This is a genomic window from Pseudomonas sp. 44 R 15 (genome assembly GCF_900004965.1).
Lineage (GTDB): Bacteria > Pseudomonadota > Gammaproteobacteria > Pseudomonadales > Pseudomonadaceae > Aquipseudomonas > Aquipseudomonas orientalis_A.
This window is the reverse complement of sequence record NZ_CVTU01000040.1, coordinates 1-53,186: the sequence shown is the minus strand read 5'-3', so window position 1 is coordinate 53,186 and position 53,186 is coordinate 1. Positions and strand designations below refer to the sequence as shown.

General features: G+C 62.4%; 43 protein-coding genes and 2 pseudogenes. 16 read left to right on the top strand and 29 right to left on the bottom strand.

Annotation, left to right across the window (positions count from 1 at the left end; translation table 11 throughout):
* The 4 genes from BFP93_RS04200 to hemE all read left to right on the top strand — a co-directional run.
* Window positions 1–344, top strand: a 344-nt coding sequence (locus BFP93_RS04200; RefSeq protein ID WP_176717547.1) for an SPOR domain-containing protein, incomplete at its 5' end; no start/stop codon positions are given.
* Window positions 345–694: 350 nt separating this feature from the next.
* A complete protein-coding gene (gene gltB, locus BFP93_RS04195) occupies window positions 695–5,140 on the top strand; it encodes a glutamate synthase large subunit (protein WP_065892116.1) in 4,446 nt (1,481 codons plus the stop codon).
* A gap of 32 nt (window positions 5,141–5,172) precedes the next feature.
* On the top strand, window positions 5,173–6,591 hold the full coding sequence (locus tag BFP93_RS04190) for an FAD-dependent oxidoreductase (protein WP_065892113.1): 1,419 nt from the start codon (window positions 5,173–5,175) through the stop codon (window positions 6,589–6,591).
* Between the two features lie 242 nt (window positions 6,592–6,833).
* Complete coding sequence (gene hemE, locus BFP93_RS04185) at window positions 6,834–7,901, top strand: uroporphyrinogen decarboxylase (protein ID WP_065892112.1); 1,068 nt, start codon at window positions 6,834–6,836, stop codon at window positions 7,899–7,901.
* 61 nt (window positions 7,902–7,962) lie between these two features.
* On the opposite strand, the gene BFP93_RS04180 is transcribed toward hemE, so the two are convergent.
* Window positions 7,963–9,174, bottom strand: coding sequence for an MFS transporter (locus tag BFP93_RS04180; protein WP_370737770.1), 1,212 nt, complete (start codon window positions 9,172–9,174; stop codon window positions 7,963–7,965).
* 181 nt (window positions 9,175–9,355) lie between these two features.
* Here BFP93_RS04180 and BFP93_RS04175 point away from each other — a divergent pair, with 181 nt between their 5' ends.
* Window positions 9,356–10,249 (top strand): LysR family transcriptional regulator, encoded by an 894-nt coding sequence (locus BFP93_RS04175; RefSeq protein WP_065892106.1) that lies wholly within the window; start codon window positions 9,356–9,358, stop codon window positions 10,247–10,249.
* Between the two features lie 173 nt (window positions 10,250–10,422).
* Here BFP93_RS04175 and BFP93_RS04170 read toward each other — a convergent pair whose 3' ends face one another.
* Genes BFP93_RS04170 through BFP93_RS04075 form a run of 20 tightly spaced genes read right to left on the bottom strand, consistent with a single transcriptional unit; the run spans window position 10,423 to window position 27,734 of the window.
* Window positions 10,423–10,818, bottom strand: a complete 396-nt coding sequence (locus BFP93_RS04170) for a hypothetical protein (protein WP_065883094.1) — start codon at window positions 10,816–10,818, stop codon at window positions 10,423–10,425.
* 26 nt (window positions 10,819–10,844) lie between these two features.
* Window positions 10,845–12,071, bottom strand: coding sequence for a beta-ketoacyl-ACP synthase (locus BFP93_RS04165; protein WP_065892103.1), 1,227 nt, complete (start codon window positions 12,069–12,071; stop codon window positions 10,845–10,847).
* A complete protein-coding gene (fabG, locus tag BFP93_RS04160) occupies window positions 12,071–12,799 on the bottom strand; it encodes a 3-oxoacyl-ACP reductase FabG (protein WP_065892101.1) in 729 nt (242 codons plus the stop codon). Before fabG ends, BFP93_RS04165 begins: the two co-directional genes overlap by 1 nt.
* Entirely contained in the window at window positions 12,796–13,257 is a 462-nt protein-coding gene (locus tag BFP93_RS04155; RefSeq protein WP_065892099.1) for a hotdog family protein, read from the bottom strand. The genes fabG and BFP93_RS04155 overlap by 4 nt, the downstream gene beginning before the upstream one ends.
* Window positions 13,254–14,420, bottom strand: coding sequence for a beta-ketoacyl-[acyl-carrier-protein] synthase family protein (locus BFP93_RS04150; RefSeq protein ID WP_065892097.1), 1,167 nt, complete (start codon window positions 14,418–14,420; stop codon window positions 13,254–13,256). The genes BFP93_RS04155 and BFP93_RS04150 overlap by 4 nt, the downstream gene beginning before the upstream one ends.
* Window positions 14,417–14,899, bottom strand: a complete 483-nt coding sequence (locus tag BFP93_RS04145; RefSeq protein ID WP_065892093.1) for a hypothetical protein — start codon at window positions 14,897–14,899, stop codon at window positions 14,417–14,419. Before BFP93_RS04145 ends, BFP93_RS04150 begins: the two co-directional genes overlap by 4 nt.
* Window positions 14,896–15,645, bottom strand: coding sequence for a class I SAM-dependent methyltransferase (locus tag BFP93_RS04140; RefSeq protein ID WP_065892082.1), 750 nt, complete (start codon window positions 15,643–15,645; stop codon window positions 14,896–14,898). Before BFP93_RS04140 ends, BFP93_RS04145 begins: the two co-directional genes overlap by 4 nt.
* Window positions 15,642–16,889, bottom strand: a complete 1,248-nt coding sequence (locus tag BFP93_RS04135) for an NAD(P)/FAD-dependent oxidoreductase (RefSeq protein WP_083205599.1) — start codon at window positions 16,887–16,889, stop codon at window positions 15,642–15,644. Before BFP93_RS04135 ends, BFP93_RS04140 begins: the two co-directional genes overlap by 4 nt.
* A 33-nt stretch (window positions 16,890–16,922) precedes the next feature.
* Window positions 16,923–19,253, bottom strand: coding sequence for an MMPL family transporter (locus BFP93_RS04130; protein WP_065892078.1), 2,331 nt, complete (start codon window positions 19,251–19,253; stop codon window positions 16,923–16,925).
* Complete coding sequence (locus tag BFP93_RS04125; protein ID WP_065892077.1) at window positions 19,225–19,908, bottom strand: outer membrane lipoprotein carrier protein LolA; 684 nt, start codon at window positions 19,906–19,908, stop codon at window positions 19,225–19,227. The genes BFP93_RS04130 and BFP93_RS04125 overlap by 29 nt, the downstream gene beginning before the upstream one ends.
* Window positions 19,905–20,330 (bottom strand): acyl-CoA thioesterase, encoded by a 426-nt coding sequence (locus tag BFP93_RS04120; RefSeq protein WP_065892076.1) that lies wholly within the window; start codon window positions 20,328–20,330, stop codon window positions 19,905–19,907. Before BFP93_RS04120 ends, BFP93_RS04125 begins: the two co-directional genes overlap by 4 nt.
* Window positions 20,323–21,864 carry an HAL/PAL/TAL family ammonia-lyase gene (gene hutH / locus BFP93_RS04115; RefSeq protein ID WP_065892074.1) on the bottom strand — a complete coding sequence of 514 codons (1,542 nt, stop codon included), beginning with the start codon at window positions 21,862–21,864 and terminating at the stop codon, window positions 20,323–20,325. Before hutH ends, BFP93_RS04120 begins: the two co-directional genes overlap by 8 nt.
* Window positions 21,848–22,783, bottom strand: coding sequence for an LpxL/LpxP family acyltransferase (locus BFP93_RS04110; RefSeq protein WP_065886598.1), 936 nt, complete (start codon window positions 22,781–22,783; stop codon window positions 21,848–21,850). The genes hutH and BFP93_RS04110 overlap by 17 nt, the downstream gene beginning before the upstream one ends.
* Window positions 22,780–23,514, bottom strand: a complete 735-nt coding sequence (locus tag BFP93_RS04105; protein WP_065892072.1) for a glycosyltransferase family 2 protein — start codon at window positions 23,512–23,514, stop codon at window positions 22,780–22,782. The genes BFP93_RS04110 and BFP93_RS04105 overlap by 4 nt, the downstream gene beginning before the upstream one ends.
* Window positions 23,507–25,177, bottom strand: a complete 1,671-nt coding sequence (locus BFP93_RS04100) for an acyl-CoA synthetase family protein (RefSeq protein WP_065892070.1) — start codon at window positions 25,175–25,177, stop codon at window positions 23,507–23,509. The genes BFP93_RS04105 and BFP93_RS04100 overlap by 8 nt, the downstream gene beginning before the upstream one ends.
* Window positions 25,174–25,719: a COG4648 family protein gene (locus BFP93_RS04095; RefSeq protein WP_065892068.1), complete on the bottom strand. Its 546-nt coding sequence runs from the start codon at window positions 25,717–25,719 to the stop codon at window positions 25,174–25,176. Before BFP93_RS04095 ends, BFP93_RS04100 begins: the two co-directional genes overlap by 4 nt.
* Entirely contained in the window at window positions 25,716–25,970 is a 255-nt protein-coding gene (locus BFP93_RS04090; RefSeq protein ID WP_003209389.1) for an acyl carrier protein, read from the bottom strand. The genes BFP93_RS04095 and BFP93_RS04090 overlap by 4 nt, the downstream gene beginning before the upstream one ends.
* A gap of 9 nt (window positions 25,971–25,979) precedes the next feature.
* Window positions 25,980–26,249: a phosphopantetheine-binding protein gene (locus BFP93_RS04085; protein WP_065886594.1), complete on the bottom strand. Its 270-nt coding sequence runs from the start codon at window positions 26,247–26,249 to the stop codon at window positions 25,980–25,982.
* Window positions 26,227–27,039, bottom strand: coding sequence for a lysophospholipid acyltransferase family protein (locus tag BFP93_RS04080; protein ID WP_065892066.1), 813 nt, complete (start codon window positions 27,037–27,039; stop codon window positions 26,227–26,229). The genes BFP93_RS04085 and BFP93_RS04080 overlap by 23 nt, the downstream gene beginning before the upstream one ends.
* Entirely contained in the window at window positions 27,015–27,734 is a 720-nt protein-coding gene (locus BFP93_RS04075; RefSeq protein ID WP_065892064.1) for a beta-ketoacyl synthase chain length factor, read from the bottom strand. The genes BFP93_RS04080 and BFP93_RS04075 overlap by 25 nt, the downstream gene beginning before the upstream one ends.
* 316 nt (window positions 27,735–28,050) lie before the next feature.
* Here BFP93_RS04075 and BFP93_RS04070 point away from each other — a divergent pair, with 316 nt between their 5' ends.
* Window positions 28,051–28,821: a ParA family protein gene (locus BFP93_RS04070; protein WP_057724393.1), complete on the top strand. Its 771-nt coding sequence runs from the start codon at window positions 28,051–28,053 to the stop codon at window positions 28,819–28,821.
* Between the two features lie 382 nt (window positions 28,822–29,203).
* On the opposite strand, the gene trxC is transcribed toward BFP93_RS04070, so the two are convergent.
* A complete protein-coding gene (trxC, locus tag BFP93_RS04065; protein WP_065892063.1) occupies window positions 29,204–29,638 on the bottom strand; it encodes a thioredoxin TrxC in 435 nt (144 codons plus the stop codon).
* A gap of 222 nt (window positions 29,639–29,860) precedes the next feature.
* Between trxC and BFP93_RS04060 the strand changes: the two are divergent.
* Window positions 29,861–30,156: pseudogene (locus BFP93_RS04060) on the top strand (type II toxin-antitoxin system HigB family toxin).
* A complete protein-coding gene (locus BFP93_RS04055) occupies window positions 30,153–30,554 on the top strand; it encodes a helix-turn-helix domain-containing protein (RefSeq protein WP_065892061.1) in 402 nt (133 codons plus the stop codon). The pseudogene BFP93_RS04060 and the gene BFP93_RS04055 overlap by 4 nt, the downstream one beginning before the upstream one ends.
* 4 nt (window positions 30,555–30,558) lie before the next feature.
* Here the strand turns inward: BFP93_RS04055 and selO are convergent, their stop codons facing one another.
* From selO to BFP93_RS29580, 5 genes and pseudogenes are all read right to left on the bottom strand, one after another.
* The gene (gene selO / locus BFP93_RS04050; RefSeq protein ID WP_065892059.1) at window positions 30,559–32,022 is read right to left on the bottom strand and encodes a protein adenylyltransferase SelO; all 1,464 of its coding nucleotides are present in this window, start codon (window positions 32,020–32,022) and stop codon (window positions 30,559–30,561) included.
* Between the two features lie 48 nt (window positions 32,023–32,070).
* Complete coding sequence (gene mscK / locus BFP93_RS04045) at window positions 32,071–35,448, bottom strand: mechanosensitive channel MscK (protein ID WP_065892054.1); 3,378 nt, start codon at window positions 35,446–35,448, stop codon at window positions 32,071–32,073.
* Window positions 35,449–35,497: 49 nt separating this feature from the next.
* The gene (locus tag BFP93_RS04040; RefSeq protein ID WP_065886587.1) at window positions 35,498–37,240 is read right to left on the bottom strand and encodes a potassium/proton antiporter; all 1,743 of its coding nucleotides are present in this window, start codon (window positions 37,238–37,240) and stop codon (window positions 35,498–35,500) included.
* Between the two features lie 267 nt (window positions 37,241–37,507).
* Complete coding sequence (locus BFP93_RS29585) at window positions 37,508–38,371, bottom strand: methyl-accepting chemotaxis protein (RefSeq protein WP_370671698.1); 864 nt, start codon at window positions 38,369–38,371, stop codon at window positions 37,508–37,510.
* Window positions 38,363–39,118 (bottom strand): annotated as a pseudogene (locus BFP93_RS29580) (MCP four helix bundle domain-containing protein); the annotation flags it as partial. The gene BFP93_RS29585 and the pseudogene BFP93_RS29580, both read right to left, overlap by 9 nt.
* Before the next feature lie 291 nt (window positions 39,119–39,409).
* Here BFP93_RS29580 and BFP93_RS04030 point away from each other — a divergent pair.
* Both BFP93_RS04030 and BFP93_RS04025 read left to right on the top strand, forming a co-directional pair.
* Entirely contained in the window at window positions 39,410–39,640 is a 231-nt protein-coding gene (locus BFP93_RS04030) for a hypothetical protein (RefSeq protein WP_065892051.1), read from the top strand.
* Window positions 39,637–39,927 carry a cell division protein ZapA gene (locus tag BFP93_RS04025; protein WP_057724383.1) on the top strand — a complete coding sequence of 97 codons (291 nt, stop codon included), beginning with the start codon at window positions 39,637–39,639 and terminating at the stop codon, window positions 39,925–39,927. The genes BFP93_RS04030 and BFP93_RS04025 overlap by 4 nt, the downstream gene beginning before the upstream one ends.
* Here BFP93_RS04025 and BFP93_RS04020 read toward each other — a convergent pair.
* Together BFP93_RS04020 and putA are read right to left on the bottom strand one after the other, a co-directional pair.
* Window positions 39,924–41,726 carry an acyl-CoA dehydrogenase gene (locus BFP93_RS04020; RefSeq protein ID WP_065892049.1) on the bottom strand — a complete coding sequence of 601 codons (1,803 nt, stop codon included), beginning with the start codon at window positions 41,724–41,726 and terminating at the stop codon, window positions 39,924–39,926. The genes BFP93_RS04025 and BFP93_RS04020 overlap by 4 nt on opposite strands.
* Before the next feature lie 160 nt (window positions 41,727–41,886).
* Complete coding sequence (putA, locus tag BFP93_RS04015; RefSeq protein WP_065892047.1) at window positions 41,887–45,840, bottom strand: trifunctional transcriptional regulator/proline dehydrogenase/L-glutamate gamma-semialdehyde dehydrogenase; 3,954 nt, start codon at window positions 45,838–45,840, stop codon at window positions 41,887–41,889.
* A 461-nt stretch (window positions 45,841–46,301) separates the two neighbouring features.
* Here putA and putP point away from each other — a divergent pair, with 461 nt between their 5' ends.
* From putP to BFP93_RS03985, 6 genes are all read left to right on the top strand, one after another.
* On the top strand, window positions 46,302–47,786 hold the full coding sequence (gene putP, locus BFP93_RS04010; RefSeq protein ID WP_065892045.1) for a sodium/proline symporter PutP: 1,485 nt from the start codon (window positions 46,302–46,304) through the stop codon (window positions 47,784–47,786).
* A 199-nt stretch (window positions 47,787–47,985) separates the two neighbouring features.
* Complete coding sequence (locus BFP93_RS04005; RefSeq protein WP_065892043.1) at window positions 47,986–49,992, top strand: type VI secretion system Vgr family protein; 2,007 nt, start codon at window positions 47,986–47,988, stop codon at window positions 49,990–49,992.
* A complete protein-coding gene (locus tag BFP93_RS04000; protein WP_065892041.1) occupies window positions 49,992–50,717 on the top strand; it encodes a DUF4123 domain-containing protein in 726 nt (241 codons plus the stop codon). The genes BFP93_RS04005 and BFP93_RS04000 overlap by 1 nt, the downstream gene beginning before the upstream one ends.
* Before the next feature lie 79 nt (window positions 50,718–50,796).
* Entirely contained in the window at window positions 50,797–51,633 is an 837-nt protein-coding gene (locus BFP93_RS03995; RefSeq protein WP_065886580.1) for a 23S rRNA (adenine(2030)-N(6))-methyltransferase RlmJ, read from the top strand.
* Window positions 51,634–52,000: 367 nt separating this feature from the next.
* Complete coding sequence (locus tag BFP93_RS29100) at window positions 52,001–52,309, top strand: transposase (protein WP_065883309.1); 309 nt, start codon at window positions 52,001–52,003, stop codon at window positions 52,307–52,309.
* Window positions 52,306–53,148 carry an IS3 family transposase gene (locus BFP93_RS03985; RefSeq protein ID WP_065891840.1) on the top strand — a complete coding sequence of 281 codons (843 nt, stop codon included), beginning with the start codon at window positions 52,306–52,308 and terminating at the stop codon, window positions 53,146–53,148. The genes BFP93_RS29100 and BFP93_RS03985 overlap by 4 nt, the downstream gene beginning before the upstream one ends.
* Window positions 53,149–53,186: the final 38 nt, after the last annotated feature.

Below are 53,186 nucleotides of genomic sequence, written 5' to 3'. Positions count from 1 at the left end.
CAGCGGCCAAGCCTGCTGAAAAACCTGCCGCCACCGTCGCCAAGGCCGGTGCCGCCGGCAGCAGTTGGTACAGCAGCCAGCCCACCGGCAACTTCGTGGTGCAGATCCTCGGCACCAGCTCCGAGGCCAACGCCCAGGCGTTCGTCAAAGAGCAGGGCGGCCAGTACCGTTATTTCAAGAAAGTGCTCAACGGCAAGCCTCTCTACGTGATCACCTACGGCAGCTTCCCAAGCCGCGCCGCAGCCGATTCTGCCATCAAAGCCTTGCCAGCGAAGGTTCAGGCTGGTAAACCTTGGCCTCGAACTGTCGCCAGCGTTCAACAAGAACTCGCGACAACTCGCTGAAGATCCGGCGGCCTTACCCAGGCCGCCCTCCCAGCATCTCAAAAAAACGACAACAGCGTGCAGCCCTGAAGGCCGCGCGCTTTGTGGTGTCTGCGTCACGGTAGCTTTTGAGTCGTAGCGGTCAGAATTAAAAAAGTTTTGACTAGCACAGCATATCGCTTTAAACCTTTCATAAATGCGACATAGATTTGCGACATTTCGTCGCTAAATTTGTGAGCGTCTGTGTCGGTGTGTACAATGACCTCCCTTTTGCCCCCGCTAAGCCGGCGTACGTTCGGCGTGGAAGGTAACCGGTTGAATTGAAAAGAAATTTGCCTCGATAGAAGAGGCAGCCTGGTGAGAAAGTGTCTATGAAAGCAGGTCTGTACCAACCCGATGAATTCAAGGATAACTGCGGTTTCGGCCTGATAGCCCACATGCAGGGCGAGCCCAGTCATACCCTTTTACAAACGGCCATCGAGGCCCTGACCTGCATGACCCACCGCGGTGGGATCAACGCCGACGGCAAGACCGGTGACGGTTGCGGCTTGCTGATTCAAAAGCCCGACCAGTTCCTGCGCGCCGTTGCCAAAGAGCATTTCGCTGTCGACCTGCCCAAGCAATATGCGGTGGGCATGGTGTTCTTCAACCAGGACCCGGTCAAAGCTGAAGCTGCTCGCGAGAACATGAACCGCGAGATCGTCGCCGCCGGCCTGCAACTGATCGGCTGGCGCAAAGTGCCGATCGACACCAGCGTGCTCGGCCGCCTGGCCAACGAGCGCCTGCCGCAGATCGAACAGGTGTTCATCGCAGGCGACGGCCTGAGCGACCAGGACATGGCGATCAAGCTGTTCACCTCGCGTCGTCGTTCGTCGGTGCTCAACGCCGCCGACACCGACCACTACATCTGCAGCTTTTCCCACAAGACCATCATTTACAAAGGCCTGATGATGCCGGCGGACCTCACCGCCTTCTATCCGGACCTGAGCGACGAGCGCCTGCAAACCGCGATCTGCGTGTTCCACCAGCGCTTCTCCACCAACACCCTGCCGAAATGGCCGCTGGCCCAGCCGTTCCGCTTCCTCGCCCACAACGGCGAGATCAACACCATCACCGGCAACCGCAACTGGGCCGTGGCCCGTCGCACCAAGTTCGCCAACGATCTGATGGACCTCGAAGAGCTCGGCCCGCTGGTCAACCGCGTGGGTTCGGACTCCTCGAGCATGGACAACATGCTTGAGTTGATGGTCACCGGCGGCATCGACCTGTTCCGTGGCGTGCGCATGATCATTCCGCCTGCGTGGCAGAACGTCGAGACCATGGACCCGGACCTGCGGGCGTTCTACGAATACAACTCGATGCACATGGAACCGTGGGACGGCCCGGCCGGCGTGGTCATGACCGACGGCCGCTACGCGGTGTGCCTGCTCGACCGTAACGGTCTGCGCCCGGCGCGCTGGGTCACCACCACCAACGGCTTTATCACCCTGGCCTCGGAAATCGGCGTGTGGGACTACAAGCCGGAAGACGTCATCGCCAAAGGCCGCGTGGGCCCTGGCCAGATCCTCGCCGTGGACACCGAAACCGGCCAGATCCTCGACACTGACGCCATCGACAACCGCCTCAAGTCCCGTCACCCGTACAAGCAATGGCTGCGCAAGAACGCCCTGCGCATCCAGGCGACCATGGAAGACAACGACCACGGTTCGGCTTTCTACGACGTCGATCAGCTCAAGCAATACATGAAGATGTACCAAGTCACGTTCGAAGAGCGCGACCAGGTGCTGCGCCCGCTCGGCGAGCAAGGCTACGAGGCCGTCGGCTCCATGGGCGACGACACGCCAATGGCCGTGCTGTCCCAGCGCGTGCGCACGCCGTACGACTACTTCCGCCAGCAATTCGCCCAGGTGACCAACCCACCGATCGACCCGCTGCGCGAAGCCATCGTGATGTCGCTGGAAGTGTGTCTCGGTGCCGAGCGCAACATTTTCCAGGAATCGCCGGAGCACGCTTCCCGTGTGATCCTCAGCTCGCCGGTGGTTTCCCCGGCCAAGTGGCGCTCGCTGATGACCCTGGAACGTCCAGGCTTCGACCGCCAGATCATCGACCTGAACTACGACGAGAGCCTCGGCCTTGAAGCCGCTGTGCGCAACGTCGCCGACCAGGCCGAAGAAGCCGTGCGCGCCGGTCGTACCCAGATCGTGCTGACCGACCGGCATATCGCGCCGGGCAAGTTGCCGATCCACGCTTCGCTGGCCACCGGCGCTGTGCATCACCGCCTGACCGAGAAAGGCCTGCGCTGCGACTCCAACATCCTCGTCGAAACCGCCACTGCCCGCGACCCGCACCACTTCGCGGTGTTGATCGGCTTCGGCGCCTCGGCTGTGTACCCGTTCCTCGCGTACGAAGTGCTGGGCGACCTGATCCGTACCGGTGAAGTGCTGGGCGACCTCTACGAGGTGTTCAAGAACTACCGCAAGGGCATCACCAAAGGCCTGCTGAAGATCCTGTCGAAGATGGGCATCTCCACCGTTACCTCGTATCGCGGCGCCCAGTTGTTCGAAGCCATCGGCCTCTCCGAAGAAGTCTGTGAGTTGAGCTTCCGTGGCGTGCCGAGCCGCATCAAGGGTGCGCGTTTCGTCGATATCGAAGCCGAACAGAAAGCCCTGGCGGCTGAAGCCTGGAGCGCGCGCAAGCCGATCCAGCAAGGCGGCCTGCTCAAGTTCGTACACGGTGGCGAATACCACGCCTACAACCCGGACGTGGTCAGCACCCTGCAAGCCGCCGTGCAACAGGGCGACTACGCCAAGTTCAAGCAGTACACGAGCCTGGTGGATAACCGCCCGGTGTCGATGATCCGCGACCTGTTCAAGGTGAAGACCCTGGACACGCCGATGGACATCGCCGAAGTCGAGCCGCTGGAATCTATCCTCAAGCGCTTCGACTCCGCCGGTATTTCCCTGGGCGCCTTGTCGCCCGAGGCCCACGAAGCCCTGGCCGAAGCCATGAACCGCCTGGGGGCGCGTTCCAACTCCGGCGAAGGCGGTGAAGACCCGGCGCGCTACGGCACGCTCAAAAGCTCGAAAATCAAGCAGGTTGCCACCGGCCGGTTTGGCGTGACCCCGGAATACCTGGTCAACGCCGAAGTGCTGCAGATCAAGGTGGCCCAGGGCGCCAAGCCGGGGGAGGGTGGTCAACTGCCGGGCGGCAAGGTCAACGGCCTGATCGCCAAGCTGCGCTACGCAGTGCCCGGCGTGACCCTGATTTCGCCGCCACCGCACCACGACATCTACTCGATCGAAGACTTGTCGCAGCTGATTTTCGACTTGAAACAAGTCAACCCGCAGGCGCTGGTCTCGGTGAAACTGGTGGCGGAAGCCGGGGTCGGCACCATCGCCGCCGGTGTGGCCAAGGCCTACGCTGACCTGATCACCATTTCCGGCTACGACGGCGGCACCGGCGCTTCGCCGTTGACCTCGATCAAGTACGCCGGTGCGCCGTGGGAGCTGGGCCTGGCCGAAACCCACCAGACCCTGCGCGGCAACGACCTGCGCGGCAAAGTGCGGGTACAGACCGACGGCGGCCTGAAAACCGGCCTCGACGTGATCAAGGCCGCAATCCTCGGCGCCGAAAGCTTCGGCTTCGGTACTGCGCCGATGATTGCCCTGGGCTGCAAATACCTGCGCATCTGCCACCTGAACAACTGCGCCACCGGCGTCGCCACTCAGAACGAAAAGCTGCGCAAAGACCACTACATCGGCACCGTCGACATGGTGGTGAATTTCTTCACCTACGTCGCCGAAGAAACCCGTGAGTGGCTGGCCAAGCTCGGCGTGCGTTCGCTGGAAGAACTGATCGGGCGTACCGACCTGCTCGAAGTGCTCAAAGGCCAGACCGCCAAGCAACAACATTTGGACCTGACGCCGCTGTTGGGCAGCGATCACATCCCGGCAGACAAGCCACAATTCTGCCAGGTGGACCGCAACCCACCGTTCGACAAAGGCCTGTTGGCCGAGAAGATGGTCGAAATGGCCGGCTCCTCGATCAACGACGCCAGCGGTGGCGAATTCGCCCTGGATATCTGCAACTGCGACCGTTCCATCGGCGCGCGCATCTCCGGTGAAATCGCGCGCAAGCACGGCAACCAGGGCATGGCGAAAGCGCCGATCACCTTCCGCTTCAAGGGCACTGCCGGCCAGAGTTTTGGTGTGTGGAACGCCGGCGGCCTGCATATGTACCTGGAAGGCGACGCCAACGACTACGTGGGCAAGGGCATGACCGGCGGCAAGCTGGTGATCGTTCCGCCTAAAGGCAGCGTCTACAAGAGTCAGGACAGTGCCATCATCGGCAACACCTGCCTGTACGGCGCCACCGGTGGCAAGTTGTTCGCCGCCGGCACCGCCGGTGAGCGTTTCGCCGTGCGTAACTCCGGGGCCCACACGGTTGTGGAAGGCACCGGCGATCACTGCTGCGAGTACATGACCGGGGGCTTTGTCGCGGTACTGGGCAAGACCGGTTACAACTTCGGTTCAGGCATGACCGGCGGTTTCGCCTACGTGCTCGACCAGGACAACACCTTCGTCGACAAGGTCAACCACGAGTTGGTCGAGATCCAGCGGATCAGCGGCGAAGCCATGGAATCCTACCGGAACCACTTGCAGCACGTGCTGGACGAGTATGTCGAGGAGACCGGCAGCGAATGGGGTCGTAACCTCGCCGAAAACCTCGATGATTACCTGCGTCGTTTCTGGCTGGTCAAGCCCAAGGCTGCCAACCTGAAATCGTTGCTTTCCAGCATCCGTGCCAACCCGCAGTGATATGCGCCTGAAGAGTTTGATGAGGTTTTAACATGGCTGAACGTCTGAATAACGACTTCCAGTTCATCGATGTCGGGCGCAAAGATCCGAAGAAGAAACTGTTGCGTCAACGCAAGAAAGAGTTCGTGGAAATCTACGAGCCCTTCAAACCCCAGCACTCGGCCGACCAGGCCCACCGCTGCCTGGGGTGCGGTAACCCGTATTGCGAATGGAAGTGCCCGGTGCACAACTTCATTCCCAACTGGCTGAAATTGGTCGCCGAGGGCAACATCCTCGCCGCCGCCGAGCTGTCGCACCAGACCAACACCCTGCCGGAAGTCTGCGGCAGGGTTTGTCCCCAGGATCGTCTGTGCGAGGGTGCGTGCACCCTCAACGACGGCTTCGGCGCGGTGACCATCGGTTCGGTGGAGAAGTACATCACCGACACCGCGTTCGCCATGGGCTGGCGCCCGGACATGTCCAAGGTCAAGCCGACCGGCAAGCGTGTCGCCATCATCGGCGCGGGCCCGGCGGGCCTGGGCTGTGCCGACGTGCTGGTACGCGGCGGCGTGACCCCGGTGGTGTTCGACAAGAACCCGGAAATCGGCGGCCTGCTGACCTTCGGCATCCCCGAGTTCAAGCTGGAAAAGACCGTGTTGAGCAATCGCCGCGAAGTCTTCACCGGCATGGGCATCGAGTTCCGCCTGAACACCGAGATCGGCAAAGACATCACCATGGAGCAACTGCTCGCCGAATACGACGCCGTGTTCATGGGCATGGGCACCTACACCTACATGAAGGGCGGCTTTGCCGGTGAGGATTTGCCGGGCGTGTACGACGCGCTGGATTTCCTGATCGCCAACGTCAACCGCAACCTGGGCTTTGAAAAGTCGCCGGAAGATTTCGTCGACATGAAAGGCAAGAAGGTCGTGGTGCTCGGCGGTGGCGACACCGCGATGGACTGCAACCGCACCTCGATCCGCCAGGGCGCCAAGTCGGTGACCTGTGCGTATCGTCGTGACGAAGCCAACATGCCCGGTTCGCGCAAAGAGGTGAAGAACGCCAAGGAAGAAGGTGTGAGATTCCTCTATAACCGCCAGCCGATCGCCATCGTCGGTGAAGACCGCGTCGAAGGTGTGAAGGTGGTCGAGACCCGTCTTGGCGAACCGGATGCCCGTGGCCGTCGCAGCCCCGAACCGATCCCGGGTTCCGAAGAGATCATCCCGGCCGACGCCGTGGTCATCGCCTTCGGTTTCCGCCCAAGCCCGGCGCCGTGGTTCGAGCAGTTCGCGATCCAGACCGACAGCCAGGGCCGCGTCGTCGCCCCGGAGCAGGGCCAGTACAAGCACCAGACCAGCAACCCGAAAATCTTCGCCGGTGGCGACATGGTGCGCGGCTCTGATTTGGTGGTAACCGCGATCTTCGAAGGCCGCAACGCCGCCGAAGGCATCCTGGACTACCTGCAGGTCTGACCCCGATCCCAGGTTGAAATGGGATCAAAGTGTGGGAGGGGGCTTGCCCCCGATAGCGCTGCATCAGTCACCAGATTCACTGACTGACCCACCGCCATCGGGGGCAAGCCCCCTCCCACAGTTGTTTTGCAGCGCTTTCAAGTCCGCGACAAATTGACCCGATAGACAAAAGGCACGGCACATACCGTGCCTTTTGCGTCGCGCTCTGAGAAAATGCCCGCACTTTTTTTGCGGATGCCGACATGACTGCCCTCAAGAACGACCGTTTCCTTCGTGCCCTGCTCAAGCAACCCGTGGACGTCACCCCCGTGTGGATGATGCGCCAGGCCGGTCGCTACCTGCCGGAATACCGCGCCAGTCGCGCCCACGCCGGCGACTTCATGAGCCTGTGCATGAATCCCGCGTTCGCCTGCGAAGTCACGATGCAGCCGCTGGACCGCTACCCACAACTGGACGCGGCCATTCTCTTTTCCGATATCCTCACCATCCCCGACGCCATGGGCCAAGGCCTGTACTTCGAGACGGGTGAAGGCCCGCGCTTCAGGAAGGTCGTCAGCACCCTGGCCGATATCGAAGCCCTGCCGATCCCGGACCCGCACAAAGACCTCGGCTACGTGATGGACGCCGTGAGCACCATCCGCCGCGAGCTTAACGGCCGCGTGCCGCTGATCGGCTTCTCCGGCAGCCCCTGGACCCTGGCCACCTACATGGTCGAAGGCGGCTCGTCGAAAGACTTCCGCAAGACCAAGGCCATGCTCTACGACAACCCGCACGCCATGCACCTGCTGCTGGACAAGCTGGCGCAGTCGGTCACCGCGTACCTCAATGGCCAGATCATGGCCGGCGCGCAAGCGGTGCAGATCTTTGACACCTGGGGCGGCAACCTCTCGGCGGCGGCCTACCAGGAATTCTCCCTGGCCTACATGCGCAAGATCGTCAGCGGCCTGATCCGCGAACATGAAGGCCGCAAGGTTCCGGTGATCCTGTTCACCAAGGGTGGCGGCCTGTGGCTGGAAAGCATCGCCGATGCAGGCGCCGACGCGTTGGGCCTGGACTGGACCTGCGACATTGGCGAAGCCCGCCGTCGCGTTGGCGGTCAAGTTGCACTGCAAGGCAACATGGACCCCACCGTGCTGTACGCCAAGCCGGAAGCGATCCGCACCGAAGTCGGCCGCATCCTTGCCAGCTACGGCAAGGGCACCGGTCACGTGTTCAACCTCGGCCATGGCATCACCCCGGAAGTGAACCCGGAGCACGCGGGTGCCTTCCTGCGCGCGGTGCATGAACTGTCGGCGCAATACCACGAATAAAAACACAGAGCAAAAATGTGGGAGGGGGCAAGCCCCCTCCCACATTAAAAGCCAGAAACCTTCAGACCTGCCCCAACGGCGGCAACTTCGCCAGCTTCAACGCCACCAGCAACGCGCCAATCAGCAGCGCGACGATAAACCCGCCAATCCCGTTCCATCCGCCCAAGTGCCAAAAGAACCCGCCCGCCGTCCCGGCAATGCTTGACCCTGCGTAATAGCAAAACAGATACAGCGACGACGCCTGTCCCTTGGCCTTCACCGCACGCCGCCCGATCCAGCTGCTGGCTACCGAATGGGCGCCGAAGAAGCCGAAGGTAAAGATCAGCATGCCCGGCACCACCAGCCACAGCGGGGTGAACAGCGTCAGGGCCATGCCGGCGAGCATCAGCACAATGGTGGCCCACAGCACGCGACGGCGCCCCAGGCGGTCGGCCAGCGAGCCGATTTTCGCCGAGCTGTAGATGCCTGACAGATACACCAGCGACAGCAGGCCGACCACGGCCTGGCTGAGGTCATACGGGTCGGACAGCAGGCGATAGCCGATGTAGTTGAACAGGGTCACAAACGCGCCCATCAGCAGGAACGCTTCCAGGAACAACCACGGCAGGCCCGCGTCCTTGAAGTGCATCACGAAGCCATCGAGCAGGTTACGCGGCTTGAGGCTGCTGGCGCGGAAGTTGCGCGACTCTGGGAGGATTTTCCAGAACACCGTGGCGGCGATCAGCGCCAGGCCGCCGATGATCAGCATGGCGGTGTGCCAACTGACGAAGTCGATCAATACCCCGATGATCAGCCGCCCGCTCATGCCACCAATCGCATTGCCGCCGATGTACAGGCCCATGGCCAGGCCGATGTGCTGCGGGTGGATCTCTTCGCTCAGGTAGGTCATGGCCACGGCGGCCAGGCCACTCAAGGACAAGCCCACCAGCGCACGCATGAGCAGGATACCCTCCCAGCTCGGCATCAAGCCGCTGGCGATGGTTGCCAGCGCTGCACAGAACAGCGCGGCGACCATCACCGGTTTGCGTCCCAGCCTGTCGGAAATCGGCCCGGTGATCAGCAGGCCGAAGGCAAGCATCGCCGTGGCGACCGACAAAATCAGGCTGCTCTGCGCGGCATTGATGGAAAACTCGTGAGACAGCGCCGGCATCATCGGCTGTACGCAATACAACAGGGCAAAGGTGGCAAACCCGCCGGAGAACAGCGCCAGCACCGTGCGCATGAACATCGGCGTGCCTTTTTCGATGTACTCGTCGTTGAGCTGCGCCACCACGTCATCAAGGGCTGAAGGCGGGGTGTGTTGGGCAAGCGGAGCAACAGCAGGATTCACGGGGGACCTCGGGGAGGAAAGTCTGCCAGGACTGACAATGGGAAAAAGAATATAGCTGGCTAATGATTCTTTCCAATATATTGTTCGACCTGTTTGATAGCTTTAACGACCTAATGAGGTGTGCATGGAATTACGTCATCTGCGGTACTTCATCGCCGTCGCCGAGGAGCTGCATTTTGGCCGCGCCGCGCAGGTGCTGGGCATCTCGCAACCGCCACTGAGCCAGCAGATCCAGGCATTGGAGCAAGAGGTGGGCGCGCGGTTGTTTGAGCGGACCAATCGTCGTGTCGAGCTGAGCGAAGCGGGACGCCTGTTTCTGCACGAGGCGCGCCTGGTGCTGGCGCAAGTGGATAAAGCGGCGGACGTCGCGCGGCGGGCGCAGATGGGAGAGCTGGGAGAGCTGAAAATCGGATTCACCTCGTCGGCACCATTCAACGCCAGCATCCCGCAGGCGATCTTTGCGTTTCGCCAAGCCTTTCCAGCCGTGCACTTGAGCCTGCAGGAAATGAGCAGCACCGAGGTGGCCGAGTCGCTGGTGGATGAATCGATCCAGGTCGGGCTGATGCGGCCTTTGCCGTTGCCCGAATCACTGTGTGTGGTCGAGCTGATGCGCGAGCCCCTGGTGGCGGTACTGAACGCCGGGCACCCGTTGGCGCAGGGCAGCGAGCGCGGCTTGCACCTGGCGCAATTGGCAGAAGAACCGTTCGTGTTTTTCCCGCGCACCTACGGCAGCGGTCTCTATGCGCAACTGCTCAGCCTGTGCCGTGACGCCGGCTTCAGCCCGCATGTCGCCCAGGAGGCGGGCGAGGCGATGACCATCATCGGTCTGGTGGCGGCGGGATTGGGCGTATCGGTGCTGCCGGCGTCCTATCAACGGATACGGATCGACGGCGTGGTGTATCGCACGTTGCTGGACCCGGAAGCGGTGACCGCGGTATGGCTGGTGCAGCGCAAGGGTGCGCAGACGCCGATGGCAAGGGCGTTTGTGGAATTGTTGACGCGTAGGGCGGTGGCGTAGGTATGTTCACACCCGATCGTTCCCACGCTCCGCGTGGTAATGCATCCCGTGACGCTCCGCGTCACCCAACTGAAGGCTGGAACCGTGCACTCGTGGCGGGACGCGGAGCGTCCCAGGCGGCGTTACCACGCGGAGCGTGGGAACGATCCAAGGCGCCCTTTGTCGTTTCTGGGTTACTGCATCCCCGCCGAGCGCAGCCCCGCCAGAATGTCCCGATCCAGCATGCTCACCCAACGGTTGTAGTTGCGATGGATCTTGCCGTCCTTGTAGCCCAGTTCGCGGCTGTCGCGGTAGCTGATGGCGTAGCTGTTGCGGGTGTAGCGGATGTCGATGGCGGCATAGAACTGGCCGCGCACGGTGATGTCGGCCTGCACCAACTGCGGGCTCAGGCGTTGTACCGTCCACTCGCGTTTTTGCAGGGCGGCGACGATCACCTGTTTCATTTTTTCTTCGCTGAGCTGGGGCGTGGCCGGCAGCTCGTGCTGGGTGTTGAGCACCGGTTTGCTGGTGCAGCCGGCGGTGGTCAACAGGGCCAGGGCGATCAGGGTGGCGCGTAGCAGGGAAGACATTCCGTTTTCTCCAATCGATTAAAAAGTCAGGACCAGCGGCGAAAGATCAGCGAGGTGTTGACGCCGCCAAAGGCAAAGTTGTTGTTCATCACGTAGTCGTTGTGCATCTGGCGAAAGCCACCTTGCAGGTAATCCAGCTCACCGCATTGCGGGTCGACCGAGTCCAGGTTGAAGGTGTGCACGTACTGGTCGCGGTTCATCATCTCGATGCTGAACCACGACTCCAGCGCCCCGCACGCGCCCAGGGTGTGGCCCAGGAAACTCTTCTGCGAACTGATGGGCATGCGGCTGCCGAACAGGCTGCTGGTGGCCAGGGTCTCGGCGATGTCGCCCTGGTCGGTCGCGGTGCCGTGACCATTGACATAGCCGATGGCGGACGGTTCAAGCCCGGCGTCTTCCAGCGCCAGCTCCATGGCGCGGCGCATGGTTTTCTGTTCCGGGCGGGTGGTGTGCTGGCCGTCGGCATTGCTGCCGAAACCGACGATCTCGGCATGGATATGCGCACCCCGCGCCAGCGCGTGTTCCAGTTCTTCGAGCACCAGCATGCCGCCGCCTTCGCCGATCACCAGGCCATCGCGGCCGCTGTCGTAGGGGCGCGGGCTGGTTTGCGGCGCGTCGTTTTTCAGGCTGGTGGCGTAGAGCGCGTCGAACACCATGGCCTCGGTGGGGCACAGCTCTTCGGCGCCGCCGGCGAGCATCAACGGCAGACGGCCGAACTTGATGGCCTCGTAGGCATAACCGATGCCCTGGCTGCCGCTGGTGCAGGCGCTGGAGGTGGGGATCAAGCGCCCGGTCAGGCCAAAGAAGATGCTGATATTCGCCGCCGTGGTGTGCGGCATCATGCGCACATAGGAATTGGCATTCAGGCCCTCGGCCACCGAGTTCAGCAGCATGTTGCCGAACGCCTTGATCTCATCGGTGCTGCCGGTGGACGAGCCACAGGCCACGCCCATGCGCCCGTCCTTGATCGACGCGTCGCCAAGCAAGCCGGCGTCCTGCAGCGCCTGCTCCGCCGCCCACACCGCCAGGCGCGAGACGCGGCCCATGCTGCGCAGTTGCTTGCGGGTCCAGTGCGCGGGGACGGCGAAATCGTCAATCGGCCCGGCCAGGCGCGTGTTCAATTCGGTGAAGCGGTCCCATTCATCCATGCGCCGGATGCCGCTGCGGTTGGCGCGAAAGTTGGCGGCGATGGTGTCCCAGTCGCTGCCCAGGGAGGTCATGCCGGCCATGCCGGTGACGACAACGCGTTTCATCAGCACAGGCCCCCATTCACGGCCAACACTTGGCGCGTGATATAGCCTGCCTCGGCGGACATCAGGAAATTCACCGCACCGGCCACTTCTTCCGGAGTGCCCATGCGCTGCGCCGGGATCATTTTCATCAGTTCTTCGACCGGCACGTTTTCGTCCAGCATGGCGGTGTCGATCAAGCCCGGTGCCACACAGTTGACGGTGATCTTGCGCTTGCCCAGCTCGATGGCCAGCGCCTTGGCTGCGCCGATCAAGCCCGCCTTGGAGGCGCTGTAGTTGACCTGGCCGCGGTTGCCGATCAGCCCGGACACCGAGGTGATGCACACGATGCGCCCGGCGGCGCGACGACGGATCATCGGCATCATCACCGGGTGCAGCACGTTGTAGAACCCGTCGAGGTTGGTGCGCATCACCACGTCCCAGTCGTCTTCCGAGAGCGCCGGGAACGCGCCGTCGCGGGTCAGGCCTGCATTGAGCACCACGCCGTAATAGGCGCCATGTTGCTCGACGTCGGCCTCCAGGATTTCCTTGCACGCCGCGCGATCGGCGACATCGAATTGCAGCACCCGCGCCTGGCGGCCCAGGGCTTCGATTTCGGCCTGTACCGCGTCGGCTTCGGCGCGGCCATTGCGGCAATGCAGCACGAGGTCATGCCCGGCCTGGGCCAGGCGCAGGGCAATGGCGCGGCCGATGCCACGGCTGGAGCCGGTGACCAGTACGGATTCAGTCATGGCGTTTCGTCCTTCGATTCATCTAAATAGGTGGCCGCCTGGGGCGGTCGAAATACGTTCAAGCGTGCGCTGGCCTGGATGCCGTCGCCGGTGAGGTGGCATTCGAACACCCCCATGCCATTGTCGTCCTCCAGCGAGCGCAGGCCGTGGATCGTCAGCTCGGTGCCGGCGGGAAAATGCGCCACATTGCACTCGAATTTACGCGTGCCCAGCAGGAAGCCCAGTTCCACCGCGTGGCCTTGCTGGCGCGCGCGGCACCCGGCATAGGCGGCGACGCTCTGCGCCATCAGCTCGATACCGACCCAGGCCGGCAGGCTGCCGTCAGCCTGGCTGAACAGGCCGCCGGGCTTGACGGTGAGACGGGTGTGCACCTGCTCTTCATCGAACGACAGCACTTGGTCGATCAGGATCATGTCGCCCGCATGGGGCAGCAGTTCGGCGAGTGGCCAAGCGATCATGGGGCCTCTCCAATAATCAGGCTGACGTTGTTGCCGCCAAAGGCAAACGAGTTGCTCATCAAATAAGGTTTTTCCAAGGTGTCGCCCTGGTGTGCCCACTGCAAGGCGGGCAGCGCCGGATCGACGTGACCGTCCCACACGTGGGGAGGGACTCGCCCGTGCGTCAGGCTCAACCAGCAGAACGCCGCTTCCAGTGCGCCCGCCGCGCCGAGGGTGTGGCCGCTCATGGGTTTGGTTGAGGAGCAAGCCACACCGCCCGGAAATAGGCTGGCGACCGCCAGGCTTTCCATGGCGTCGTTGTGCTGGGTGGCGGTGCCGTGCAGGTTCAGGTAGCCGATCTGCTCGGGTGCGAGTTTCGCCTGGGCCAGGGCCTTGCGCATGGCCTGCAACGCGCCTTTGCCGGTGGGCTCGGGGGCGGAGATATGGTGGGCGTCGCTGCTGGCGCCGCTGCCCAGCAGGGCGACCGGTGCCGGCTCACGGCTCATCAGGAACACCACCGCCGCTTCGCCGATATTGATGCCGTTGCGGTTCACCGAAAACGGATTGCAGCGCTCGGCAGACACCGCTTCCAGTGCGGTAAAGCCGTTCAGCGTCAGCCTGCACAAGCTGTCGACGCCCCCGCAGATCACCGCATCGCACAGGCCCAGGTCGAGCAGGCGCCGGGCACTCATCAACGCACGGGCGCTGGAGGTGCAGGCGGTGGAAATCACATAGGCCGGGCCGCTCAATTGCAGCCAGTCGGCGAGGAAATTCGCCGGAGCGCTGAGTTCCTGCTGTTGGTAGTCGTAGTCACCGGGAAAGGCGTTATCGCGCAGGTAGTGGGCAATGCCGCGACTGGCCTCGTCGATGCCCGACGTGCTGGTGCCCAGCACAACGCCAACCCGTGAGGGGCCGTAGGTGTGGATCGCCTGGCGGATCGAGTCTTCGATCTGCACCGCCGCTTCCAGCAGCAGCTGGTTATTGCGGCTGCTCTGCTGGCCCAACTGTGCCGGAAGGGGCGCCAGCTCGCCGCGCACGGCCGCGACCGGCACCATGCGCTCGGGCACCCAGCCGCTCTCGGCGCGCATGCCGCCACAGTCGCCGGCAAACAGGCTGCGGCTGACCTCGGCCTGGCCGCGACCGAGGGCACAGATCACGCCCAGGGCATTGAGGTAGGCGCTCATTTGCCCACGCCCAGCGGGGTAATGCGATAGCTCAACGGTTGGCCCACCATGTTCACGCTGAACACCTCTGAAGACTGATAGACGATTTGCCAATGGCCCGGCAGCGTTCGCGTAAGGTCCATGGCCTGGGCCGCAGGATACAGCGCACGCAGGTCATCCGCCGAGGCCAGGGCAAACAACAGCGCGGCGAACAGCGCTCGGGCCTGGGGGTTGGGCGGCAGCAAGCCATCGGCCTGCCACTCGCCGTCGATCAACTTCTGCCGGGCCTGGGGGATGCCCAACGGGTCCATCATCGACCAGCGAATCGCCCGCCCTTCACGCTGGATCACCAGCAGCCAATCCTGGCTGAGTTCGCCCTCCAGGCGTTGTACATGCAGCTGCATCGGCAAGTTCAGGGCGGGCATGGTTTGCGGCAACGGCGCCTGGCTGGCGCACGCGCCGAGCAGCAACAGGCAACCCATCAGCAACCAGCGGATCATGAACGCGCGGCCTCTGCCGGCTTGCGCGCCACGCAGTTGACCAGGGTTTCCTCGCGCTGGCCCACCGGCGGCGCCTTGCGCAGGCCCCAACGTTCCAGTAGGCCGAAATCGCTGGAGCGGCTCCACCACAGATAGGGGTACGAGACGTTCTGCGCGTCGAATTCAAAGCCCTGCTCGCGCAGCATGTCCAGGTACTGCTCGGCGCTTTTCTGCACATGCATGGGATGGCGGAACAGCCAGCGAATCACCCAGGTGTCGATATAGGCTTCGGTGGATTCGGCAAACAGCAAATAGCCGCCCGGCTTGAGGACCCGATAGAACTCCTTGAGCGCGCGATGCTGCTCGACCAGGTGGTGAAAGGTCTGGTGGCAAAACACAATATCGACGCTGGCGTCGGGTAACTCGAGGGTGGCGCAGTCGCTGCCGATCAACTCCACGGCCAGGCCCTGGCGAGTGGCTTCTTCGCGGCTCAGGGCCAGGCTGTGAGGGTCGGCATCCAGGCCGATCAGGCGCGCGGGCGCAAATACCTGCTGCAGCAACTTGAACGATTTGCCCTGGCCGCAGCCGGCGTCGAGCAATACCGGCGCCACCGGCAGCGGTTCGCTGAACAGGCTGCGCAGGTCATTGATCGCCACGCGCAACACATGATGCTGCCAGGTGTGGCTGCGCAGGAACCAGAAGCCGAAGCGGGTTTCTTCGACGTAGTTTTTACTCAGGTAGTTCTTTTCAACCGCAGGGCTGGTCATACCGGCTCACTCGCACAGATTTGCGACAGCATCCGCAGGCGCCGCTTGGGCTCGCTGACAAACGGGTTGCGTTCATCCCAGGCGTAGCCGGCGAGGATCGAACTGATCATGCGGCGAATCTGCGGCGAACTGCCGGCGTGGAAAATCACGTCCTGGAACGTCCCGGCGTACCAGCCCTCGACGTAGCAGCGGAAGGTGTCGACGCCGCGCTTCAACGGTTCGGCAAACTCGGTTTGCCAGTCCACCGCTTCGCCTTGCAGTTGGCGATGCAGCACGCCCGCGGCCATGCTCGCCGAGCGCATGGCGATGGTGACGCCGGAGGAGAACACCGGGTCGAGAAATTCCGCCGCGTTGCCCAACAGCGCAAAGCCCGGGCCGTGCAGGGTTTTGACGTTGGCCGAATAGCCGCCGATGCTGCGCGCCGGGGTGTCCCACACGGCGTTCTGCAGTACGCCGGACAGGCTTGGGGTTTCGTCGATAAAGCTGCGCAGGCAGGCATCCAGATCGTGGTCACGGCCGTCGAAATGTTCCTTGGCTGCGACCACGCCCACCGAGCATCGGCCGTTGCTGAACGGGATGGTCCAGAACCAGATATCGCGCTGCAGGGGATGGGTGGTTATCAGAATCTTGGTACGGTCGAAGCCTGGGTGTTCGATGCGGTCTGCGACGTGGGTGAACACGGCCTGGCGCAGCGGGAAACCGGACGGCACTTCGAGGTCCAGCAGGCGCGGCAGCACGCGGCCATAGCCACTGGCATCCAGCACGAATGCGGTTTTGAGGTGGTACTCGCTGCCATTTTCGCGGCGTACGTGCAGGTAGCGATGGTTGGCGGAAAAATCCACGCCGACGATGCTTTCGCCGTAGCGAATTTCCACACCCTGCAACGCCGCCTGATCGGCCAGCAGCTTGTCGAACTCGGCACGCTGCACCTGGAAAGTCGTCGGTTTGCCCTGGCTGAAGGTGTCACCGAAATCGAACGCACTGTAGCGCTCGCCCCAGGCGAACGCAGCACCGGTTTTCAGTTGGAAGCCGGCCGCCTGCACGGCGTCGAGCATGCCGGCTTCTTCGATAAAGTCGATGCAGTGCGACAGCAGGCTTTCGCCAATCGAGAAACGCGGGAAATACTGGCGCTCGATAATCAATACATCATGCCCTTTGCGCTTGAGCAGCGCGGCCGCGATGGCCCCGGATGGCCCGGCACCGATCACCACCACCTGGCGACGTTCCATTTCAACTGTGGGCACGAAGGCTCCTTGCCACTTTGGCGATATTCACATTCATAAGGCGTGCTTTTGTTGCCCGGCCCAGGGCGCCAGCATAAAGCTGAATGCCAGGCCAAGGCTGACCGACAGGCCGAAATTGCTCACCGCCGGGGTACTGGAGACAGCCAGCAGGCCGAACGATAACCAAGTGGTCAGCGCCGCCAGTAAGGTTCCCAGCAGGCTGACGGCGGCCCCGCCGATCTGCTCGCGCATCAGGATCGCGTAGTCGACGCTGATGGCCGTGACCAGCAGCAGGCCGAACAGGCTGAACAGGGTCAGCGGCTGGCCCAGCCAACCGAGGCTGGCCAGGCTGCACAGCGCCGCCAGCAACGGCAGCGCGACGACGCGCAAGGCGCCGGTGAAGCCGAAGGGCAGCATCAACAGCAGCACGATCAGCCCACAGGACAGCAATTTCAATTCGGCCGCGCTGATTTGAGTGTCGGCAAACACACGGTTCAAATCCCCCAGGCGATCGACCAATTGCACACCGGGCAAATCCACCGCCTGCACCCGCAGCAACGCCGGGTTGTTCAGGCCTTGCAGGCTGACCATCGCCGCCACGCCGCCGTCTACCTTGCCCAGCCACAGCGTGCGCCAGGGCTCGGCCAGGGGGCCTTTGAGCGCGGCGTCGATGTCTTCGGTGGGCAGCGCCTGCAACTGCGCGACTTCAGCTTGCAGCGCATCGACGGGGATGCCGATGTCCAGCAACGGTTGCCAATGCTGCTCAAGCTTATTGAGCGCATCGCGCAGTTGCTGCTGTTCGGCGGGCAGGTTGACCAGTTGATTCAGCGCCAGGTAACCCTGGAGCTTGTCCATATTCACCAGTTGATCCAGGCGCTGGCCCAGGGCGGCCTGGCGCTCCAGCAACTGCTGCTGATTGTCGGCGCGCACCAGGAAGAACTGGCTGGTGGGCTGGAACCCGGTAATGCGCGCCACGGCCTGGGCTTCCTGCAGCAATTGCGGCGGCGCGCCGATCCACTGGCGGATATCGTTTTTACTGTTCAATTGCCACAGGCCACCGGCGCAGAACAACAGCACCCACACCAGCAGCACGGCGCCGGGCACGCGCTTGATCAATCCCGCCCGCCACTGCCACAAGCGTTCGGCGATGCGCAGCGGCCATCGCGCCGGGCGCAGTTCGACGCCGTTGAGCAGTGCCGGCAGCAGGCACACGGCGCACAGGTACGCGCCGACCAGACCGGCTGCCGAGAACACCGCGATTTGCGTCAGCGCCGGGAACGGCGTCCAGGCCAGCGCCAGGTAGCCGATGCAACTGGTGGCCAGGCTCAGGCTCAAGCCCGGCAGAGTCAGGCGCAGTGCCGGCCAACTGCGCCACGGCTGCAGGCTCCAGCTTTTGGACAAATAGTGCAGCGGGTAATCCACCGCCACGCCGATCAGGCTGGAGCCCAACACCAGGGTCATCACATGCATATGGCCGAACAGCGCCACACAGGCCACTGCGCCAAACAGCATGCCGACCACCACCGGCACGAAGGCCAGCAGCACCCGCCAGCGCCGGAATGCCAGCAGCAGCAATATCAGGATGCCCAGGGTTGCGCCGCCGCCGACCCAGGTCATCTCCCGTGTGGCTTGCTGCTGCCCGTTGGCCGCATAGAGCAGGCCACTGGCGGCGAGCAGTTGCACGCCTTGCTCGCCGGCCTGGGCGCGGCTGGCCTGGAGCAAATCCGCCACGTGCAGCGGCAGTTTCATGTCGAATGCATTGCCGGTGGTGCGCGCCCGCAGGAGTACCCAGCTTTTGCCGTCGGCATCGGCGATCAACGCGCCGCTGCCGATATCCAGCTGTACCGCGCCGTGTTGCGGCTGGCTGTTCTGGATGCGCCCGGTCAGGCCCAGCCAGTCGTCCTGGCTGGGCACCAGGCTGAAGCCGGCAATGGGGTCGAACAGCGTTTGCACGCGTTGTTGGATAAACGCGTCGGGGTGCTCGATCAGTTGCTCGCGGTCCTCGGCCGACAGCATCGCCAGTCGGTCGCGCAGCAGTTGTTCGCGCAGCGCCGGCAAGTCGGCCTGCAGGTTCCACTGCACCTTTTCAAACAGGCCGCTGGCCTGCCAGCGCTCGGCCAGTTGCTGCGCCATGGCCAGCGCTTGCTGGCGGTCGGCATGCCCCACCAGCACCAGCATTTCGCGGTTCAGCGGTTCCTGCATGCGCTGCTCGGCTTGCATCTCCAGGGCGTCCGGCGTACTGCCGGGCACCAGCTCCATAAGGTTGGCCGACAAAGGCGCACCGTGACGCCACTGCCAGCCGGCCAGTGCCAGCACGGCCACCAGCAGGATCAGGAACAGGCGCGGCAGCAGGCGCTCACTGGGCAAAGTCGTGTTGCTCCGCATCGCTCAACGGTTGGTCGGCGCTGCTGTCCTGCATGCGCAGTACGGTGCTGTCGCCCTGGGTTTCCAACAGCTCGATGGTCTTCACTAGCGCACCGCCATCGATATTGATTTGGGTGAATACTTGCTTGAGCAGCAGTGAGCGCGGAATCAGCGTGAGCTTCCAGTCTTGCGCCTGGCCTTGCAGTTGCAGGTCGAAGTCACGCTGCAAGCCGCTGCTGTCGCCCTGGAGCACCGCGAGGAACAGGCGATTCTGCTCGGTGCCGGCGCTCTTGTTCGGCAGCAGTTGCCAGCCGTTGGCGTCACGCCGGGCGATGCCCTGACTGGTGATGCGATAGTCCTGTTGCAGCGGGGTTTTGAGCAGCCACAACAGGCCGTGGTCCTTGGCGAGCACGAAGGTGCCTTTGCTGACCAGCGGCTGGGGCAGGGCGCGCAGGTGTTTTTCCTGGGTAAAGTTGCCGTGGATCACGCTGGGTTTGGCCAGTTGATCGCTCAGTTGTTGCAGGTCGAAGGCGTGGGCGCTGAAGCTCAACAATGCGGCGGCCACTGCAGGAGCGAGCTTGCTCGCGAAAAACCTGAGGGCCCCACGGGGTGTCAGGCGCCCCGCGTTATCGTTGGCGATCTTCGCGAGCAAGCTCGCTCCTGCAGGGGATCTCATTTCAGGGCCCTTTCGACGGCGTTGGTGAATATTGTTGGCGACGCAAGCTGCATTTCGCGGCTGGCGATTTCCACTGCCACTTGCACGGTGCTGGCGCGGGTCAAGCGTTCGCCGCTGGCCAGATCGGTAATCAGGTAATTGATCTTCAAACGGTTCTCCCACTCCACCAGGCTGGCGCGCACATTGATCGTTTGGCCGAAGGTGGCGCCGCGCACGTAGCGCAGCTGCATGTCGATCACCGGCCAGGCGTAGCCGGCGTCGAGCATCGCGGTGTAGTTATGGCCGATCTTGTCCAGCAACGCGCAGCGCGCCACTTCCAGGTACTTCACGTAATGCCCGTGCCATACGACGTGCATGGTGTCGATGTCGAAAAACGGCACGAGGATTTGAGTGTCGCTGTGCAATACGCCGGGGCTACGCATGCAGCCTCCAGTGTTGCTCGGCGATGCGTTGCAGGCACAGGCGCAGTTCGCCTTCCAGGGCGCGGTCTTCGATGACCGGCGGGAAGTCCCGGGCCAGTTCTTCGTGCATGGCAGCCAGTGCTGGTGGCAGCGCTCGTGCGTCTTCAGCCTGGGCGCGCAGCCACACGCCTTGGTTGGCGGCGAGCAAGGTGGCGGCGGCGACCTGTTCGGTCAGCTCGAGCACGCGGATCGCATCGCGGGCGGCGATGGTGCCCATGCTGACCTTGTCCTGGTTATGGCACTCGGTCGAGCGCGAGAACACGCTGGCCGGCATGGTGTTCTTCAGCGCTTCGGCGGTCCAGGCGCTGGTGCCGATCTGTACGGCCTTGAAGCCATGGTTGATCATTGCGCGCTCGGCCGGCGCGCCCGACAGGTTGCTCGGCAGGCCGTGGTTGTAACGCACGTCCACCAGCAGCGCCAGTTGGCGGTCGAGCAGGTCCGCGACATTGGCCACCAGGGTCTTGAGGCTGTCCATGGCAAAGGCAATGTGCCCGCCGTAGAAGTGCCCGCCGTGCAGCACGCGTTCCTCTTCGGCATCGATGATCGGGTTGTCGTTGGCGCTGTTCAGTTCGATTTCGATAAACGCGCGCAGCCAGTTCAGGCTGTCGGCCAGCACGCCGAGTACATGGGGCGCGCAGCGCAGGGAGTAGCGATCCTGCAGGCGGTGCAGCGGAGCCGTCGGTGCATCGATGGCCAGGTCCTGGCGCAGCCAGGCGGCGACTTGCATTTGCCCGGGATGGGGCTTGGCGGCGAACAGGCGTTCGTCGAAGTGTTCCGGGTTGCCTTGCAGCGCCACCACGTTCAATGCGGTGATGCGCGTGGCCAGCTGCAGCAGGTAGTCGGCGCGGGCGAAGGCCAGGCAGGCAATGCCGGTCATTACCGCTGTGCCGTTCATCAACGCCAGGGCTTCCTTGGGGCGCAGCACCAGTGGTTCCCAGCCCAGCTCGCGGTGTACATCGGCGGCCTGGCGGCGCTCGCCAGCAAACAGCACTTCTCGTTCACCGGACAAGGTGGCCGCCACATACGACAGCGGGGTCAGGTCGCCGCTGGCGCCCACCGAGCCTTCTTCAGGGATCAGCGGCAGCACGTCGTGTTCGAGGAATCCATGCAGGCGCTCGAGCAGTTCCACGCGTACCCCGGACACGCCATGGCACAGCGACTGCAAGCGCGCCGCCAGCACGGCGCGGGTGGCTTGGGCATCGAGCAACTTGCCCAGGCCGCAACCGTGGAAGGTGTACAGATGACGCGGCAGCGCCTCGACGTGCTCGAGCGGCACCGCCACCACGCAGGAGTCGCCGTAGCCGGTGGTCACGCCGTAGATCACGCCTTCCTTGTCCAGCAGCGAATCAAGAAACTGCGCGCCTTTGGCGATGCGCCGGCGATACGCGGTATCGTCCTGCAAGCGAGTGGGCACCTGACGGTTGGCCAGGGCCAGGACGTCTTCGATGCGCAGGGGGCGTTCGCCAAAGGTGATCGGCTCAAGAGACGTGGTCATCGGTCTTCCAGAAAGGGTAAAAGTTGAACCATTGTTGCGGCGCTTGCAGGCAGAACTGGCCCAGGCGTGCGGCGTAGCGAGCGGCCCACAGGGCGATGACCTGCTCACGGGTGCTGCGCTTCCATTCGATCAATGGCGCGAAGGGCTCGATGGTCAGGCGATAGCGGCCCTGGTGCTTGAGGCACATCAGCAGGTTGACCGGGCACTTGAGCAGGCCGGCCAGCAGCCAGGGGCCCTGGGGGAATGCGGCGTCATGCCCGAGGAAATCCACGCGCACCGTGCGCCCGCCGTGCAGCGGGATGCGGTCGCCGGCAATCGCCAGCCATTCGCCGTCGTCCAGACGCTGGCTGAGCAGCAGCATGGTGGCCGGGTCCAGTTCGCTGACCTGGATCAGGCGCAAATGGGTCGCGCCGGCTTCGCCCAGCAGGCGGTTGAAACGCTCGGCATGCTTGGTGTGCACCAGCACGTTCATGGTCACCTGTTCGCCGATCTCCGCCAGCGCGCGGCACACTTCCAGGTTGCCCAGGTGCGCGCCCACCAGCATCTGCCCGCGCTCGCCACGCAACTGGCCGCGCAATTGCGCCGGGTCGTTGATTTCGATCTGCTCCAGGCGCAGCTTGCCGTTCCACACGTCGAGCTTGTCGAGCAGGGAGTCGGCGAAGGCCATGAACTGGCCGAAGACCTTGGCATGGCTCGGCTGCAGCTCGGCACGCCCGCTCCACTGCGCCAGGCGCTGCTGGTATTGCCAGGCGCTCTGGCGCGCGGTGCGGCCGAACACGAAGAAGTAGAACACGATGCTGTAGAGCAACGGGCTCAACAGGCGCCGGCCAAGGACTTTTGCCGCGAACGCCGTGAGTTTCATCAGCCGGAAGCTGCCGCGCTCCTCGCGGTCGGCCCAGTGTTTGCTGCGCTCGCTCATGCCTGCCACCGGCGCCACAGGATGGCGGGCGCGCGCACCAGCATGCCGAAGAACAACCGCGTATGCATGGCGCTGATGCGCGCGTTGTCGTGCAACAGGCGAAAGTGCGACAGGCCGTCGGCGGGGTAATGCACCTGGGTCGGCAGCCAGCGCATCGGCTGGTTGCGCCAGGCCAGGCGCACGAGGATGTCCGAGTCGAAATCCATGCGCGTGCCGATGTAGGCCGAGTCCATCAGCGCCAGAGTGGGTGCCAGCGGGTATACGCGAAAGCCGCACATCGAGTCGCGAATCTGCAACGACAGGGTGTTGATCCACACCCACACGTGGGTCAGGTAGCGCGCGTAGAGGCGGCCCTTGGGCACGCTTTCGTCGTATTCGGGATAGCCGCAGATGATCGCGTCGGGGTGCCTGCGGGATGTATCGATAAAGGTCTCGACTTCGCGCAGGTCATGCTGGCCGTCGGCGTCCACTTGCAGGGCGTGGCTGTAGCCCAGGCGCGCGGCTTCGCGAAAGCCCGCCATGACGGCGGCGCCCTTGCCCTGATTGCGGGGCAGGGTCAGCAGGGTGACGTTATCCAGCGTCGCCAGTTGCATAAGCACCGCCGCACAGGCCGGGCTGCTGCCGTCGTCCACCAACAGGCAGGGCAGGCCACTGTTCAGAAGGCTGCGCACCACGGCGGGCACGGCGGCTTCGTGGTTGTAGACCGGGATCAGGGCGCAGGGGTTATGCATGTGCGGCCTCCAGCACGATCCGGCCACTTGAGCATGCAGCCTCCCCATTGCGATAGGCGAAGTACAGCTTGCCGCGCTCTTGGTCAAAGCGCAGGTGCAATTGAATGTGATCGCCGGGGCGCACCAGTTGCTGGAACTTGAGCACTTCCATACCGGCAAACGTGCTCGGCAAGTCGAGCAGTTGCTTGCCCAGGTTGAAGGCCCATTCCACTTGCACCACGCCCGGCAGCACAGGCGTGACTGGAAAATGCCCGCTGAAATAGGCCAGGTCGGGCGGCACGCTCAGTTGCAATGTCCATTCGCCGTCGATTTCGACCTGCTCCAGTACGTCCGGCGCCTTGGGGCGGGGGGCCAGCAACAGCGCCTCGATATCGGCCTGGGGCAGCTTGCCCTGGCTGTTGAGCGGCAGTTGGCGCAACAAACGCCAGCGGCGGGGCAAGGCCAGGGCTTCGCAATGCTGGCTCAGGTGCTGGCGCAGGGTTTGGGTCACCGTGCGCCGGCCCTGGTTGCGCAGAACATGCAGGCCCTTGGCGCTCAGTACCACCAGGGCACCGAGTGACGCGCGGTTTTCCTGCACCACGCCCAGGCGGGTTTCAGCGACCCACGGATGGGTCATCAACGCCTGTTCGAGCATCGGCAGGGCGATGCGTTTTTCTTCCAGCTTGACGATACGGTCCAGGCGACCGAGCAGTTCGAACCGGCCATCGGCATGGATGCGCGCGGCGTCGGCGGTCTGTTCGATATGCCCGGCGGGCAGGTAGGGCGAGGCAATGCGCAGGGCACCGTCGGCCGCCTGGCTCAGGTGCACGTCGGCAAACGGCTGCCAGGGTTGTGCGCCCTGGCGCCAGGCGATGCCGCCGGTTTCCGAACTGCCGAGGATTTCCGTCGGCCACTGCTGCAAGCGATCATAGAGGCTGCCGGCGGCTTCGACAGGCAAGGCTCCCCCTGAGGAAAACACCCGTGAGACCTGGCTCAGCGCCGGCCAGTCGAGGTTATCGCCCATGCGCTTGAGCAGCGCCGGGCTGGCCACCCAGGCGAATGGCGAATGCTCGCGACTGGCGCGCTGCATGTCCTCGGGGAATGCCAGTTGCCTGCGCAAAAACGTGCGACCGGCGCACAGTGGCCACAGCACGCGGAACAGCAAGCCGTAGATGTGTTGGGTGGCGACGCTGCCGATGATGCAGGCGTCTTTCAGGTCGGCGCCCCACAGTGCCTCCAGCGCCTGTACCTCATTGGCCAGCTGGCGCAGGGACTTGTCGATGCGCTTGGGTTCACCGCTGGAGCCGGAGGTGCACAGGCTCAGTTGGCAGCGATCGAGGTCGAGGGCGGCAGGGCTCAGAGGCGCCTGGTACAACGCTTCAACGTCCGCCGCTTCTGTCAGCCAGGCATCGACGACGGCGTCCCAGCGTTGACGGGTTTGCGGCTGCAGGTCGGCAGGCAGCAACACGCCGACCCCGGCACGCCAGGCGCCGAGCAACGCAATCGCCAGCACGCCGGCGTCTTCCAGGTGCACCGCCAGGTGCTGGATGCCACGCGCTTGCAAGCCGGCCGCCAGGCGCAGCGACTGCTCCACCAGTTGAGCATGATTGAGCGCCGGCTCAGTGGTGATCCGACGCTGTTCCTGTGGCTCAAGCAGCAGGTGCTCAAGTTTCAAACCTTTCATACGCGGCCTCGAACCCTTTGTCGTACCAGCCATTCCACGGCAAACAACAGCCCCATCAGCGCGTAGGCGATAAAGCCGTTGTACAACGTCCACCAGCTCAGCGGCGCCCACAAGGTGAGGGCGGCAGCGAGCAGGCCATTACACAGAAAAAACACACTCCACACCACGGTGACCTGGCGCGTATACAGCACCGCGTTCGCCGGCAGGTCCGGCTCAGTCATGCGCGCCAGGCGCTCGACCATCGGCGGCCCGTATTTCAGGCTCAGGCCGAACAGTGCCAGCATGAACCCACTGACCAGACTGGGGTACCAGCGCAACCATTGCGGGCTATCGAACCAGGCCAGCGCCAGGCAAAACACAATCACCACCAGCGCCATCCAGCGACTGCCGGGGCGTCGTGCAGCGGTGAACGCGCGCAGCAACCACAGGCTGCCCAACAACAGGCCAAATTGCCAGGGCGCAAAATGCTCGGTGCCGTAATACACCGCGAAGGGGTACAGCAGCCCCGCCAGCAACAGGCCAAGGCCGATCAGCCGGCTCATGCGGCGGGCTGGACCAGACGGTACACCGCCTCAACCACGTCATTGACGGTGCGCACCGCCTTGAATTCCTCGGCGGCGATCTTCTTGCCGGTCTGGCGCTTGATATGGTCGATCAGGTCCACGGCATCGATGCTGTCGATTTCCAGGTCCTGGTACAGGTTGGCGTCCAGGGTGACGCGCTCAGGTTCCAGTTCAAACAGTTCCACCAAGGCATCGCGCAGGGTGTTGAAAATATCGTCACGAGTTTGCATGGTCCGGTCTCAAGCTGCCTGTCTGGCCGTGACGAATGCCGCAAGGCTGGCCACGTTGGTGAAGTGATTGCGCGTGTCCTTGGCGTCGGCGTCGATCTTGATGCCGTACGTTTTCTGAATCGCCAGGCCCAGTTCAAGGGCGTCGACCGAATCCAGTCCCAGGCCCTCGCCGAACAGGGTCTGGTCGCTGCCGATGTCGTCGGCGCTGATGTCTTCCAGGCCCAGGGCCTCGATGATCAGCGTCTTTATGTCGTGCTCAAGGCGGTGTTGGTCGCTCATCTTCGGCGAGCTCCTTAATGAAATAGTGATGCAGGTAATCGTTGAGCTTGCGTGACGCCTGGGGCGCGGGGCCCAGTGCGGCAAACGCGTGTGGTTCTATATCGGCACCCACACGCAAACTGAAGTGAAATCGGCACTTGGGAATGCGATACCAGGGCTCGGCCTTGGTCAGGGTGGTGGGGCTGACCTTGATCACCACCGGGGTGATGATCGTCGCACCGCGCAGTGCAATCGCCGCGCCGCCGCGATGAAAGGCCGGTGCCGCGCCGGGCGTGGTGCGGGTGCCCTCGGGAAAGATGATCAGGGTTTGCCCCGCGCGCAGGGCATCGGCAGCGGCATCGAGCATGTCGGCGCTGCCATCGTTGCTGATGTAGCCGGCGTCGCGCACCGGGCCGCGGGTGAACGGGTTCTGGAACAGGCTCTGCTTGACCACGCAATTGGTCTGGCGCATCAGGCCGATCAGGAACACGACATCGATCAGCGACGGGTGGTTGGCGACGATCATCTGGCCCGGGCGACCGAGCTTTTCCGCGCCCTCGACGCTGTACGTGAGGATGCCCAGCCGTTTCATCAGGCGAATGAAGAACCAGAACAGGCAACTGATGGTGTGGCGCGCGCGTCGTTGATGCTGCCCGGCGTCGCCCGGCAGGCAACTGAGCAGCGGGAACACCAGCAAGCGCAGGCACAGCCCGCCGACGCCGAACACAAAGAAGCTGGCGGCCGTGGCGAACAGGCGCCAGTAATAGGCCTGCCGTGGTTTGTCGTTCAGGACTTGGGTCGCCAGTTCCATACTCGGTTCTTCCAGGCATGTTGGCAGGCGCCCTGTTCAGTCAACAGGGTGCGCAGCAGGTTCAGGGCGTGGGGCCACTGGGTGTGAGTGAGTTGGACAGCGCTGCTGTTTAGTTCCAGTTGCCACTCGTCGCCCGGCGTCAGCAACAGGCCCAGGGCATAGGGGAAGGGCACGTCAGCAATCCAGCTGGCATACGCCTCGGGCGGTTGTTCTTCGGTAATTATCAGCAACACGGCCGGGGCGCCTTCGTTGAGCAATGCGGCGGCTTCGAGTACGCCGTGCTCGAGGCCATCACCGGCGGCGGCAAGGGCGGTCATCTCGCTGGTTTCATTGCGCAGGATCGACCACAGGCCAATCACCGCGTTATGCACCGACAGGCTGAACTGGGTCGGCGACAGTGGCTGCTCGTTGGCCAGGTCGCTGAGGATGTCGAGGGTGCGTGGGGTTTCGCCGTGGCGGGAAATGAACACCAGCGGCAGGTCTTCAAGGCCTTCGGCCAGTGGCCAGCCGACGCTGAACGCCATGCGCGCCAGACGGCTCAGGCGGCGGCGCTGCATAGCTGGCAAAAATGACACATCGGGGGACGCGTCGCTGACAGGCAGCAACACCGGGTCCCGGCACCAGGCGTGCCAGTCGTCCGCACTCTCAAGGCTTGGAGCCCAGGCGCGCCATTGGGCGATGTTGAAGTTGATCACTGAGAAGTTATCCCGCCCCTGCGGGCTTCCATGTGCGGCCAATGGCCCCGGATTCCGGGACAGAGGGCAATGGCCGAATGGCGCGCATTATCCCGGTGCCGTGGGGTTCTAGCAAATACTGGTTAAAATTTGTTCGCTATTGATTACAAATAAGTCGTTGAAATTTACGCGCTGTGTGCGACAGAAGGCCGAACCGGATTATCGGAACGTTCCCATTCATTTGTGAGCCAGGCACAGCGGATGGATGAACGAGGTAGCTAACCGGCGCTTTTGCGCTCTACACTCGGGTTATTCATTGATACACGGAGGCTTTTCCATGCGGCGCGTGGTGTTCAATCAGAAAGGCGGCGTGGGCAAGTCCAGCATCGCCTGCAACCTGGCGGCGGTCAGCGCCAGCGAAGGTTATCGAACCCTGTTGGTGGACCTCGATGCACAGGGCAACTCCACCCAGTACCTCACCGGGCTGACCGGTGATGACATTCCCATGGGGATCGCCGATTTTTTCAAGCAAACCCTGTCTTCCGGGCCGTTTTCCAAGAAGAACAAGGTGGATATCTACGAAACGCCCTTCGATAACCTGCATGTCATCACCGCCACCCCGGAACTGGCGGACCTGCAGCCCAAGCTCGAGGCCAAGCACAAGATCAATAAGCTGCGAAAGCTGCTGGATGAGTTGAGCGAGGACTACGACCGTATCTACCTGGACACGCCCCCGGCGTTGAATTTTTATGCGGTTTCGGCGCTGATAGCCGCTGATCGCGTGCTGATCCCCTTCGATTGCGACAGCTTCTCGCGCCAGGCCCTGTATGGCCTGTTGGCTGAAATCGAAGAATTGAAGGAAGACCATAACGAAGGCCTGGAAGTGGAAGGTATCGTGGTCAACCAGTTCCAGGCCCGGGCGAGCCTGCCGCAGCAGATACTGGATGAGATGATTGCCGAAGGGCTGCCGGTGCTGCCGGTATACCTGGCCAGCTCGGTGCGCATGCGTGAGTCGCACCAGGAGAACAAGCCGCTGATTCACCTGGACCCACGGCACAAGCTGACCCAACAGTTTGTGGAACTGCATAACTTGCTGGAAAACGCCTGATCTCAAGCGCTGCATGGATTCAATGTGGGAGGGGGCTTGCTCCCGATGCGGTATGTCAGCCAGCGTATTTGTAGCTGACCCACCGCTATCGGGGGCAAGCCCCCTCCCACACTGTCCTGTGGTGCTTTCCCGATTGTGTTAAACGCCCTGACTAAGCAATCACATCCGCGATGTGGCATTGGCTATCCATCAACTGAGCGAGCTTGGCGTGATGCTGATGATGGACCGCCAAGCCCCGCTGCCCCAAGGCTGAAACGCGGACAAAATGTGGGAGGGGGCTTGCCCCCGATGGCGGTGTGTCAGTCAGGCACTTGGCAACTGATCCACCTGTATCGGAGGCAAGCCCCCTCCCACACTGTTCAGTGTTGTTCTCAAGGATCGGTTACACCCCGTGGCTGCTCAGCCAGCTCATCAACTGTGGCAACGGAAAGGCCCCACTCTGGCGCGCCACTTCCCGGCCATTCTTGAACAGAATCAAACTCGGAATCGACCGGATCCCCAACTGCGCCGACAACTGCTGGTTAGCCTCACTGTCCAGCTTGGCCAACCGGCATTTGCCTTCAAGCTGCCCGGCGGCCTGCTCGAATACCGGCGCAAACGACTTGCACGGCCCGCACCAGTCAGCCCACACGTCCACCAGCAACGGCAGGTCGCCCTTGATCTGGCTGGCGTAGTCGCCCTGTTTCAATTCAAACGGCTTGTTCAACAGCACTGGCTGCTTGCAACGGCCGCATTTGGGCGCATCACCCAGGCGTGCGCCGGGGATGCGGTTGAGACCGTTGCAATGAGGGCAGGGGATTACGAGAGGTTCAGACATCGGAGGCTCCTGGGGACTGGCCAATAGGTTGTATCTGGTGCCGGGGCTGAGATTTATCAAGGCTGGATGCAGAGACTCATTCGCTCACAGTTTCTCCCGCGCCGAATGAATCGTCTGTCTAGGATTGCTGTTGTGCGCCATTGGTCTGTTTACGGCTATAGCAAATTGCGATAGTCGGAAATCAGGTTTAACCTCCATAGCAAGATGCGATAGGGACGTTGCATGCGAGTCATCAGTGAAAAGAGGATCTGGGAAGCAAAGGAAACATGGCCGCGCTCGGCAACAGCTTTGGACCAGTGGTATCGCGTGATCAAGCGCACGCCCCCAAGGACTTCGCTGCAATGAAAGCCATGTTTCCCGCCACGGACAAGGTAGGTGAATTTCATGTGTTTGATATTGGCGGTAACAAGCTGAGGTTGATCGCGTCGGTGCAGTATCGAATGCAGCGCGTTTACATCGAGCACCTGCTGGACCACCGCGACTATGAGAAGGACAAATGGAAGGAAAAAAACAGATGAGCGCGCTTATGCAAGTAGCGGCAGAACACTGGCAGTTCGTTTCGCCGGTGCTGCGCAAGCCGGAAAACGAGGCGGACTACGACGCACTGGTATGCGGTCTGGATGAGTTGTTGAGCCTCGTGGGTGAAGACGAGGACAGCCCGCTGATGAGCCTGGTCGACATTCTCAGTGACTGGATCGAAGCGTATGACCGTGAACACCGCTCAATGCCCGTCGCCAGCGGGGTCGATGTGCTGCGCTACATGATGCGCGAGCACAATCTCACCCAGAGCGACCTTCCGGGGGTTGGGGCACAATCAGTCGTCTCTGAAATATTGAGCGGAAAACGCCAGCTCAACGTGCGTCAGATTCGTTGGCTGGCCGAGCGTTTCGGGGTGTCCGTGGAGACCTTTATCTAAGCGGTCAAGACGAACAACTGATCTCCAAATGCTTGCCCCAATCCGGCGGCCGCTGCGCGTACTGCTCCATCCCCGCTTGTTCCTCAAACGGTTTGTTCAGCACTTCATGCAGCCGCCGCACTTCGCTGTAGTCCCCGGACTCGGCGGCGGCGATAGCGTTTTGGGCGAGGTAGTTGCGCAGGATGTACAGCGGGTTCACGGCATGCATGCGTTCGCGGCGCTGTGCCTCGCTGTCGTCCCCGTCCCTTGCGACACGGGCCTTGTACTGCTCGGCCCAGGCATCGAAACCGGCCAGGTCGACAAAGTCGTCACGCAAACGCGCCACGGCCAACGCCGCTGATTCATCGCCCAAACGCCGGAAGAACAGGGTGTAGTCCACGCCGCTGTTCTGCATCAGTTTGAGCAAGCGCTCCACCAGCTTCTGATCATCCTCTTCGGCGGTCGTCAGCCCCAACCGGCGACGCATCAGGTCCAGGTAGTGCGCCTGATACAGCGGAAGGTACAGGCCAAGTGCTTCCTTCAAGGCGTCAACGCTGATAAACGGCGTGAGCGCCTGGGCCAGCGCGCTGAGATTCCACTGCCCGATCGGCACCTGATTACTGAAGGAGTAACGCCCTTCATGATCGGAATGGTTGCAGATGAAGTGCGCGTCGAAGTCATCCAGAAACGCGAAGGGCCCGAAGTCGAAGGTGATGCCCAGGATCGACATGTTGTCGGTGTTCATCACGCCGTGGCAGAAACCATACGCCTGCCATTTGGCGATCATCTCGGCGTTGCGCTCAACGATCTCGCGGAACATCGCCAGATACGGCTCAGGCTGTTCGCGGCACTCGGGGTAATGCAGGTTCAATACGTGTTCAGCCAGCTCGGCCAACTGCTCGGGCTTCTGGGTGTAGTAGAAATATTCGAAGTGCCCGAAGCGGATATGGCTGGGGGCCAGGCGCAACACCATGGCCCCACGCTCCTGCTTCTCACGCCACACCGGCGTGCTGGAGCCGATCACGCACAAGGCGCGGCTGGTGGGGATGCCCAATGCATGCAGCGCTTCGGAGGCGAGGAATTCGCGGATCGAGGAGCGCAATACCGCGCGCCCGTCGCCCATGCGTGAGTAGGGCGTCATGCCGGCGCCCTTGAGGTGCAGGTCCCAATGCTCGCCGGCCTGGTTATACACCTCGCCCAGCAGCAACCCTCGGCCATCGCCCAGTTGCGGGGTGTAGCCGCCGAACTGGTGACCGGAATAGACCATCGCCCGCGGCTGCGCTTCGGCCCACAGCTTATGGCCGCCGAACAGTTCGGCAAACACGGGCGTTTCGGCCACGGCCGGGTCGAGGTCGAGCAGGGCCATGGCGGCGTCGCTCGCCACCACCAGGCGCGGCTCGTCCAGAGGCTCGGGCAGTACGTGGGTTGAGAACGCATCGCCCAGGCGTGCGAAGCGGTTGTCGAAGGTCAGTTCGTCGAGGGCTTTCACCGGGCATCTCCAGCAGGATGCCCCAGCATTTCGCTGGGGCTCAGTTCGTTAGTCGAGTTTGCTCGGCGGGGGTTCAGGCGCATCCTCGACCTTTGCGGCGGGCGGCTCGGGCGTATCTTGCTCTGGCGCGACGATGGTCTTGCGTTCGTCCTCCACCGGCACCAGTTTGTATTCCTGGCCGTGCATGTTCTTCAAGTACACCTCCATCTGTCGGAACGAGATGTTGATGTGCTGCTTCTTGAACTCACGGTTGATATAGCGGTTGACCTCGTCCAGCACCGGGTTGCGGTCGCCCAGGTCGCGCACGTGCATGCGCAGCTCGTGGTCCAGGGTGCTTTCGCCGAAGTTGAGGAAATACACATGGGGTTCCGGTTCCTTCAGTACCCGTGGGTTTTCCCTGGCGGCCTTGAGTAACAGCTCCTTCACCAGATCCAGGTCGGAGCCGTAGTCCACGCCCAGTTTCAGGGTCACTCGCGTGATGGTGTCGGTCAGCGACCAGTTGATCAGTTGCCCGGTAATGAAGGTCTTGTTCGGGACAATGATGTCCTTGCGGTCGAAGTCGGTGATGGTGGTGGCGCGGATGCGGATCTTGCTCACCGTGCCCGACAGGTTGCCGATGGTGATGGTGTCGCCGATGCGCACCGGGCGCTCGAACAGGATCATGATGCCGGAGATGAAGTTGGCGAAGATTTCCTGCATGCCGAAGCCCAGGCCGACCGACAACGCCGCCACCAGCCATTGCAACTTGTCCCAGCTCACGCCCAGGGTGGACAAGGTGGAGACGAAACCGACGCCGGCGATTACATAGGACAGTAATGTCGTGGTGGCATAGGCGCTGCCTTGCGCCAGTTCCAGCTTGGACAGCACCAGCACTTCGAGTAAACCGGGCAGGTTGCGCGCCAGGGCGAAGGTGATACCGATGATGATCAACGCGCCGAGCAAGTCGCCGATGCTGATGGGCACCATGCTGATATTCGCACCGGTGCCGCTGGTGTATTCGTACAGCGTAACGTTATCCAGGTAGGAAAATACTGAGATGAGGTCCGACCACACCCAGTACAGGGCTGCGATAAAGCCGCCGAGCAGAGCGAGGCGGATCAGGCGCAAGGATTGTTCGTTGACCTTTTCGATGTCCAGGGTCGGCTCTTCAACCACCGCTTCGCCTTCACCGGCTTCCTTGGCGGCCTGGCGTTTGGCCAGGGCGCGCGCATAGGCCAGGCGTCGGGCGGCCACGCTCAGCCAGCGTACGAAGGTGGCTTCGATCACCAGCCAGAACATCAGCAGGTACAAGGTGTTGATCAAGCGGTCGCTGAGCTTGAGCGCGGTGTAGTAGTAGCCGAAGCACACCGCAATAAACAGCGCAATCGGCAGGGCGGTGAACAGCAGGCCCACGGCTTTGCGAAACAGCGAGGCTTTTTCGTGGGTGGGGCTGTTGAGCAGCAGGCGACTGAGCAACCACGCCATCAGGGCGTAGCAGGTGAGGACCACGGCGATGCCCAGCACGTCTTCGGCGAGTGCCGCCGGTTGGTGCTCGGCGATGGCCACCACGGCCACCAGGGCCAGTACCACCAGCCCGAGCTTGCGCACCCAGCCCTGGAGGAATTCGACCTGGGGTTTTTCCCAGCGAAAGTGCAGCTCGGCCACGCCGCCGGGCGCGAGGATGCGGTAGGCGGTGTAGAACACCAGCCACGCCTGGGCGATCTGCAGCAGGGCCGAGCCCAGGTTGGCGTTCTGCCCACGGGCGTCGATCTGCAAGGCATAGCCGCACAGCGCCAGGCCCAGGGATACCGGCATCGCCAGCAGGATATTGATCAGGATCGCCTGCGGCGTGTGCCACTGGCTGTCGCGCTTGAAGTGACCGATGTCCAGGTGAACCTTGTTCAGGCGCTGATACAACGCCTTGCGCCGCCACAGCAGCGCGCCGATCAACAGCAGCAGCGGCAGGAACAGCAGCGGACGCTGGGTCAGGCCGTCATACAGCTCGCTGACGCTGGAGGCCCAGGGCAGGGTGGTGACTTGCTTGGTCAGGTGCGCCGGTACGGTTTCCAGCCACTCGGTGTCCAGCGGTTTGTTACTCGGAATCCAGAACATCTGCTCATCGAGCGTGGCGCGCAGGGTGGTGGCGGTGCTGAGCAGTTGTTTCTGGTTCAGTTGCAGGGTGATGGATTCGTTGAGCAGCGCGCTCAATTCACGGCTCAGGCGCTCCAGCAGGTCGCTGCGGGTGATCGCCAGTTCCAGCAGGGTGCGGCGCAATTGCGGGGTGACGTCGTCCGGCGGCTGGTTGGCCAGCAGGTTATCCACATAGGCGCTGGGAGAGCTGATCAGCTCGCGCTGCTGGTTGACCTCGAACTGGTACAGGCGAATGTTGGCGATGTCGTCGGCCAGGTCGCGGTCGACGGTCAAGCGCGGCAGCGCCTGTTTCTGTTTGTAGAGGATCTTGGACAGCAGCAGGCTGCCCTTGAGTACGTTGATCTGTTCGTCCAGCGCCGAATCGCTTTGGGTCACGGTGTCCAGTTGCTGCTTGGTCTGCAGGTTTTTCTGGGTCAGGTCGTTGAGGCGGTCGGTGCTTTTGAGCAGGTAGTCGGAGAGCTTCAGGTTGGCCGCGCTTTCCGTGGCCAGCAGGCTGCTGCCGCCGGCTTTCTGCGCTTCGATGGACTGTTGGGTCACCGTCTGCTGGGACTGGGCCAGGCGTTTCTGGTTGATCAGGGTTTGCAGGTCCTGGATTTCCTGCTCCAGGCGTGTGGTTTTTTCCTGGATCAGGTCGTGCTGGCTGTTGCCCAGGTCTTGCAATTGGCTGTTGCCGGCCAGTTCCTGGCGGCGCAGGGGAATCAGCGCATTCAGGGCGGCGAGTTCGGCGTTGAGCTGGTTGCGCTGGTCGGCGTTGAGGGCTTTGCCGTTGTCCTTGCCGGTCTTGAGGGTCGCATTGATTTGCTGGATGCGCGTCTGGCTGCTACTGATTTCGGTCTGGGCGCGCTCGGGCCGGGTCTGGGCGGCGATGGTCAGGCTGTTGGCGTCGGCCAGCTCTTTTTGCAGGTCGCCTTGCTGGGTACTGCGCTGCACCAGTAATTGCTCAAGCTGCGGCACGGGCAGGCTGGCGTAGCGTTGGGCCACCGGGACGATTTTGGTGGCCTTGAGCCGGGTCAGCTCGCGCTGGTTGTCGACCGTCTGGCGCGGCGCGTCCTCAAGTTGGCGTTTGAGGTCGGCCAGGCGCTGCTCGTAATCCTGCTTGTTGGCCAGGTACGTCAGGGTCTGTTGCAGGATGCCCTGCAATGCCTTCATGTCGGCGTCGGGCAGCTTGCGGTCGGGCAGCTTGTCCAGGGTTTGCTGGATAGCGTCGGCACTGGGCGGGTCGGCGGCGTGGACGGTGCCGACACAAAGGGTCAGGCCCAGCAGGGCAGTAGCGAGAAAAGTGCGCAGGATTGGCATAGAGACCGGTCGAGCAAGGTAAAGAATCGGGGCGTTGTCGCCCCGCAGTTTAGAGGAAGAGCCCGGGGCCCGGGCGACTTCCTTCGGGGAATCTGACGCCGACTTTGCCAATCTTGTTCCCGTCCATGACTGCGACGGTCCAGATGGTGTTGTTCCACTCCACCTGGTCGCCCACCACCGGCGCGCCGCCGACTTTCTGGGTGATGAAGCGGCTCAACGGCATGTCCGGGTCGATACCCTCCAGCTTGAGCCCGTACAGCGCCGACACCGCGCCCAGCTGGGCGTCGCCTTCAAGGACGAAGTCGCCGAAGAAGCGCAGGTCCAGGCCGCGTTGCGGTGCCTGGCTGAACAGTTTGCCCAGGGCCGGCAGGTTGTGTTCATGGCCGATGACGCAGAGCAAATCATCGACTTCCAATACTGTACTACCCGACGGATGGAGCAGTTGCTGGCCACGAAACAGCGCGGCGATCCGCGTGCCCTCGGGCATTTTCAGCTCGCGCAGGGCAGCGCCGATGCACCATTTTTCCGCGCCCAGGCGGTAGACGAACAGCTCCCACTCACTGGTGACGTGCACTTCCAGGGCGGCGCGGGAAATCGGCGCCGGGTCCGGCGGTACGGTGACTTTGAGCAACTTGGCCACCCACGGCAGGCTGGTGCCTTGCACCAGCAGCGACACCAGCACGATAAAGAATGCCAGGTTGAAGTACAGCTGCGCATGGGGCAGGCCGGCCATCAGCGGGAACACCGCGAGAATGATCGGCACCGCACCGCGCAGGCCGACCCAGGCGATAAAGGCTTTTTCGCGACTGTGGAAGGCCTTGAACGGCAGCAGGCCGACCATCACCGACAGCGGGCGCGCAAACAGGATCATCCACAGCGCCAGGCCCAGGGCGGGCAGGGCGATGGGCAGCAAGTCATGGGGCGTGACCAGCAGGCCCAGCACCAGGAACATGCCGATCTGCGCCAGCCAGGCCATGCCGTCGAGCATATGCAGGATGCCGTGGCGGCTGCGCACCGGACGGTTGCCGATCACCAGGCCGCACAGGTACACGGCGAGAAAACCGCTGCCGTGCAAGGCGTTGGTCAGGGCGAAGACGAACAGGCCGCCGGCGATCACCAGGATCGGGTACAGGCCGTTGGCCAGGTTGATGCGGTTGACCATTTGCAGCATCAGCCAGCCGCCGCCCAGGCCGACCAGGCCGCCGATGCCGAATTCGCGGATCAGGTGGGTCAGCAGGCTCCAATGCAGGCCGGTCTGGCCGCTGGCGAGCATGTCGATCAGGGTCACGGTGAGGAACACCGCCATGGGGTCGTTGCTGCCCGATTCGATTTCCAGGCTGGCGCTGACCCGTTCGTTCAGGCCCTTGCCGCCCAGCAGCGAGAACACTGCCGCAGCGTCCGTGGAGCCGACGATGGCGCCGATCAGCAAGCCCTGGATGATATTGAGGTCGAACAGCCAGGCCGCCGCCATGCCGGTGAGGCCGGTGGTGATCAGCACGCCCACTGTGGCCAGGGACAACGCCGGCCAGAGTGCCACACGGAAACTCGCCACCCGCGTGCGCAAACCGCCGTCGAGCAAGATCACGGCCAGAGCGAGGTTGCCCACCAGGTAGGCGGTCGGGTAGTTATCGAAGATGATGCCGCCGCCATCGACGCCGGCGATCATGCCCACGGCCAGGATGATCACCAGGATCGGGATGCCCAGGCGTGACGAAAGAGAACTCACCAGAATGCTCGCACTCACCAGCAACGCGCCGATCAAGAACAGGCTGTTGATGGTCGTCGCATTCAAAGGCAGTACTCCAGAGCAGGGAAGACAGGGCGCAAACTGACCATGCAGTCTGCGTGCCAGGGATTCTAACCTGTTGAATTGCTGCGCTGTCAAAAAGCTTTTTCTGATTCTTGCAAAACCAAATGTGGGAGGGGGGCAGGGCTTTTTGTAGGAGCGAGCTTGCTCGCGAAAAACTCACAGGCGCCGCGTTCAGTCAGGAAGCACGCGTTATCGTTGCCGTTTTTCGCGAGCAAGCTCGCTCCTACATTTTTAAGCCAGTGCCGTCAGTCAGAGACGGAAGCGCCCGACCATGCCATTCAAATCCACCGCCAGGCGCGACAGCTCGTTGCTCGCCGCGCTGGTCTGGCTGGCGCCGGTCGCCGATTGCACCGACAGGTCACGGATATTCACCAGGTTGCGGTCGACTTCCCGTGCGACCTGCGCCTGTTCCTCCGCCGCACTGGCGATCACCAGGTTGCGCTCGTTGATCTCGACAATTGCGGTGTTGATGGTGTCCAGCGACAGCCCCGCGCCCTTGGCGATGTTCAGCGTCGATTCGGCGCGCTCGGTACTGTTGCGCATCGAATCCACCGCGTGCTCGGTGCCGGCCTGGATGCTGCCGATCATGCGTTCGATCTCGCTGGTGGACTGCTGGGTACGATGGGCCAACGCGCGCACCTCATCCGCCACCACCGCAAAACCACGCCCGGCCTCACCGGCCCGCGCCGCTTCGATGGCCGCGTTGAGGGCCAGCAGGTTGGTCTGGTCGGCCAGGCCACGGATCACGTCCAGTACCTTGCCGATATCGCGCGATTCATTGGCCAGCTCACCGATCAAGGTCGCGGTGGCTTGTACGTCGCCGCTCATGCGTTCGATGGCGCTGACGGTTTCCTGCACAAGGTCACGCCCGTCGCCGGCGGAGGTGGTGGCGTTGCGCGAGGCTTCAGAGGTGCTCACGGCATTGCGTGCGACTTCCTCGACCGCGCTGGTCATCTCGTTGACGGCGGTGGCGGCCTGTTCGATTTCGTTGTTCTGCTGGGTCAGGCCGCGCGCGCTTTCGTCGGTGACGGCGTTGAGCTCTTCGGCGGCCGACGCCAGTTGCGTGGCCGAGCCGGCGATGCGTTGCAGGGTGTCGCGCAGTTTGTCCTGCATTTTGGCCATGGCGGCCAGCAAGCGCCCGGCTTCATCGTTGCCGTCGACCTTGATCGGGCGCGTGAGGTTGCCTTCGGCCACTTCTTCCGCCGCTTCCAGGGCCTGGGAGATTGGCACGGTGATGCTGCGGGTCAGCAGCCAGGCGAACAACAGGGTCAGCGCGGTGGCGATCACCAGCAGGCCCACGACCATGTTGAAGGCCAGGTTGTACTGGTCTTCGGCCTGCTGGTTGGTGTCCAGGGCCATGGCGTTATTGATTTCCAGCAGGCGGTTGAGTACCCCGTTGACCTGCTCGGAGTTGGTCAGCAGCTCGGTGTTGAGCAGGGCGCGCAATGCCTCGACCTGGTTGCCCTGCGAGAGGCTCTTCATACGCTCTTCGATCTGATGGTACTGAGCCAGCAATCGCACGTATTCGTTGTAGGTCGAACGTTCTTCGCTGGTCTCGATCAGCTTTTCATATACGCCTTGGGCGGTGCGGATCTGCTGGTTGCGCAGGTCGAAGGCTTCCAGGGTCTTTTGCTGCACGTCCGGCTCGCGGTTGGTGAGCAAGCGGTACGACAACACACGCAGGCGCAATGTCAGTTGGGTGAACTCGTCGAGGGCGCGGATGCTGGGTACGCTGGCCAGGGTGATGTCTTCGGTGGCCGCTCGGATCTTGCTCATCTGGTTCAGCGCGAACACGCCGAGAAACAACATCAAGGCGCCAATAAACGCGAAGCCGAGGAAGGCCCTCGGCGCGATATTCATATTACGAAGAGACATGCTGGAATCCTGGGGGGAGCGCGATCCGTGCGGCCATGAGGTGGTGTGTGCATCGCGTATCGGCCCTACGACTAAAGTCTTAAGGGACTGTGCGTTTTTGTCGCATCTGACCAGGGGTTTCAGCGATTCAGGAACCAGATTGGGTAATTGCAGTCACTAAGGCTCGAAAGTGCGGCCCGGGCCTTCGGAATCGGGCTGCGCGCCGGGGGATAACCCTGGCATCCGAGGTGAATTTTCTTTATCGTCACCGCCCTTTTAAAAGCTCGAGAAATCAAAATGTTAGAAGCATCCCTCAGCCAACTGGAACAACTGGTCAGCGACCTCGTACAGCAGAATCATGACCTGCTGGGCAGCAACGAATCCCTCAAGGCGGAGCTTGCCCGTGCCAGGGACGAAAACGACAGCCTGCAACTGAACCTGATGGAACAGGAAGAAAAACACGGTGCCACCGCCGCCCGTATCCAGGCACTGGTTGAGCGTGTAAGCGCAGGGCCTGTCAGCGCATGAACGAAGGGATAAAGGTCGTTTCGATTCTCGGAGAGGATTACTCGATCAAGGCACCGGCCGGGGAAGACCAGACCCTGATGCACGCCGTGACTATGCTCAAGGCCTCCCTGGCCACCACCAAGAAAAAGTACCCGACCCTGATCGGTGACAAACTATTGGTACTGGCCGCGCTGAACCTGTGCGCCGAGCAAATCGAAATGCAGCAGGCTCACCAACAGGAACTCGACCGTTACCAAGAGCAAGTCAGCGCCACGGTCGAGGTGATTTCCAAGGCGATCCAGCCCTAGAACCACGCATCCTGCATGCCCAGGCACGTATCGTCGCGTGCCTCCAGAATCGCCAGTTCATGATGGCAGCCTGGTACTTCCCAGGTCAGGAAGTACCGGGCGGCCTGGAGCTTGCCTTTATAGAAGGCCACATCGGCCGCGTTGCCCCTGGCCAGTCCTTCTTCGGCGCGAATCGCCTGTTCCAGCCAGCGCCAGCCAATCACCGTGTGTCCGAACACCTTCAGGTACAGCGCCGAGTTCGCCAGGCTGCTGTTGACCTTGCCCTGGGCGAGATCGCCCAGCAGGCCGAGGGTGACGCTTTGCAGGCGACTGACCAGGTGCTCCAGTGGTTGCCTCAGCGCGGTCAGCGATGGGTACTGCTGTGCCCGGGCGCCTGTCTCGGCGATCAGTCGAATCAATTGCTTGAGCCCGGCACCCCCGTTCTGTGCCAGTTTGCGCCCGAGCAAATCCAGTGACTGGATGCCATGGGTGCCTTCGTGGATCGGGTTCAAGCGGTTATCGCGGTAGTACTGCTCCACCGGGTATTCACGGGTATAGCCATGGCCGCCAAGAATCTGGATCGCCAGTTCGTTGGCCTTGAGGCAGAATTCCGACGGCCAGGATTTGACGATAGGGGTCAGCAGGTCCAGCAACTCGTGGGCCTGTTTGCGCGCGTCGTCGGTCGGCAGGGTGGTGGTGTCGTCGAACAGCCGCGCGGCATACAGGCCCAGGTCGAAGGCGCCTTCGACATAGGCTTTTTGTGTCAGCAGCATGCGCTTGATATCGGCGTGCTGGATGATCGGTACCGGCGCGGTGCCTGGGTCCTTGTTGTCCGGCAGGCGGCCTTGCGGACGTTCGCGGGCGTACTCCAGCGAGTAAAGGTAGCCCGCATAACCGAGCATCACCGCGCCCATGCCCACGCCAATGCGGGCTTCATTCATCATCTGGAACATGCAGCTCAGGCCCTGGTGCGGTTTGCCCACCAGGTAGCCGACACAGTTGCCGTTATCACCGAAATTAAGCGCTGTGGACGTGGTGCCGCGCCAGCCCATCTTGTGAAACAGCCCGGCCAGCAGCATGTCGTTGCGCTCGCCCAGGCTGCCGTCATCGTTGACCAGGAATTTGGGCACGATAAACAGCGAAATACCCTTCACCCCGGCCGGCGCGTCGGGCAGCTTGGCCAGCACCATGTGCACGATATTTTCCGACAGCGGGTGGTCGCCGCCGGAAATGAAGATCTTGTTGCCCTTCAGGCGATACGTGCCGTCCGCCGCAGGCTCTGCGCGTGTACGAATATCCGACAAAGACGACCCGGCATGCGGTTCGGTGAGGGCCATGGTGCCGAAGAAACGTCCGTCGATCATTGGCTGCAGGAAGCGTTTTTTCTGCTCCTCGGTGCCAAAACTTTCAATCAGGTTGGCGGCGCCCATAGTCAGGAACGGGTAGGACGTGGACGCGGCGTTGGCCGACTGGAAGTGCGCAAAGCAAGCCTGGGATAGCAATGTAGGCAGCTGCATGCCACCGGCTTCGAAACTGCGCGCGGCGTTGAGAAAACCGGCTTCAAGAAAGGCATCCACGGCCGGCTTTACTTCCGGAATCAGGATCGCCTTGCCGTCTTCATAGCGCGGTTCGTTTTCATCGTTCTTGCGGTTGTGCGGCGCGAAGTGCTTTTCGGCGATGTTGCGCGCCGTGCTGATGGCGGCATCGAAGGTTTCGCGATTGTGCTCGGCAAACCGCTCGCGCTGGGTCAGGCCCTCGGCATCGAGGACTTCGTACAGCTCGAAAGCCAGATTGCGGGAACTGAGCAGCGTCTCGGACATGGCGGATTACCTTTGAAGGAATTGGCCTGAGTCTAAGTGCGCGAATGGAGGGTGGATAGCAAGATTGATCTGGGTGATAGAGGGGCAAAACGCAGGCAGGGAATTGAAATGGGGCCAAATGTGGGAGGGGGCTTGCCCCCTCCCATATTTTTTACCGCGGTTAGCCTATGGTCATCAGGCTGGCGTTACCGCCTGCCGCAGCGGTGTTGACGCTCAATGCCCGCTCAATCACCAGGCGCTCCAGCGCAATCGCCGTTTCGCCCTGGGACAAACCATGCACGCCAACAATCGCACCGCCACGCTGCGCCACTTGCTGGCACACCGCGCGCAATTGGTCGGAATCACCGTGATGCAGGACCGCGTCAAACACCACGTCGTCCTTGGTCCAGTCGGCCACGCGCTTGATCTTCGTCTGAATATCTTTCGGCAGACGTGGGAACAAGGCCTTGGTCAGCTCGGTTTCCGGCCATACCGCCGAACCGCCTACCGCCAATACCGCGGCCAGTTGGGTCAGCAGGTCTCCTTCCACTTCGGCCAGGCACAGCACGTGTTCGCGCGGCAGGATCGCATAGCTGTTGCGCTCGCCGGTCGGGCCGGCCAGTTGACGGGTGATACCGCTTTGCGACTGTGCGGCAAATTGTGTGCACAGGGCGCTCAGTTCGCTGAACTTATGAGTGTCGGCCCAGGTTTTCAGCGCGGTCAGCGGTTGGCTCATGGCGTCGCGCAGGCGCAGGTCGGGTGCGGTCAAAGCATCGCCACGTACGAAGGATTGCTCGATCGCATCGGTAGGACGGGTCGACAACAGGCGGTACAGGTACAGCGGACCACCGGCTTTGGGGCCGGTACCCGACAGGCCTTCACCGCCGAACGGCTGCACGCCGACCACGGCGCCGACAATGTTGCGGTTGACGTAGACGTTACCGGCGTTGACGTTGTCGATCACCTTGGCGATGGTCTCGTCGATGCGGGTGTGCACGCCCAGGGTCAGGCCGTAGCCGGATGCGTTGATCTGGCCGATGAGCTGGTCGATCTCTTTACGCTTGTAGCGCACCACGTGCAGCACCGGACCGAAGATTTCCCGTTGCAGCTCGTCGAAGCTTTCCAGCTCGATCAGGGTCGGCATCACGAAGGTGCCACGCTTGATCTCGTCGCCATCGGCAATGGCCACCTGGTAAACGTTGCGGCCTTTGTCGCGCATGGCCTGGATGTGTTTCTCGATGCCGGCCTTGGCTTCGGCGTCGATCACCGGGCCGATATCCACCGACAGGCGCTCCGGGTTGCCCAGGCGGCATTCGGCCATGGCGCCCTTGAGCATTTCGATGACACGGTCTGCCGAATCTTCCTGCAGGCACAAGACGCGCAGGGCCGAGCAACGTTGGCCGGCGCTGTCGAAGGCCGACGACACCACGTCGATGACCACTTGTTCGGTGAGCGCCGACGAATCGACGATCATCGCGTTCTGGCCACCGGTTTCGGCGATCAGCGGAATCGGACGCCCCTGGGCATCCAGGCGCCCGGCCACACTGCGTTGCAGCAAGCGTGCAACCTCGGTGGAACCGGTGAACATCACACCTTTGACGCGCTCGTCACCGACCAGGCGGGCACCGACGCTTTCGCCCTGGCCCGGCAGCAATTGCAGCACGCCTTGCGGGATACCGGCTTCGAGCAGGATGCGCACAGCCTGGGCGGCGACCAGCGGGGTTTGTTCGGCAGGTTTGGCCAGGACTGGGTTGCCGGCGGCCAGCGCAGCGGCAACCTGGCCGCTGAAGATCGCCAGCGGGAAGTTCCACGGGCTGATACACACCACCGGGCCCAACGGGCGGTGGGCGTCGTTGGTGAAATCGTTGCGTGCCTGCACCGCGTAGTAGCGCAGGAAGTCCACGGCTTCGCGCACTTCAGCGATGGCGTTGGCGAAGGTCTTGCCGGCTTCGCGGGCCAGCAGGCCCATCAGTGGCTGGATTTCGCCTTCCATCAGGTCGGCGGCGCGTTCCAGGATCGCGGCGCGCTCGGCGGGCGGGGTAGCCTGCCAGATCGGTGCGGCGCTGATAGCGCACTGGATGGCATTGTCGACGTCTTCGACCGTGGCTTCCTGAACATGACCGACCACATCGCGCAGGTCGGACGGGTTCAGCACCGGCGCAGCCGGTTGTTCGCTGGCGGCGCAACCGAGCATCGGCGCGGCTTTCCAGTTGTTGTGGGCGGTGGCCAGCAGGGCGCAGGACAGCGATGCCAGGCGATGCTCGTTGGCAAGGTCGATACCGGCCGAGTTGGCGCGGTCGCGGCCATACAGGTCACGCGGCAGCGGGATACGCGGGTGCGGCAGGCCGAAGCCGCCTTCCAGGGTCGCCATCTGCTCGATGCTCGCCACTGGATCGGCCACCAGCTCCTGGATCGAGATGGATTGGTCGGCGATGCGGTTGACGAACGAAGTGTTCGCGCCGTTTTCCAGCAGGCGACGCACCAGATACGCCAGCAGTGTTTCGTGGGTACCGACCGGGGCGTACACGCGGCACGGACGGTTCAACTTGCCTTCGGAAACCTTGCCTACGACCTGTTCGTACAGCGGCTCACCCATGCCGTGCAGGCATTGGAACTCGTACTGGCCGGGGTAATAGTTCTGACCGGCAATGTGGTAGATGGCGGCCAGGGTGTGGGCGTTGTGCGTGGCGAACTGCGGGTAGATGACTTCCGGCACCGACAGCAGTTTGCGTGCGCAGGCAATGTAGGAAACGTCGGTGTACACCTTGCGCGTATACACCGGGTAGCCTTCCAGGCCTTCGACCTGGGCGCGCTTGATTTCGCTGTCCCAGTACGCGCCTTTGACCAGGCGGATCATCAGGCGGTGGCGGCTGCGGCGGGCCAGGTCGATCACATAGTCGATCACGTACGGGCAACGCTTCTGGTAGGCCTGGATCACGAAACCGATACCGTTCCAGCCGGTCAGTTGCGGCTCGAAGCACAGGCGCTCAAGCAGATCCAGGGACAACTCGAGGCGGTCGGCCTCTTCGGCGTCGATGTTCAGGCCGATGTCGTACTGTTTGGCCAGCAGGGTCAGCGACAACAGGCGCGGGTACAACTCGTCCATCACCCGCTCGTACTGCGCGCGGCTGTAACGCGGGTGCAGGGCGGAAAGCTTGATGGAGATGCCTGGGCCTTCATAGATCCCACGGCCGTGGGACGCCTTGCCGATGGAATGAATGGCTTGTTCGTACGAGGCCAGGTACTTCTGCGCATCGTGCTCGGTGAGCGCGGCTTCCCCGAGCATGTCGTAGGAGTAGCGAAAGCCCTTGGCTTCGAACTTGCTCGCATTGGCCAGGGCTTCGGCGATGGTTTCGCCGGTGACGAACTGCTCGCCCATCAGGCGCATGGCCATGTCGACGCCCTTGCGGATCATCGGCTCGCCGCTTTTGCCGATGATGCGGCTCAGGGACGAGGTCAGTCCTGCTTCGTTGTGGGTGGCGACCAGTTTGCCGGTCAACAGCAGGCCCCAGGTGGCGGCATTGACGAACAGCGACGGGCTGTTACCCAGGTGCGGGTGCCAGTTGCCGGTGCTGATCTTGTCGCGAATCAGTGCATCGCGAGTGCCCTTGTCCGGGATGCGCAGCAGCGCCTCGGCCAGGCACATCAGCGCCACGCCTTCCTGGGACGACAGGGAAAATTCCTGCAGCAGGCCCTGAACAATACCGGCACGGCCGCCGGCGCTCTTCTGGTTGCGCAGTTTCTCGGCAATCGTGGCGGCCAGCTTGTGGGTGGCTTCGGCCATGTCGGCCGGCAGACGGGCCTGTTCGATCAGCATCGGCACCACTTCCGGCTCGGGGCGACGGTAAGCGGCGGTGATCGAGGCGCGCAATACGGACTGCGGCAGGATGCTCTCGGCGAACTCAAGGAAGCACTGGTGCGCGTGGTCGGCCTGGACCTCGCCCGCATCATCGGCGTCCTTGTTGCTCAAGCCATTGAGCTCGTTCAGGGTTGCACCACCCTCGAGTTTCTCCAGGTAATTGAAAATTGCCTGTTTGATCAGCCAGTGCGGCGTGCGATCAATGGAGGACGCGGCGGCCTTGAGGCGTTCGCGGGTCGGGTCGTCGAGTTTGACCCCAAGGGTGGTCGTAGCCATATTCTTATCCTCATGGGTGCCACTACCGAGTGGCATCTGCTGGCGGCAAGATTAGCTTTGCCCATGGCGAGGTGCAACCGGGTGCAACCCTTTTTGTTGATGAAATTTACGACGATTGATCGGAAAAAATCCGGCCTTTGACCGAATCGGCTGCTTGTCGGTGCATTTGCTTCTGAGATTGAATGTTCTTGCTCCGAAAAGGAGCAAAAACACGGTGTTTGTGCGCAAAAGCGCGCAGGTGCAACTTATTCGCAAGAAACTGGTTGCACCTTATTTGCATTGTTGAATAGCATTCGCGCACCAAGGTGCAACCACCTCTACGGTTTGGTTCATCGGCTGGCGGCTTTCCTGGGGAAACGCCAGTCATAAATGCGCGGCATTCAGCATCGTTTATTCGGTTACTACCGGTAGCGGTCTGACAGACCGTCGCTACATAAAAACAAAGCCAGGGCGTCACTTCTATGAGCGTTAGCAATCCCACCCTGATCACGTTCGTGATCTATATCGCAGCAATGGTGCTGATCGGCCTGATGGCCTATCGCTCCACCAACAACCTTTCCGATTACATCCTTGGCGGTCGCAGCCTTGGCAGCGTGGTGACAGCCTTGTCCGCCGGTGCTTCCGATATGAGCGGCTGGTTGTTGATGGGCCTGCCGGGCGCGATCTACATGTCGGGCTTGTCGGAAAGCTGGATCGCCATCGGCCTGATCGTCGGTGCCTACCTCAATTGGCTGTTCGTGGCCGGTCGCCTGCGGGTGCAGACTGAACACAACGGCGACGCCCTGACCCTGCCGGATTACTTCTCCAGCCGCTTCGAAGATAAAAGCGGCCTGCTGCGGATCATTTCCGCCGTGGTGATCCTGGTGTTCTTCACCATTTACTGCGCCTCCGGCATCGTGGCCGGTGCGCGTCTGTTCGAAAGCACCTTCGGCATGTCCTACGAAACGGCGTTGTGGGCCGGTGCTGCGGCGACCATTGCCTACACCTTTATCGGCGGTTTCCTGGCGGTCAGTTGGACCGACACCGTGCAAGCCACGCTGATGATCTTCGCGTTGATCCTGACGCCGATCATCGTATTGCTGGCCACCGGCGGCGTGGACACCACCTTCCTGGCCATCGAAGCCCAGGACCCGACCAACTTCGACATGCTGAAAAACACCACCTTCATCGGCATCATCTCGCTGATGGGCTGGGGCCTGGGTTACTTCGGCCAGCCGCACATTCTCGCGCGGTTCATGGCGGCGGATTCGGTGAAGTCGATTGCCAACGCGCGCCGTATCTCCATGACCTGGATGATTCTGTGCCTGGGTGGCACGGTGGCAGTGGGCTTCTTCGGCATCGCTTACTTCTCGGCGCATCCTGAGGTGGCCGGTCCCGTGACCGAAAACCCTGAGCGCGTGTTTATCGAACTGGCCAAGATCCTGTTCAACCCATGGATTGCCGGTGTCCTGCTGTCGGCCATCCTCGCGGCCGTCATGAGCACCCTGAGCTGCCAGTTGCTGGTGTGCTCCAGCGCCCTGACCGAAGATTTCTACAAGGCCTTCCTGCGCAAGGGCGCGTCCCAGCTTGAACTGGTATGGGTCGGTCGGATCATGGTGCTGGTGGTTGCCTTGATCGCCATCGCCATGGCCGCCAACCCGGAAAACCGCGTACTGGGCCTGGTCAGCTACGCCTGGGCCGGTTTCGGCGCTGCCTTCGGTCCTGTGGTGCTGATCTCGGTCATCTGGAAACACATGACCCGCAACGGCGCACTGGCCGGCATCCTGGTGGGTGCGATCACCGTGATCGTGTGGAAACACTTCGAGTTGCTCGGCCTGTACGAAATCATCCCAGGCTTCATCTTCGCCAGCCTGGCGATCTACTTCGTGAGCAAGATGGGTGCACCGACTGCCGGTATGGTCGAGCGCTTTGATGCGGCGGAAAAAGATTACAACCTCAACAAGTAATACCGCTGGGCGTTGATCGCCCGGTCATCGAAAAGAAGGCCTGCGTCCGACGGATGCGGGCCTTTTTTTGCCTGAGCGATCGGGCCTTGAGGATTCCGGCATCGCCGATGTAGGACCTTACTTATTTTCCGGAGCAGTGCGCGACTCGGTAAACGGCTGTTGCAGAATCGCTCACTCACCCTTCGCAGAGAAACACCGGATGTTCGCTCCTGCCAATCAAAGTGCCTTTAATCTGACCCTGGATGGGGAGCCTTGTGATCTCAAGGTTCATGGATTCATGGGCGATGAATTTATCAGCCTGCCCTTTCGCTTTGACCTTGAGTTGGTCAGCGAACAACCCGACCTTGACCTCGATAGCCTTCTGCACCGCCAGGCATTCCTGGGGTTCGACGCCCACGGCCATGGCATTCATGGCCAGGTTTACCGCGTCGCGCAAGGCGATTCGGGCAAGCGCCTGACCCGTTACCAGATCACCCTGGTACCGCAGTTGGCGTATCTGGAACACAGCACTCACCAACGGATATTTCAGCAAAAAACCGTGCCGCAGATCATTGCGCGGGTGCTGGAGGCTCAGGAGATCCAGGCCGATACCTTCGTGTTTCGCCTGAGCGGTCAATATCCCGAGCGCGAATACTGTGTTCAGTTCGACGAAACCGATTTGCAGTTCATCCAGCGCTTGTGCGTTGAGTCGGGCATTCACTACCACTTTCAGCACAGTCCCGAGCGCCACTTGCTGGTGTTTGGCGATGACCAGAGTGTGTTCAGGCAGCCGGACCAGGAAACGTCCTACTTGGCCGGTTCCGGGATGGTGGCCGGGGCCCCCGCGATCAAGCGCTTTATGTTGCGTCTCGAAACCCGCACGGCTGGTGTGAACCTGCGGGCCTACGACTTCAAAAAGCCCAGCCTGGTATTGGAAGGCACGGCCTCCAGCGGGCAACGCCCGACCCTCGACGAACAGCGCTACCCCGGTGACTTTACGGACCGAGCGCACGGCAAGTACCTGGCGCAACGTGTGTTGGAGCGTCATCGCAGTGACTTTCGCCAGGCCAGCGGTATCAGCGACCAGCCGGCCCTGGTCACCGGGCAGTTTCTGAAGATGGCCGACCACCCGCGTCAGGAGTGGAATGATCTGTGGCTGGTCACCCGGTTGCACCACACCGGGCAGCAGCCGCAAGTATTGGAGGAGTCTGCGCCTGAGGACGTGCCCGCAGGCTACAGCAACGAATTTGTCGTCACGCCTTGGGATGTGCCGTTCCGAACACCTTTGATCATGCCCCGGCCGCAGCTGTCGGGCTACCACAACGCGGTGGTCACCGGGCCTGTCGGCAGTGAGGTGCACTGCGATGAATACGGTCGGGTCAAAGTGCAGATGGCCTGGGATCGCGACGGGGAACACAACGAACACTCCAGTTGCTGGCTGCGCGTGGCGAGCGGCTGGGCCCATGACCGTTACGGGGCGGTGCTGACCCCGCGCGTCGGCATGGAAGTGCTGGTGGGCTTCGTTGATGGCGACGTGGACATGCCGCTGGTGATGGGCTGCCTGCCCAACGCGGCGAATCGTTTGCCCCTCGATCTGCCGGCGGACAAGACCCGCAGTATCTTTCGCAGCCAGAGCAGCCCCGGTGGTGGCGGCTACAACGAACTGCGCATCGAGGACCGCAAGGGCGCCGAGGAAATTTACCTGCGCGCCCAGCGCGACTGGACCCAGCACGTGTTGCATGACCAGCAGGTGCAGGTCGATAACCAGCGCCGGGTTACGGTGGGCGGCGAGTCGCACCATGAGTTGCAGGGCGAAGAGCAACGCATCACCCACGGCAATCGCCTGACTGAACTCAAGCAGGATGACCACCTGAGGGTCGGCGGTTCGCAGCACATTCGCGCCGGTCGTACCCTTCAATTGGGGGCAGGGCAGAGCATCGTCATCGATGCGGGGGCCAGCGTTACGATTCAGGCGGGAGGGCAGTCGATCACGCTGTCGGCGGGCGGCATCTTCAGCAGTGTGCCCATCCAGCCTGGCGGGGCGCCTGCCGCAACGATGGCGCCGTTGACGCCTGGTTTGAAGGAGGCGCTGCAGGCGGTTATCCCGCTGCCCCTGAGCCCTGTGCAAGTGGCCACCCTCAAGCGCAGCGCGCCGTTTTGCGAGGAATGCGAGCGTTGCCGTGCCGGGCAGTGCGATATCAGCGGGCATGCACGGAGTGTTTCCTGATGCGCACACCCATGGACCCCCGCAGCTGGCTGGCGCAGTGCCCTTTGCTTGCCGATGAGCGAATTTATGCCGTACTCGGCAATGCCAGCGACGCCAGGCCGCTCGCTGCCTGGCAAGCCACAGCGGCGGGGCCGCTGCCCCAAGCGATCTGGGCAGGCACGGCCTACGCCCAGTGGGAGGCGGTGATGCCTTACGTGGGCATCGTCGAGCCGGGCAGCGCGTTTCTCGATTGGGTAGCCGCCGCGCCAGCCGACGATTGGGGGTGGCTGGCGGTATCTTCCAGCCCATTGGAAAGCGTGGTCGCCCACCTGCAAGGCTTGAGCAAGGTATTCCTGCCCAATGACCAGGCGGTGTTTTTCCGCTTCTGGGATGGCGCCCGATTTGAGCCGATGTGGCAGCACCTGGATGACCAGGCAGGCGCGGTCTTGCCGGTGTTTGGGCGTTACCTGATCAATGGCCGCCCGCTGACGGTGGCAACTGGGCCGGTCACGCCAGCTCAAGCGTGCCCGTGGTGGCGAGTGCCTGCGTCGTTGCTCAGGCACCTGGAGGAACAGTCGCCGGGCGTGCTGGTCGACAACCTGCTGCAATGGCTGCAAGAGCAGCGTCCTGATGTGTATGCCGCCTTCACGCCGGCCACCTTGCAGCACAAACTGGGCTGGTTCGTGCGCAGGCGCGGGGCCAGCCATGCCGCGCTGGTCGATTACCTCCAGTCGCAGTTGAGTTAGACAAAGATGCCACCCGCCATGCGGCCCTGCACCTTTGCGCCGGTAGAAGGTAAACTTCGCCCCCTGCGCAGGAGCAACCATGAATTATCGTCACGCCTTTCACGCCGGCAACCACGCCGATGTCTTCAAACACCTGACCTTGACCCGCCTCATCGCCCTGATGTCGCGCAAGGAGCAGCCGTTCGCCTACCTCGATACCCACGCCGGCATTGGCCTGTACGACCTGCAGGGTGACCAGGCCAACCGCACCGGTGAATACCTGGAAGGCATCGCCCGCCTGTGGGGCGCCAACGACCTGCCGCCGCTCACCGCCGATTACATGCGCGTGCTGCACGAGATGAACCCGGATGGCCAGTTGCGCTACTACCCGGGCTCGCCGGAGCTGGCGCGGCGCCTGACGCGCCCCCAGGACCGTGTGCTGCTCAACGAAAAACACCCGGAAGACGGCGTGCTGCTCAAGGACAACATGAAGGGTGATCGCCGGGTCAAAGTGCACCTGGGCGAAGGCTGGCATGTGCCGCGCGCCTTGTTGCCAGTACCGGAAAAACGCGCGCTGATGCTGATCGACCCACCGTTCGAAAAACTCGACGAAATGCAGCGCTGCGCGGCGTCCCTCAAGGAAGCCGTGAGCCGCATGCGCCAGACCGTCGCAGCGATCTGGTACCCGGTGAAGGACCCGCGCATGCTGCGCCGCTTTTATCAGGACCTGGCCGGCACCGGCGCGCCGAAACTGTTGCGCGTGGAGCTGTTGGTGCACCCGCTGGACACGCCCAACACCCTGACCGGCTCAGGCCTGGCGATTGCCAACCCGCCGTGGGGGCTGGAAGAGGAATTGCGTGAACTGCTGCCATGGCTGTCCAAGAAGCTTGGCCAGACCCAAGGTGGATGGCAGATGGATTGGCTTATCGCTGAGTAACTAATCTCAATACAAACGCAGAACCCAATGTGGGAGGGGGCTTGCCCCCGATTGCTGGGTGTCAGTCATTACATCAGTAACTGACACTCCGCTATCGGGGGCAAGCCCCCTCCCACATTTTTAATCTGTGTTGTGCTTTAGATCGGGCAGGTCGCGCCGGTGCCGCTGATCCATGGATTGGCTTCTCGCTGGGTAACCGGCTCTGAAGCCAAGCAAGGACCCAATGTGGGAGGGGGCTTGCCCCCGATTGCGGGGTGTCAGTCATTACATCTGTAACTGACACTCCGCTATCGGGGGCAAGCTGAACTGGCCTAATGCTCCCGGACACCTCTTAAGGGCGATATGATTCGCCCAATCAGGAGGTTTCATGCAAGAGCGAAAGACCTACACCCGCGAGTTCAAGCAACGTGCTGTAAGCATGGTACTTGATGATAACTGCTCAGTTCCTGACGTCTGTGCGTCGATGGAGGTTGGCCCCACGGCTCTGCGCCGTTGGATTGAGCAGGTTCGCAAAGAGCGTCAGAAAGGGCAGCCAGTGGCAGGTACTAAGGCAATCAGCGATGAACAGCGAGAGCTTCAACAGCTGCGAGCCAAGGTCAAGCGCCTGGAGACCGAGGCTGAAATCTTAAAAAAGGCTACGGCTCTCTTGATGTCGGATCCCGATCGTTTTTCCTGATCGAGGAGCTGAGAGAGTCGAGTTCGTATCCGATCTGCCTGCTTTGCAGTGCGCTGGGCGTTTCCCGCAGCGCGTTTTATGACTGGCTTAAGCGTCGCTCAGTGCCGAATACCAAGCGTGACGCGCTCAGAGCAAAAGTTGCGCAATTGCATGACGAAAGCCGGGGAAGTGCAGGCGCGCGGATGATCTCTCAGCACTTGAAAGCCCAGCAGATCAAGGTGGGACGGCATCTGGCCGGAAAACTCATGGCGGAGGCAAATCTGGCCAGCAGACAGCGCCGCCGCCATCAGTATCGCTCTAGAGGCGTCGAAGCATTTGTGGCCAAGAATCTGCTCGAGCGTAACTTCGAGCCAACCGCAATCAATCAGGCCTGGTGCGGCGACGTTACCAGCCTGATGGTTGGTAAACGTTGGTATCACTTGGCAGCGGTCATTGATCTGTTCGCCCGCCGAATCGTTGGCTGGGCGTTTTCCCTGATCAACGACGCCAACCTGGTTAGCAAGGCGCTGAGAATGGCGGTGGAGGTTCGAGGCAAACATGCAGGCTTGATGTTTCATTCGGATCAAGGCAGCCAATACACCAGCCAGCTCTTTCAGTCCGAGCTGCTGGAGCATGGAATAACGCAAAGCATGAGCCGCAGAGGGCAATGCTGGGACAACGCGCCAACAGAGCGTTTCTTCGGGACGCTTAAATCAGAGTGGGTGCCCAATAAGGGCTACACCACAGTTGAAGAAGCCAGGCGGGATATGACCAGCTTCTTCATGCGATACAACCGAATCAGGCTCCACAGCTACAACAACTACCTGTCGCCAATAGCCATGGAGCAAAAAGCGGCATAAACACCGTAATCGGTGTCCGGGATTACTTGACCAGTTCA

Coding starts and splice junctions, on each gene's coding strand:
- mscK (WP_065892054.1), bottom strand. CDS start 35,448: ATGCCAATCCTGCGCACTTTTCTCGCTACTGCCCTGCTGGGCCTGACC.
- BFP93_RS04170 (WP_065883094.1), bottom strand. CDS start 10,818: ATGTCTTCCCTGCTACGCGCCACCCTGATCGCCCTGGCCCTGTTGACC.
- BFP93_RS29100 (WP_065883309.1), top strand. CDS start 52,001: ATGCAAGAGCGAAAGACCTACACCCGCGAGTTCAAGCAACGTGCTGTA.
- BFP93_RS29585 (WP_370671698.1), bottom strand. CDS start 38,371: ATGCAGGACAAACTGCGCGACACCCTGCAACGCATCGCCGGCTCGGCC.
- trxC (WP_065892063.1), bottom strand. CDS start 29,638: ATGTCTGAACCTCTCGTAATCCCCTGCCCTCATTGCAACGGTCTCAAC.
- BFP93_RS04165 (WP_065892103.1), bottom strand. CDS start 12,071: ATGAAACGCGTTGTCGTCACCGGCATGGCCGGCATGACCTCCCTGGGC.
- BFP93_RS04095 (WP_065892068.1), bottom strand. CDS start 25,719: ATGAGCCGGCTGATCGGCCTTGGCCTGTTGCTGGCGGGGCTGCTGTAC.
- BFP93_RS04190 (WP_065892113.1), top strand. CDS start 5,173: ATGGCTGAACGTCTGAATAACGACTTCCAGTTCATCGATGTCGGGCGC.
- BFP93_RS04055 (WP_065892061.1), top strand. CDS start 30,153: ATGAGCGCGCTTATGCAAGTAGCGGCAGAACACTGGCAGTTCGTTTCG.
- BFP93_RS04120 (WP_065892076.1), bottom strand. CDS start 20,330: ATGCGTAGCCCCGGCGTATTGCACAGCGACACTCAAATCCTCGTGCCG.
- BFP93_RS04030 (WP_065892051.1), top strand. CDS start 39,410: ATGTTAGAAGCATCCCTCAGCCAACTGGAACAACTGGTCAGCGACCTC.
- BFP93_RS04175 (WP_065892106.1), top strand. CDS start 9,356: ATGGAATTACGTCATCTGCGGTACTTCATCGCCGTCGCCGAGGAGCTG.
- BFP93_RS04110 (WP_065886598.1), bottom strand. CDS start 22,783: ATGAGCGAGCGCAGCAAACACTGGGCCGACCGCGAGGAGCGCGGCAGC.
- BFP93_RS04080 (WP_065892066.1), bottom strand. CDS start 27,039: ATGGAACTGGCGACCCAAGTCCTGAACGACAAACCACGGCAGGCCTAT.
- BFP93_RS04130 (WP_065892078.1), bottom strand. CDS start 19,253: ATGCGGAGCAACACGACTTTGCCCAGTGAGCGCCTGCTGCCGCGCCTG.
- BFP93_RS04005 (WP_065892043.1), top strand. CDS start 47,986: ATGTTCGCTCCTGCCAATCAAAGTGCCTTTAATCTGACCCTGGATGGG.
- gltB (WP_065892116.1), top strand. CDS start 695: ATGAAAGCAGGTCTGTACCAACCCGATGAATTCAAGGATAACTGCGGT.
- BFP93_RS03995 (WP_065886580.1), top strand. CDS start 50,797: ATGAATTATCGTCACGCCTTTCACGCCGGCAACCACGCCGATGTCTTC.
- putA (WP_065892047.1), bottom strand. CDS start 45,840: ATGGCTACGACCACCCTTGGGGTCAAACTCGACGACCCGACCCGCGAA.
- BFP93_RS04020 (WP_065892049.1), bottom strand. CDS start 41,726: ATGTCCGAGACGCTGCTCAGTTCCCGCAATCTGGCTTTCGAGCTGTAC.
- fabG (WP_065892101.1), bottom strand. CDS start 12,799: ATGACTGAATCCGTACTGGTCACCGGCTCCAGCCGTGGCATCGGCCGC.
- BFP93_RS04070 (WP_057724393.1), top strand. CDS start 28,051: ATGCGGCGCGTGGTGTTCAATCAGAAAGGCGGCGTGGGCAAGTCCAGC.
- BFP93_RS04100 (WP_065892070.1), bottom strand. CDS start 25,177: ATGAAAGGTTTGAAACTTGAGCACCTGCTGCTTGAGCCACAGGAACAG.
- BFP93_RS04125 (WP_065892077.1), bottom strand. CDS start 19,908: ATGAGATCCCCTGCAGGAGCGAGCTTGCTCGCGAAGATCGCCAACGAT.
- BFP93_RS04150 (WP_065892097.1), bottom strand. CDS start 14,420: ATGAGCGCCTACCTCAATGCCCTGGGCGTGATCTGTGCCCTCGGTCGC.
- hemE (WP_065892112.1), top strand. CDS start 6,834: ATGACTGCCCTCAAGAACGACCGTTTCCTTCGTGCCCTGCTCAAGCAA.
- BFP93_RS04145 (WP_065892093.1), bottom strand. CDS start 14,899: ATGATCCGCTGGTTGCTGATGGGTTGCCTGTTGCTGCTCGGCGCGTGC.
- BFP93_RS04140 (WP_065892082.1), bottom strand. CDS start 15,645: ATGACCAGCCCTGCGGTTGAAAAGAACTACCTGAGTAAAAACTACGTC.
- BFP93_RS04025 (WP_057724383.1), top strand. CDS start 39,637: ATGAACGAAGGGATAAAGGTCGTTTCGATTCTCGGAGAGGATTACTCG.
- BFP93_RS04155 (WP_065892099.1), bottom strand. CDS start 13,257: ATGATCGCTTGGCCACTCGCCGAACTGCTGCCCCATGCGGGCGACATG.
- BFP93_RS04085 (WP_065886594.1), bottom strand. CDS start 26,249: ATGAGCGACCAACACCGCCTTGAGCACGACATAAAGACGCTGATCATC.
- BFP93_RS04105 (WP_065892072.1), bottom strand. CDS start 23,514: ATGCATAACCCCTGCGCCCTGATCCCGGTCTACAACCACGAAGCCGCC.
- hutH (WP_065892074.1), bottom strand. CDS start 21,864: ATGACCACGTCTCTTGAGCCGATCACCTTTGGCGAACGCCCCCTGCGC.
- BFP93_RS04000 (WP_065892041.1), top strand. CDS start 49,992: ATGCGCACACCCATGGACCCCCGCAGCTGGCTGGCGCAGTGCCCTTTG.
- BFP93_RS04090 (WP_003209389.1), bottom strand. CDS start 25,970: ATGCAAACTCGTGACGATATTTTCAACACCCTGCGCGATGCCTTGGTG.
- putP (WP_065892045.1), top strand. CDS start 46,302: ATGAGCGTTAGCAATCCCACCCTGATCACGTTCGTGATCTATATCGCA.